Raw genomic sequence first — 51,537 nt, forward strand, 5'->3', positions numbered from 1 at the left:
CGGCACTGTGTGTCGCACTGCCGGCGTTGGGCCGTCAGACAAGTATCGCGGAGTATGGCCAGATTCGACAGATCGCGATGTCGCTGCCGCAACCGGCGATGGCCGAAGCGTGGCTCGGGCTGCTCCGGGCATTGCCGATGTTCCCGGCGGAGCTGCAACCGGCACAGCTGTATTCCCTGTACGCGATGATCGAGCGCTGGCCGTCGCAGTACCCTATTGACGCCGCACAGACGCTGCTGGAAACCGTCCCGGCGTTGCACGTCGACACGCGAGCAGCGGCCTGGCATAAGGCAGTCATGCTGCTACCGCCCAACGCGAGCGGGCCGGCCTCAAATGTCATCCAGCATGCACTCAACCAGATCGCGTTCCTGCGCGCCGATGAACGCAGCGCGGCACGCGCCGCGATCGCACGCATCATCGACGCTGACGACCACGCCGAGATGACGCTAGGGCAGCAAGATCGATGAGCCGGTCGTGCCCGTTGCCACAAGCTCGCAGCGGCTGAGCACGTGCACCTCTATTCGCCACACAACGTGACGATGTCGTCTTTCTTGTGATCGTGCGCGATCAACGCGATACGGGTGGTCATGGGCGCTGTCCTTTTGTGGATGCTTCGAACGGGATCGGCGAGGCGCACGCGTCAGAACGTGCCAGGGTATGCGCCGCCGTCGATTAACAGGTTTTGGCCGGTGATATACGACGCATGCGCGCTGCACAGGAAGGCGCAGGCCGCGCCGAACTCCGCGCTGTCGCCGAAGCGGCCGGCCGGCACCGCCTTCTCCCGCTGGCGCCGAAATGCGACCGGGTCGATGCCCTGCGCGGCGGCCTGCGCATCTAGCGTATGCAGCAGGCGGTCTGTCGCGAACTGGCCCGGCAGCAAATTATTGATCGTCACGTTGTGCTGCGCCACCTTGCGGGCTACGCCGGCCACGAAGCCGGTCAACCCGGCGCGTGCGCCGTTGGACAAGCCCAGCACGTCGATCGGCGCCTTAACCGACGAACTGGTGATATTAACAATGCGCCCAAAGCCGCGCGCGATCATGCCGTCAATCGTCGCCTTGATCAGCTCGATCGGGGTGAGCATGTTGGCTTCCAGCGCACGAATCCAGTCCTCATGCGTAAAATCGCGAAAGTCGCCGGGCGGCGGGCCGCCTGCGTTGTTGACCAGGATGTCCGGCTGCGGGCATGCGGCGAGCGCGGCGGCCCGGCCCGCCTCGGTGGTGATATCGCAGGCGATCGCGCTCACGCTCACGCCCGTGCTCGCGCGAATCGCCTGTGCGGTGGCCTGCAGCGTGTCGGCAGTGCGCGCCACGATCACCAAGTCTACCCCCTCAGCGGCCAGCGCTTGTGCGCAGCCGCGCCCCAGCCCCTTGCTAGCCGCGCAAACCAGCGCGGTGCGTCCGGCGATGCCCAGATCCATCGATAGCTCCTCATCTGATGGCGGCCCGCTGACCGCCCCGCCCCGTGCGGCGATACCGCCGGATGGCGCAGCCACGCGCGGCCGCGCCCCGCGTTTGCCGCCAAGCGCCGATTGTATTGGAATCGGCTGCATCGCGTTCACGCGCACTGCCACATTGACGATCACGTTGGGGCTTGCGCCTATATTTGAGTAAACTGGATTAGTTTGACGCTTCGCCGTCGTCCGCACCACACTACCCTCCCGCCGCCGCCATGAGACAGGACAGCCGATTCCCAAACCTCTTCATCCACGATCACCCGTTGATCCAGCACAAGCTCTCGCACATGCGCGACCGGGATACCTCCACGCGCACCTTCCGCGAGTTGCTGCGAGAAATCACGCTGCTGATGGGCTATGAGATTACCCGCGATCTGCCGCTGACCACGCGCCGCATCGCCACGCCGCTGGTCGAAATCGATGCACCGGTGATTGCCGGACGCAAACTGGCGATCGTGCCGGTGCTGCGCGCCGGCGTGGGCATGTCCGATGGGCTGCTGGAGTTGATTCCGTCGGCACGCGTTGGCCATATCGGCGTGTACCGGGCAGACGACCATCGTCCGGTCGAATACCTGGTGCGGCTGCCCGACCTGGAGGAGCGCACGTTCATCCTGTGCGACCCGATGGTAGCGACCGGCTACTCGGCGGCGCACGCGGTTGATGTGCTGAAGCGCCGCGGCGTGCGGGGCGCCAATATTCTGTTTCTCGCCCTTGTCGCAGCGCCTGAAGGGGTGCAAGTATTCACAAACGCGCACCCGGACGTGAAGTTGTATGTCGCGGCGCTGGACTCGCACTTGGACGAGCACGCGTACATCGTGCCGGGCCTGGGCGACGCGGGCGACCGGCTGTTCGGCACCAAGAACTAGGGACGCCCGCGGCCCGGGCCGACGGGTGGGCAGGAAGCGGAGCAGGCAGGCGGACGGGCGGGAGCGGAGCCGGAGGACGTGTTGGGAGCAGCGCCGGAGGACCGACCGGGGGCGGATCACTTTATGGGGTCGGAAACTTACACCGCGGTCGCGCGGCTTGCGAGCGGAGTTGGCATGCTAAAATTGCGCTTTTCCGTCGAACGCCCCTGCCGTGGCGTTTCTCGCGCGCGAGCGAGACGCACGCACGGCGGACAGCAGCACGCGCGTCGCTCCGATGGCACCGCGCGCCAGGGCCTTCGCCACGACACATCGATATTTGAATGAATGATACGCGCGTTGCGTGCGCGGTCGGAGAAACCATCATGGCTGGTCACTCGAAATGGGCCAACATCAAACATAAGAAAGCCGCGGCGGATGCCAAGCGTGGCAAGGTCTGGACGCGGTTGATCAAGGAAATTACCGTGGCGGCGCGGCTGGGCGGCGGCGATGCCGGATCAAACCCGCGCCTGCGGCTGGCGATCGACAAGGCAACGGACGCCAACATGCCAAAGGACAATGTCAATCGCGCGATCCAGCGCGGCGTGGGCGGCGTCGAAGGCGCGAACTACGAGGAAATCCGCTACGAGGGTTATGGCATCGGCGGTGCGGCGATCATCGTCGACACGATGACCGACAATCGCACGCGTACCGTCGCCGAAGTGCGCCATGCGTTCTCCAAACACGGCGGCAACCTGGGCACCGACGGCTCGGTCGCGTTCCTGTTCGACCATGTCGGCCAGTTCCTGTTCGCGCCCGGCACGCCGGAGGACAAACTGATGGAGGCGGCGCTCGAGGCCGGCGCCGATGACGTAACGACCAATGACGACGGCAGCATCGAGGTATTGTGCGCGCCAAACGACTTCGCGCAGGTCAAAGCTGCGCTTGAGGCCGCGGGCTTCAAGGCGGAACTCGCCGAGGTCACGATGAAGCCGCAAACCGAGGTGGAGTTCACCGGCGACGACGCAGTCAAAATGCAAAAGCTGCTCGATGCGCTGGAAAACCTCGACGATGTGCAGGAGGTTTACACGAACGCGGTCATTGCCGATCAGTAACGGCTCGCGCAGAAAATTTGTTGGCTCTTTCGAGGATTTCCATGAAGGTATTGGTCGTCGGCTCCGGCGGTCGCGAACACGCACTCGGGTGGAAGCTCGCGCAATCGCCGCGCGTCACCGCAGTCTACGTGGCGCCGGGCAATGGTGGCACGGCGCTGCAGGAGCGCCTGCACAATGTCGATATCACTGATCTGCACGCACTGGCCGACTTCGCCGAGCGCGAGCAGATCGCATTCACCGTGGTCGGGCCCGAGGCGCCACTCGCGGCGGGCATCGTCAATCTGTTCCGCTCGCGCGGCCTGAAGATCTTCGGGCCGAGCCGCGAAGCAGCGCAGCTTGAAAGCTCGAAGGACTTCGCCAAGGCGTTCATGAAGCGCCACGGCATTCCGAGCGCCGAATACGAGACGTTTTCCGACGCGGCGGCGGCACACGCGTACGTCGACGCACAGGGCGCGCCGATTGTGATCAAGGCAGACGGGCTCGCGGCCGGCAAGGGCGTGGTGGTAGCGCAAACGTTGGATGAAGCGCACCGCGCGATCGAAATGATGCTCGCCGATAACAAGCTCGGCGACGCGGGCGCGCGCGTGGTCATCGAGGAATACCTGCAAGGCGAAGAAGCCAGCTTCATCGTGATGGTCGATGGCAAGCATGTGCTCGCGCTGGCGTCGAGCCAGGATCATAAGCGGTTGCTCGACGGCGACCAAGGTCCGAACACCGGCGGCATGGGGGCCTACTCGCCAGCGCCGATCGTCACGCCACAATTGCATGCGCGTGTGATGCGCGAGATCATCCTGCCGACCGTGCGCGGCATGGAACACGAGGGCCTGCGCTATACTGGCTTCCTGTATGCCGGGTTGATGATCGACGCACAGGGTAACCCGAAGACGCTCGAGTTCAATTGCCGGATGGGCGATCCGGAGACGCAGCCGATCATGGCGCGGCTCAAGGGCGACTTCGCGCGTGTCATCGAGCACGCGCTCGCCGGCACACTGGACACCGTCGAACTCGAATGGGACCGGCGCACGGCGCTGGGCGTCGTGCTCGCAGCGCACCATTATCCGGACGCGCCGCGCAAGGGGGACCGCATCGATAGCATTCCGGCGCAGACCGAAACTGCCGTCACCTTCCACGCGGGTACCGCGCTGGTCGATGGCAAGCTAGTTACCTCGGGCGGACGCGTGCTGTGCGTGGTCGGGTTGGCCGATTCAGTGCGCGAGGCGCAGTCGATCGCCTATGAGACGATCCATCATATCCACTTCGATGGCATGCAGTATCGCCGCGACATCGGTCACCGCGCCCTGAACCGAAAGCACTGATCCGCAATGAGCCGTCCGTTCGACCCTGCCTCCCCGTCCTCCGATCCGGCTTTGGCCCACGCGCCGGCGCGCAGCACCACCGACTGCGGGCTCGGCGATCTGGCACCGGTGCGCGACTATTTGCTCGCGCTGCAGCACCATATCGCCGAGACGCTAGGCCAACTCGACGGCAAGCCATTCGACACGCATACGTGGCGCCGTGAGCCGAGTGACACGCTGCAAGGAGACGGCTGCTCGCGCGTGATCGAGGACGGCGAATGCTTTGAGCGCGGCGTGGTCGGCTTCTCGCACGTGAGCGGCGCCGCATTGCCGCCGTCGGCCAGCGCCACCCGCCCACAACTGGCCGGGCGCGGCTTCGAGGCGATGGGGGTGTCGCTGGTGCTCCATCCGCGCAATCCCTATTGCCCGACCGTGCACATGAATGTACGGCTGTTCGTCGCGACTCACCCAGACGAAGCGCCGGTATTCTGGTATGGTGGCGGCATGGACCTGACGCCGTACTACGGGTTCGAGGAGGACGCGCGGCATTTCCATTTGACATGCCGTGACGCACTGGCTCCGTTCGGTGACGAGTTGTATCCGCGCTTCAAGCGGTGGTGCGACGAGTACTTCTACTTGAAGCACCGTGGCGAGCCCCGCGGCATTGGCGGCATTTTTTACGACGACATAGCGGAGTTGGGATTCACGCGTGGCTTTGAGATGACACGCAATGTCGGGGATAGCCTGCTCACCGCCTATTTGCCGATCATCGAGCGGCGGCGCGCGATGCCTTATGGTGAGCGCGAACGAGATTTCCAGGCCTACCGGCGCGGCCGTTACGTCGAGTTCAATCTTGTCTTCGACCGCGGCACGCTGTTCGGCCTGCAAAGTGGCGGGCGCACCGAGGCCATTATGATGTCGATGCCCCCGGTGGCGAAATGGCGCTACGATTGGCATCCGGACGCTGGCTCGCCCGAGGCCCAGCTGTACCGCGATTTCCTGGTCGTGCGCGACTGGATCTGAACCGCGACGGCCGCCCCCCGATCGCCTTGCTTAAGGACGCAGACCTGAGTTCGCCGAATCCATCATCGCCGGACACCATCGACGCGTCCGCCGCGCCCCTCCTGCCCACGCGGATCGGCATCCTAGGCGGCACGTTCGACCCGATCCACGTCGGCCACCTGGCACTCGCGCGCCGGTTTGCCCAATGGCTCGGGTTGACCGATCTCGTGCTGTTGCCAGCGGGGCAACCTTGGCAAAAGAGCGGCGTATCGTGCGCGCGGCACCGGCTCGCGATGACCCGCCTGGCGGCGGCGTCGCTGGCGCTGCCCGCCACGCGGGTAGCCGTCGCAACCGATGAAATCGATCATCCCGGCCCGACGTACACCACTGAAACGCTGGCCGCATGGCGCGCGCGCCACGGCGCGGCGGCGTCGTTGACGCTATTGATCGGGGCCGACCAACTGGTCCGCCTGCATACGTGGAAAAACTGGCGCCGACTATTCGAATTCGCCCATATCGGTGTCGCGACGCGTCCCGGATTCGACCTATCGCAGGCGGATGCCACGGTGCTTGACGAAATCGCGCGCCGCAGCGCGTCGGCCAACACGCTGCGTGCGACGGCGCACGGCTATGTTCTGCTCGATACCACGCTGTCGCTGGACGTCTCGGCCACGGACGTGCGGCGGTTGCTGCGCGAACAGGCGCGTGGCCGCCTCGAGAAAGTCGCCAGCGTGCCGGACGCGGTCTGGCAGTACATCCGTCAACATCATTTGTATCAGACATAAACATGGATATCCGCACATTGCAACGCGTTATCATCGACGCACTCGAGGACGTCAAGGCGCAGGACATCCGCGTCTTCAACACCAGCCATCTGACCGAGCTATTCGACCGCGTGGTCGTTGCGAGCGGCACATCAAATCGGCAAACCAAGGCGTTGGCCAACAATGTGCGCGAAAAGGTCAAAGCGAGCGGCGGTGACATCGTCAGCACCGAAGGCGAGGACACCGGCGAATGGGTGCTGGTCGACTGCGGCGACGCGGTCGTGCACATCATGCAGCCCGCGCTGCGCCAATACTATCGACTCGAGGAAATCTGGGGGGACAAGCCGGTGCACGTGAAGCTCGGCGGCCAGGCCGGCACGCAAGACAGCGGCCCAGCCGCACCGGGCCTGGCGACGTGACGTGTAGGGCGGCGGCAGCCGCGCCCGAGTCATCAGCATGAAACTTTACATTGTCGCAGTCGGACACCGAATGCCGGACTGGGTTACGCGCGGCTTTGACGAATACGCGAAGCGCATGCCGCCCGAACTGCGCATCGAACTGCGCGAGATCAAGCCGGAACAGCGGGTATCGACACGCGCCGTAACGAGCGTGATGGCGGCCGAGCGTACGCGCATCGAGGCGGCGCTGCCCAAGGGCGCGCGACTTGTTGCGTTGGATGAGCATGGCCTTGACTGGACCACGATGCAGCTGGCACAACACCTGCCACGCTGGCAGCAGGACGGCCGCGATGTGGCTTTCGTCATCGGCGGCGCGGACGGGTTGGATCCGGCCATCAAGGCACAGGCCGATCTGCTGCTGCGGCTCTCCAGCCTGACGCTGCCCCACGCCATGGTCCGCGTGCTGCTGGCAGAGCAGCTTTACCGCGCGTGGAGCATCACGCAAAATCATCCTTATCATCGGGCGTAACGGTACCGCCCGACGTGCCCGCTTGCCCGCCACGCCGGTGAGCGGCACGGCCCTTCCCGTTCAGGTGATCATGTCCATTCCATCATCGCTCGATCCGGCAGCGTCCAGCCTGTCGACACACGAGGCATCCGGCGCCAACGACGCCTGCCCTGCCACGCCGCGCCATTCGTTTATTTATCTTGCGTCGCAAAGTCCCCGCCGTCGAGCGCTGCTGGAGCAGATCGGCGTGCGCTTCGAGTTGCTGCTCGCGCAAGAGCACGAAGATGCCGAGGCACTGGAAGCCGAACGGCCAGGCGAATCTGCGCAGGACTACGTGGTACGTGTGACGCTGGCCAAGGCAACGGCCGCTGGCGCACGCCGGAACCGACTGCTAGCCCGACAACACGATACAGCGCCGGCGCCGATTCTTGTAGCCGACACCACTGTGGCGCTCGATGACGAAATCCTCGGCAAACCGAGCGACGTCGATCACGCGTTGCAGATGCTCAAGCGCCTAGCCGGCCGCGCACATCGGGTATTGACCGCCGTTGCACTGGTCGGCGCCGATGCCACTGTCACCAGCGCACTGTCCGTGTCGCGGGTGTGGTTTGCCGCGGTGGACGACGCATCGCTGGCGCGCTATGCGCGCAGCGGCGAGCCCTTCGGCAAAGCAGGCGCCTACGGCATCCAAGGCCGCGCAGCCGAGTTTGTCGAGCGAATCGACGGGTCCTATTCAGGTATCATGGGCCTGCCCCTTTTCGAGACTGCCGCGCTGCTACGCGCGGCCCGCGTGGCGTTCCAATAAATCATGAACGAAGAAATTCTGATCAACGTCACCCCGCAGGAAACTCGCGTCGCGATCGTTCAACAAGGCGCAGTACAGGAGCTTCATGTCGAGAGAACGCTGTCGCGCGGCCGCGTCGGCAACATCTATCTCGGCAAGGTTGTGCGCGTGCTGCCCGGCATGCAGTCGGCGTTCGTCGACATCGGGCTGGAGCGCGCCGCGTTTCTGCACGTGGCCGATATCTGGCATCCGCGGCTGGCACCCGATGCGGCAGTCAGTGCACCGCAGCAGCCGATCGAGAAGATTGTCTTCGAAGGGCAAACGTTGATGGTCCAAGTGGTCAAGGATCCGATTGGCACCAAGGGCGCACGCCTGTCCACCCAGATCAGCATCGCTGGCCGCACGCTCGTCTATCTGCCGCAGGAGCCCCATATCGGCATCTCGCAGAAGATCGAGAGCGAGGTGGAACGCGAAGCAGTCCGCGCCCGACTCACGTCGGTGCTCCCAGGGGACGAAAGAGGCGGCTACATCGTGCGCACGATCGCCGAGGATGCGTCCAGCGAGGCCCTGTCGAACGATGTCGCCTATCTGCGCAAGACGTGGGCCACGATCCAGGCACAGGCAACACGGATGCCGCCGACAACCCTGCTGTACCAGGATCTCAACCTGGCGCAGCGCGTATTGCGCGACTTCGTCAACGACGACACCACGCGGATCCAGGTCGATTCGCGCGAGACATCGCAGATGCTCGTCGAGTTCGCCAATGAGTTCACACCGGCGGTCGCCTCCAAGCTCCACCACTATACCGGCGAGCGCCCGCTGTTCGACCTGTATAACATTGAAGCCGAGATCCTGCGCGCGCTGTCGCGCCGCGTCGATTTGAAGTCCGGCGGCTACCTGATGATCGACCAGACCGAAGCCATGACCACGATCGACGTCAACACGGGAGGTTACGTCGGCGCGCGCAACTTCGACGACACGATCTTCAAGACCAACCTGGAGGCCGCTCATACGATTGCTCGGCAATTGCGACTGCGCAATCTGGGCGGCATCATCATCATCGACTTCATCGACATGGAGAATGCCGAGCATCGCGACGCGGTGCTTGGCGAGCTAAAGAAGGCGCTCAGCCGAGACCGCACACGCGTCACTGTCAACGGCTTCTCGCAACTGGGTTTGGTGGAGATGACGCGCAAGCGCACCCGGGAATCGCTAGCCCATGTCCTGTGCGAACTGTGCCCAGTATGCCAGGGCAAAGGGCAGGTCAAGACTGCGCGCACGGTGTGCTACGACATCCTGCGGGAGATTCTGCGCGAATCCAGGCAGTTCAACCCCCGCGAGTTCCGCGTCGTGGCAGCGCAGCAGGTCATCGACCTGTTTCTCGAGGAAGAGTCGCAGCATCTGGCGATGCTGTGTGATTTTATCGGCAAGCCCGTGTCGTTGCAGGTCGAGTCGAATTTGAGCCAGGAGCAGTACGACATCGTGTTGATGTAGGGGCACCTGGCTTCACCGGAAATGCAACTGTAGCATGAGCCCGCGAACTGCTTGAACGGGTCCAAGCCAGGTGTCGATGAACTGAATGGGGGAAGGAAAATGGGGCAACGGTGCTCGTGCTGCGGCGAAGCATTCGATTGCGGGGCGGCCGATCCCAGTCGCCCCTGCTGGTGCGCGAACTTGCCACCGTTGCCTGCCCGCGCGCTGGATCCCGAGCAGGGCTGCCTGTGCGCTAGCTGCTTGGTGAGCAAGCTGGCACGCATGCCGGTCGACGCCACCGCGCTGGACGGGGCAAACCGCGTGAACCCGGTCTGTCACAGCAGAGACTACACCGGCTCAGAGGCTTCCTGAGACGGCCACGCGCTCAAACCTAATACGGCCCCGCACCCGTCCTGATACGGCCCGGGTTCAAGCGCCGTCACGGTGGTATGCACATTGGTCACCATAAACGTTTGACCTACACGTTGGTTCCCGCTATAATTCTTTTCTTTCCAGACGCGGGGTGGAGCAGTCTGGCAGCTCGTCGGGCTCATAACCCGAAGGTCGTAGGTTCAAATCCTACCCCCGCAACCAAAATTCTTCGCAAAAAGGCCGGTTCCGCATCGAATCTGCGCCTTCATAACATCTGTTTGTCGAATCCCTTAACTGAAGAAATAATGCGGCTGCATTTTGTTGAGCCGCGAACCCGTTCTTCTCAGATATCGTGGGGCTGACGTAACCACGCGCCGAGTGTAGTGGATGCGCGTTGTTAAAGTGGCGTTAATCGACCACTTCATCCATTGCGACACGCCGCGTCGCGAGGTGCCAACCCTGCACACGTGTAGCCTTCAGCGAGCTGCGAATACTTTCGGTTGGCACATTATCCCAGCATCGCCTCGTCGGCTCAACGCGCGCTCAATGGCGTCTCCAAGATTCTTCAACAGATGCCACCTGTCGGCCACTTGTATGGCTTGCGGCGCGTCACGAGTAATGCCTTCGGCATAGACGCCAGCGCGATCGCGTGACACCAACTGGACTGCGCAATAGCCGCTTAGCCAACTCGCCACCGTCATTGCATTGCGCTCTGGCAGCAGATCCATTGGCCGGCGTTTCTCCAGATCGACCAGTAGGGTACCGTAGAGATGACCGCGTTTGAATGCCCAGTCGTCGATGCCAACCAGGGTCGGCGGCGATGTCGTGGCGATTTGCTTCTGGCCATGGCTCTTGAGCAAACGAAGAATTGTTTCTCTGCTCATGCAGATGCCAAGGCGCTGCACCAATCGAGTGCCTGCGGCACCGCTGAGCGCGTGACGCGATGGCCACTACACGGCAGGCTCTCAATGCGTCGTCGGTACTCTGCGTGTATCCGGGAACTTGTCACTGAAGGACTGATTGCATTTGCGTTGAAGCAGGCAAAGCTGGGCATGCCGGTGGCAGAAGTGGTGCCGCAAGATTGGCATCAGCGATGCGACGTTTTACAACTGGCAGCCTTGGCCCATCGGAGCTACGTTAGTTGAAGCAATTTGAAGAGGAGAACGCGAAGCTTAAGCGGCTGATGGCAGACCTGTTGCTGAACAAAGCCATGTTGCAGGACGAGCCTGTCAGATTTTTAGTGTGCCTGGGATAACTTAAAACCACATCGATTAACCCGACACTTTAACTCAATAATGGCGCGCACTGTTGGCGATCTGCAGCGACTACGCTTTGCGCACGCTCGGCGCCTATTCCCAAACTGGAGGCCATTGACGAGCAACGTGCACGACGTTCAACACCCGCACCCTGTCGCCGGCCACATCATAAACCACAATGTAATTCCGATGTGCTACTAGCTCACGGGTGCCGACAGCGCGACCAAGCCGGCCCAGACTGGGGTGTTCGATTAAAAGTGCGGCTTTTTCCGAAAACAATTCATCGATGGCCAATGCGGCGACCGGGTTATCCGCTTCAATGTAACCATAGATCGCTTCACGATCCTGCATTGCCTCCGGCGTCTAAAATAACTCCATCACTTAGCCGCTTCGATACGGCGACGTGCCGCGGCGCGCCGAGCCGCGAACTTGGCTTCAACCTCGGCGGCCGGAATCAGATTACCGGCATCCGCTGAAGTCTGGGACTTTTGCACCTTGGCACGCAACCAAGCGTCATACTCCGACGCCTCCTTCTGCTGACGCACGTAATCTCGCATGAAATCGCGTAGCAGTTGCGCGCCGGTGCGATCTTGGCCTCTGGCCGCCGTCGAAAATTCGTTTTTTAGCGTCTCATCGACTCGAAAAGTAAAGGTTGCCTCGCTCATGCCCCCCCCCTCTCTCCTGTATTACTTTTTAATTACGTTGTAACACAATCTTGTGGTAATGGAAAAGCACCATCTAGCGGCAATGTTCTCCGGCGCATTGACTTAAAATTTTTTACGTGCATGTTGCCTCACGGGATGATGTTACTGCCGAGTAATTGTCACTCTTCGATGTTTTGCGTTGAAGGCCGGCGCAGCTGCGCGCCGGAATACAGGCCACGTATGCTCGAACGGATTTTCCCGGCTGCGCCAAGTGTGGACAACGCGCGCTTTTTGGTGATGCGTCGACGCGGGGCCAGATACCGAGGTTGTCTCATCGCAATCTCAGTGCGGCAATTTTCGTCGCGCCCCTTTCCCGATGTGAATCGGCCAGCCAGCACTGAGTTGCCGACATTAGCGTAACGTGAACATTGTTATCTTGCCGTTCAAGCCGTCTTGCCATGCCTGTGTTACTAAACATATACTGTCCATAAATGTTCAGTTTCTGTAAATCATCAAATGTTTGTTCGAGAACTGATCACGGCCATGGACCGGTGGGACAAGGCAGGGATTTGGGCGTATTCGTTAAACACGCTCCGTCTCCTATTCCCGGAGAACGAACGCGCTATGCTCAAGGCGCTCGCACGCCACGAGCGTGCCGGACTGATTACGCATGTCGCACGCGGCCTCTATGTGAACCCTCGTGCGAGGTCAATGCCACCCGATGCATTGAACGCTCTGGTGCCGTTCCTGCGGCCTTGGGATTTCAACTATCTCAGCCTAGAGTCGGCGCTCTCTGAAGCGGGCTGGATCTCCCAGATTCCCTCTCGACTCACCATGATGACCACTGGCCGCAGCCAAACGTTTAAAACGCCCTATGGAACATTGGAGTTTGTCCACACCGCGCAACGCCCCGACAAGCTGCGCAGTGATCTCATATTCGACGCTCGACGCGAACTTGCCGTCGCGACCCCGGCCCGCGCACTGCGCGACTTGAAACGCGTCGGGCGCAATCTCAATCTAGTCACCCTTCATGGAAACCAGAATGCTCCTACGCACACGCACTGATCTTTTGGCCCTTGCGGGCCAGTATGCCAACGATCGCAAGGTGCCCACCAATACCATCATGAAGGAGATTCTGCACTACGAGATTCTTTACGCTCTCTTGCAAAGCGGCGCAGCAGCGGCGCTCACGTTCCAGGGCGGTACCGCGCTGCGCCTCTGCTACCAGGGCACGCGGTATTCGGAGGATCTAGATTTTGCAGGCGGTGACAATTTCGATCCACGGTTGATGGCCCCCTTCGCCGAGCTCTTGCAAAAGGAAATTGCCGATGCGTACGGGCTACAGATCGAAATTAAGGCTCCGAAAGAAAAGCCGCCGTCAGACGGAGTCAATGTCACTCGGTGGAGCGCCAAAGTACATATCCCGCAAATCGATCCCAGCGTACCGCAAAACCAGATCATCAATATCGAGGTTGCCAGTGTTCCTGCCCACGATGCAGATTTGGTATCCATCGCGGCGAACTACCCTCACCTACCAGCACCGCATCGTCAACTGATCATCACCGCGGAGACTCCGAACGAAATACTGGCCGACAAACTTCTCGCGCTGGGTGCCCGCCCGTTCCTCAAGGCGCGTGATATTTGGGACATCAAATACTTGACAGACCGGCAGGTCGCTCCAGACATGGACTTGATCGGCAGAAAGCTGCTTGACTACGGTTGGGCCGAAGACGATTTCAAAAAAGCGCTCCAACGCAAGCTGAACCAGCTTGACGACCCAGTTGCAGCTTCCGCCTTTCACAAGGAAATGAGCCGATTCGTCGATGCCGGAGTTGCAGCACAGCTACGTAATGCCGCACTTGTCAGTGGCTTCTTCCGACGAGCCAAAGCGCTAGGCTCAGCCGTGCTTGCGGCAGATCTCGCGGATGATAATTCGCCCCAGCCTCGCCCATGATGCAATGACACCCGAGCCCAGTTGAAAAATCGACTGCGCCGGCACGTCCAACGTCGCAGCACCGCCGCATGCGCTGACCGGCTTTGACCAACCGCGCCGCCTCCAGCTTAAATTCGAGCGTGTAGCGCGCCCGCGTCGTCTTGCTCGTCTTCTTGACGCTTCTTGCTTGAGTTTAAATGCTTAACAAGGGATGCGTTTTTCGGGGGCAACCTCACTGCATAGCACGCACCGCTACGCCGCCCCCTGTTGGTACTGAATCCGATGTAGGTTCGCATACAGACCGTCGCGGCGCAACAGCTCCGCGTGCGTCCCCTCCTCGACGATCCGACCGCCATCGAGCACAAGGATACGATCAGCGCGTTCAATCGTCGACAGTCGGTGCGCAATCACCAGCGTGGTCCGTCCACGCATCAGTACTTCGAGCGCCGCTTGCACATGGCGCTCCGACTCCGAATCGAGTGCCGACGTCGCTTCATCGAGGATCAAAATCGGCGCATCCTTGTAGATCGCGCGTGCAATCGCGAGCCGTTGCCGCTGTCCGCCAGACAATCGCATGCCATTGTCGCCAACCAGCGTATCGATCCCCGCCGGCATCAACGCAACCGCGTCCGTGAGACTGGCTGCGCGTAGCGCGGCATCGACGCGATCGCGCTCCACAGGCTGCCCATAGGCGACGTTGGCCGCGATCGTATCGTTGAACAGCACGACATCCTGACTGACGAATGCGATCTGCTTGCGCAGGTCCGGCAATCGATACTCGGGCAGCGGCACGCCGTCGATCAACACGCGCCCGGCAGTCGGATCGAAGAAGCGGGGCAATAGGTTCACCAGCGTGGTCTTGCCGCTGCCGGATGGCCCGGCCAGCGCCACCATCTCACCCGGCGCAATCTTCAACGAAATGTCGTCGAGTGTCGGCCGCTCCGTGGCCCCATAGTCGAAGCTCACATGCTCGAATTCGACACTGCCGGTCGCACGATCAAGTTCCCGTTCGCCGCCGGCGTTCTCCACCGGCTCGTCAATCAGGCCAAAAATCAGCTCGGCGGCCGTCATGCCGCGCGTCAACGGCTGGTTGACGTCGATCAAGTGCTTCAATGGCGAAATCACGAGCAGCATCGACGTGACGAACGCGACGAATCCACCGACCGTCGTTTGGTCGTTCGCCGATTGGATCACGGCAATTGTAATCACCACGGCCAAAGCGATCGATGCGAGGAACTGCGTCAGCGGCTGAGCCAGGCCGCCGGAAATTGCCACCCGCATTGCATAGCCACGCAAGCGCCGGCTCATATGCGTGAAGCGGCCCATTTCGTACGGTTCGCCGTTGTGCACCTTGACGACCTTGTAGCCGCCGACCGTCTCCTCGACGATGTACGACAGCTGGTTGGTCAGCATTTGCTGCTCACGATTGAGCCGGCGCAAGCGCCGGTTGATCTTGCTGACCAGCCAGCCGATCGCCGGCAGGATCACCGCAACGATTAACGTCAACCGCCAATTCAGGTAGAACAAATAGCCGAGCAGGAACACCACCGTCAACGAATCGCGCACGAGCGTGACTAGCACGTTTGTCAACACGTTGAGCACCTGGTTCACCTCGAACACGATCGCATTGATGATCGTGCTGGCCGTTTCACGTTGGAAAAAAGCGGCCGGTGCGCGCAGCATCGTCTGGAACATCTGCAACCGCAGGTCCAACAAAGCGCGGTTCAGCACGTAGGATAATAGGTAGCCAGACGCGTACTGTGCAAGCCCGCGACCCAGCGCGAGTCCGATGATCGCCACCGGAACATACCAGCGAACCGACGAACCCGGGTCCTTCGTGCCGAAACCCTTGTCGATCAACGGTTTGAGCAACGCCGGAATGCCCGCCTCGGCCGCCGCCACCAGCCCCATCGATACGATCGCGAGCACGACAGCCCACCAGTACGGCCGCACGATCCGGCCAATGCGGGCCAGTACATCGACGTGCGCAACGGGCTTGGCCACGCTACTGGCCACGCTGTTCTCAAGTGTAGTCAAATCAATCCTTTCGGTGGTGTCAGCGCTGCGGATACTGGATCTGGACAGCGCCCGCGCTGAATTCGGCACGTAGCAGGTTGAGAAGGTCATCGCTGGGCCTCACGCGCCACGCGTCGCCCAGCGTCGAGTCGCATTGCGCGCCAACGCCCTGGTAGCGGATTCTGACCCGCAAGCCGCCCGGCTCTGGGCCGCCACGCACGTCGCCGTTGCGACGCCCGTTGCTGCCCTCGCCCGCCGGGCCACGCGGCGGGCCACCGGCATGGCGCGCCCGGCCCGACGTGCCGGCAGCCACCGGCATCTGTTCGGACTGCGGGGTCGCCGCCAGCCGGTGCGGTTCGAGCAAATCACGCAACCGCCTCGGATCCGCATTGCCATTGACCGACAGCAGTAGCGAGTCCGCATAGCGGCGGCGAGCGCGCTCCAGATCCATGACGATGTCCACGGTAAAGCGAATGCCGCCGGTAAAGCTGTCGTTGCGCGCCTGTCCCTGCACGACCAGCAGTTCATCTTCCTTGAAGATCGCGCGGTTCGCGTCGTAGATCTCGTTGAAGACCGTGACCTCGCACTGGCCAGTGCCATCATCGAGCACCGCGACCAGCATCTTGCCGCGTTGCGTCATTTGCGTGCGCATCGCGGTAATCACGCCGGCGATCACCTTGTCGCGCCCTTCCTTCAACTCCCCGATTTTCTGGCGCACGAAGCGCCGCACTTCGTCCTTGTATGCGTCGAACAAATGCCCGGAAATATAGAAGCCAAGCGCCGCTTTCTCCTCCTGCAGCTTGCGCTTCTCGGTCCACGCCGGCTCGTCGACCAACTCATGCTGATGGCCGCTCGAGCCATCGGGCATGTCGAATAGGCCGCCCTGCAGCGCATTGGCGCTCGCCTGCTCAGCCGCCTCCATTGCCAGCGGCACCGACGCGAGCAGTTGCGCCCGGTTCTCGTGCAGCGAATCGAATGCGCCGGCCCGGATCAGCGCCTCGATCGTGCGGCGATTCACAATGCGGCGATCAACGCGCTCGCAAAAGTCGAACAGGTCGCTGAACGGCTGCGACTCACGGGCCCGTAGGATTTCCTCGATCGCGTTCTGCCCACTACCCTTGATCGCGCCAAGGCCGTAGCGAATCATCTTCGAGCGCTTGCCCGGCGCATCGGCCACCGGCTCAAAGCGGTAGGCCGACTGATTGATGTCCGGCGGCAGCACCGCCAGATGGTTCGCGATGCAGTCCTCAAAAAGGATCTTCACCTTGTCGGTGTCATCCATCGCGAGCGACATATTGGCCGCCATGAATTCGGCCGGATGATGCACCTTGAGCCAAGCGGTGTAATACGCGAGCAGCGCGTACGCCGCCGCGTGCGACTTGTTGAAGCCGTAGCCGGCGAACTTCTCCATCAAGTCGAAGATCTCGTCGGCCTTTTCCGCGCTCAAACCATTCTTGGCCGCTCCTTCACGGAACAACTCGCGATGCTTGGCCATCTCCTCGGGCTTTTTCTTGCCCATCGCGCGACGCAGCAAGTCCGCGCCGCCGAGTGAATAGCCGCCGATGATCTGCGCCATCTGCATCACCTGCTCCTGATAGACCATGATGCCATAGGTCTCCTTCAGGATAGGTTCGACGCGGGGATCCGGATATTCGACCGTTTCCCGCCCATGCTTACGTGCACAAAAGCTCGGAATCAGATCCATCGGGCCCGGCCGGTACAACGCAACCAGCGCGATGATGTCCTCGAAGCGGTCGGGCTGCGCATCCTTGAGCATGCCTTGCATGCCGCGGCTTTCCAACTGGAACACCGCCACCGTATTGGCGTTCTTCAGGATTGTGAACGACGCGGGGTCGTCCAGCGGCACCTGCGCGAGCGACCAGTCCTGCTTGGACGGATCCAGCCGCCGGATATACCGCTCGGCCCAGTCAAGAATCGTGAGCGTGGTCAATCCGAGAAAGTCGAATTTGACGAGCCCGACGGCCTCGACGTCGTCCTTGTCGTACTGACTGACGACGCCACCGTCGTCACCCTGCGTGTACAGCGGACAAAAATCAGTAAGCTTGCCCGGCGCAATCAGCACGCCACCGGCGTGCATGCCGACGTTGCGCGTCAACCCTTCGACGCGTTGCGCGAGTTCGAGCAACTGGCGCACCTCGTCCTCGTTGTCGAATCGCTCCTGCAGCTGCGGCTCCTCCTTCATCGCGTCGGCAATGGTCACATGCTTGCCGGGCTTGAACGGAATCAGCTTCGCGACACCATCGGTGAAGTTGTAGCCCAAGTCCAGCACGCGGCCAATATCGCGCACCGCAGCCTTTGCTGCCATCGTGCCAAACGTGGCGATCTGCGACACCGCATCGGCACCATACTTGCTCTTCACATACTGGATCACGCGATCGCGGCCATCCTGGCAGAAGTCGATGTCGAAGTCCGGCATCGAGACACGCTCGGGATTAAGGAATCGCTCGAACAGCAGGTTGTAGCGTAACGGATCCAGATCCGTGATCCCGAGCGCGAATGCCACCAGCGAACCGGCGCCCGACCCCCGTCCCGGCCCCACCGGCACCCCATTGTTCTTGGCCCAGTTGATGAAGTCCGCGACGATCAGGAAGTACCCCGGAAAACCCATCTTGATGATGGTGTCGCATTCGAACGCCAGCCGCTCTTGATACGTCTGGCGCCGCGCGTTACGTTGCGTCGCGTCCGGAAACAGCTGCTCGAGGCGCTGCTCGAGTCCAGTCTTGGACAATTGAACCAGGTAATCGTCCAGCGACATCCCGTCCGGTGTCGGGAACAACGGCAGCTTGGGCTTGCCCAATTCGAGCGTCAGGTTGCAGCGCTTGGCGATTTCCACCGTGTTGGCCAGCGCCGACGGGATATCGGCAAACAGCTCGCCCATCTGCTGTTGCGTGAAAAAGTACTGGTCCGTCGAAAACCGCTTCGCGCGTCTCGGGTTGGCGAGTATGTCGCCTTCGGAGATACACACACGCGCTTCGTGCGCGGTGAAGTCCTCCGGCGTCATGAACTGCACCGGATGCGTCGCTACTACGGGCAGCTTCAACTGCGCAGCAAGCTCCACCGCCTGCTGCACATAAGCTTCGACACCCGGTTGCCGCATCCGCTGCAGCTCGATGTAAAACGCATTCGGGAAGATCGCTGCCCAACGCTGTGCATGGCGTGTGGCCGCCTGCACATTGCCCGCGGCCAGCGCGATGCCGATGTCACCGTGTTGCGCACCGGACAACGCCAGCAGGCCTTCGGCAAGACCCGTTTCGAGCCACTGGCAATCTACTTCGGCCCGGCCGCGGTACTGGTTCGTCAACCACGCGCGGCTGAGCAACTCGCACAGGTTGAGATAGCCACGCCGGTCCTTGACGAGCAACAGCAGCCGTGCCGGCTTGTCGCGATCATCGGGATTCGAGACCCAGACGTCGGCACCGACAATCGGCTTGACGCCGTGCGCACGAGCCGCCTTGTAAAAACGCACCAGACCGAACGCGTTGGCGAGATCGGTCAATGCAAGCGCGCCTTGCCCGTCTTCCGCTGCCCGCTCGACCGCGTCGTCAAGACGCACGATGCCGTCGGCAATGGAAAACTCGGAGTGAACGCGCAGATGGACGAAGCGTGGATCAGACATACGAGTATTTTACCTTGCGGGGAGCGACGCCGGCCGTCATGCCGCAGCGCCGGCCCTCACGACAGCATACCGGCCTGCACCAGGCGGCCCAGTCAGCAAGACGGCTTATGTGAGCGAGACGGCCTATGTGAATAAGCGCGAGCGCTCGCTGGCCAACCGGCCGATGCGGTCTGGGCGACGGATCGGCGATAATACAACCCTATGACGTACAACCCTATGACGCCGGTGCCATCCCGGTCGACGCGCGGCCCAAGTACCCTCCTGCCCACGGTCGCCGCACGGCCACATTGATTTCTGTTTTCGCCAAGAGCAGCACACCATGAGTATCGTCAACCTTGCCGCCTACAAATTTATTTCGCTGGACGCGATCGACACGTGGCGTCCGGTGCTGCGACAGCGATGCGACGCGCTGGCGCTGCGCGGCACGATCCTGCTCGCGCCCGAGGGCATCAACCTGTTCATCGCCGGCAGCCGCGAGGCAACCGACACGTTCATCGACTACCTGCGCACCGATCCGATGTTCGGCGGTAAGTTCGCGGATTTGCCGTTCAAGCAAAGCCTGTCGGACAAGCAACCGTTCCGACGCATGCTGGTCAGACTCAAGCGTGAAATCATCACAATGAAGTCGCCAGCGATACGGCCCGAAGCCGGCCGCGCGCCGGCGGTCGATGCGCGCACCCTGAAGCAATGGCTCGATCACGGGCGCGACGACGCCGGCCGTCCCGTGGTGATGCTCGACACGCGCAATGCGTTCGAAGTCGACGTGGGCACATTCGACAATGCGATCGACTATCGGCTGACGAAATTCAGCGAGTTTCCGGATGCCGTCGCGTCGCATCGAGACGCGCTGGCAGGCAAGACCGTCGTGTCGTTCTGCACCGGCGGCATCCGCTGCGAGAAAGCCGCAATTCACATGCACAACATCGGCATCGACAGCGTGTACCAGCTCGATGGCGGTATCCTGAAGTACTTCGAGGAAGTAGGCGGCGCTCACTACCATGGCGACTGCTTCGTGTTCGATCATCGAACGGCACTTAACCCGCAACTCGAACCGACTGGCACTGTGCAGTGCTTCGCGTGCCGCGCGGTCGTCACCCCGACCGAACAACAATCGCCGCTTTATGTCGCCGGCGAACAGTGCCCGCACTGCGCAAACGATGCGCGCCCGTCATTCGAGACATCGGCACAGATCGCCACATGATGCCCGCCCGGTCGGGTCGCGACGGGCGCGGCTTGCTCACTAGTCGTGACATAAAAAACGCTTTGCGATGCAGATGATAACGGGGGCCGCGTCGCCACGCCGCTATCGCGGCCGTTTTGCGCCGTCCCCGAGCGGCCCGCTGCATCAAGGCTCGCTGGTCAGCGCGCTGGCGAGCTACCTAGACGCGCGTGCGCATGACGGCACGTGGCTGGTCAGGATAGAGGACGTCGATATACCGCGCACGGTGCCCGGCGCAGCAGAACACATCTTGAAGACGCTACACCGGCTCGGCATGCACTGCGACGAAACGCCAGTATGGCAAAGCACTCGCACCGCGCTGTACCAGCAAGCGCTCACTCAGTTGGATACAGCGGGTCTGATTTATCCATGCGGATGCACACGCAAGGAAATCGCCGATTCGCTGCTGCGCGCGCACGTTCGGCACACGACACTCGCCTACCCGGGAACATGCCGAAGCGGATTGCACGGCAAGCCAGCGCGTGCGTGGCGCATCCGGGTGCCGGACGGAGAGAATGCGGTGGTCGTCTTCGACGACCGCTGGCAGCATGCGCAGCGGCAGGATCTCGCCACCGAGGTCGGCGACTTCGTGATGAGGCGCGCGGATGGACTCTGGGCCTACCAGCTCGCGGTGGTCGTCGACGACGCGCAGCAACGGATTACCGACGTCGTGCGCGGCGCAGACCTGCTTGATTCCACCGCGCGGCAAATCTACTTACAGCGCTGCCTCGGCTATCCGACGCCCGCTTATCTGCACGTGCCCGTGGTCGTCAATGCGCAGGGCGAGAAATTGAGCAAGCAAACCGGCGCACCACCGATCGACATCGACCGACCGCTCAACGCGCTATTGGCTGCGGCGTCGCATCTCGGGCTCGCGTTGGCACCGCAGCGATGCAAGACGCTGGAGGCGTTCTATCGCGAGGCCGTGCCCGCTTGGCGCGCGCGCCTGGCGACGCGCGCGTAACACTGTTACGAATTCCGGCGTGGCATGCCGAAGCCGCCCAGCAGCGCAGCCAGCGGTCGCTTCGGCGTCTTCTTGTCGGCTGATGGGCTCGATTCCGCGCGTTCCGACGTCTGACGGGCCGAAGGCGACGGCTCGTACGGCTTCGTGAAGAAATCGTCGGCCGGCTGGGCGTCACGCATTGACGCGCGCACCCGGTCAGCGACGTGTGCATGACGATCGCGACGGCTGTCGCCGCGATCGTCATGATAACGCGAGCGGCCTTGACGGGCCGGCCGGTCCAGCTCGAGCGGCTCGATGGTCAACGCCCGCTTGATCAGTTTTTCGATGTCCGCTAGTTGCTTACGCTCGTTGCCACTAAACAACGACAGCGCGTCGCCGGATGCTCCGGCACGACCCGTGCGCCCGATCCGGTGCACATAATCTTCCGCATTGAACGGCAAGTCGAAATTGATCACCGCCGGCAACTCCGCGATATCCAGGCCGCGCGCGGCCACGTCGGTCGCCACCAAGGCCTCGATCTCGCCGCGCTTGAACGCATCCAACGCCTGCATCCGCTCGCTTTGCGAACGGTCACCATGGATTGCGGTGGCCACCACGCCATCGCGCTCAAGTTGCTTTGCAAGCCGGCTCGCACCGATCTTGCTGTTGCAAAAAACGATCACCTGCTTCAACTCGCGCTGACGAATCAGCTGCACGACCGCTGCCTGCTTGTCCGGCTCGGCCACCTCGAAGACGATTTGCCGCACGTTCGACGCCGTCGAATTACTACGGGCCACCTCGATCGTGACCGGATCGCGCAAGTAAGTCGACGCAAGCTTCTTGATTTCGGCAGAGAATGTCGCAGAAAACAGCAACGTTTGCCTTTGGCTCGGCAGCAGATTCAGGATCCGCTGCAAATCGGGCAAAAAGCCCATGTCGAGCATCCGGTCGGCCTCGTCGAGCACGAGCATCTGCACCTGTGCCAGTGACGTGCTCTTTTGCTGCACATGATCGAGCAGCCGGCCGGGCGTCGCGATCAGGATCTCGACCCCACGGCGCAATTCAGCCGTTTGCGGATTCATATCGACGCCGCCGAACACGACCGCGCTACGTAGCGCGGTATGCTTGGCATACGCATGCACATTGGCCGCCACCTGGTCCGCAAGCTCGCGTGTAGGCGTCAGAATCAACGCCCGCACCGGGTGACGCGCAGGAGACGCACTGGTACTGGCGAGCGGCAACAAACGCTGGATGATCGGTAGCGAGAAGCTGGCCGTCTTGCCGGTGCCGGTCTGCGCCGCACCCATGACGTCGCGTCCGGCCAGCACGATGGGGATCGCCTGCGCCTGAATCGGCGTCGGTTTCGTGTAGCCCTGTTCGCCTATCGCCTGAAGGATCGGCGCGGCAAGGCCGAACCCGTCGAATGACAACGGGGCGGCAGCTGGCGCGGAACTGGAAGCGGCGGCGCTTGCCGTAGCACCGCAAGCCCCCGCGTCAGTCGGGACGGAACGTGAGGTAATGGCTGAATCTGACATGTGTGGGCGTTCGCTCAAGCGGCCGCGTGCGCGGCTGCCCCTAATGAAATACCGGAAATAGCCTTAAATTGTAGCACTTTGCGCGGCCACGGCCGGATTCGGCGCGACAGGGCGCATCCATTACGTATCCCCCTCAGGCGCAATTCGGTCATGTCCTCGATCGCGTAGCGGATACGTCCACGCACGCGTCAGCCGGCGCCGCGGCCACGTGGCCGATCAACGGCACAATAACCAGCGGCACGATACTCTGGCCCGCCAGCGCGAGCCCACACAGTGTACCAACCGCGATTTGAATAGCCGCTACCAGGGAATGTCACCGTTCTGGAGTGTCACCGTTCGTGCATGGCTCGATCATACGCCGCCACTCACCGGTTTGATACGGCTGGCCGCCGTGCGTGCGCGCTCGCGGGCTTCATCGACGCTCGACGCCACCGCCAACGCCACACCCATGCGGCGCTTGACAAAGCTCTGCGGCTTGCCGAATAGCCGCAGGTCCGCGCCCGGCACCGCCAGCGCATCGGCAACACCGTCAAAGCCAATGCCTTTTTCGTCGCGACCGCCGTAGATCACTGCCGACGCCCCGGGCGAGCGCAACGCGGGGTCCACCGGCAAGCCAAGGATCGCGCGTGCATGCAGTTCGAATTCGGAAAAGCGCTGCGTGGCCAGCGTTACGAGCCCGGTATCGTGTGGACGCGGGCTGACCTCGGAAAACCAGATCTGATCGCCACGGACGAATAGCTCGACCCCAAACAGCCCACGCCCACCCAGAGCGGCCGTCATCCGCTGAGCGACCTCACGCGCCCGCTCGAGCGCAAGCGGGCTCATGGGCTGCGGTTGCCATGATTCGACGTAGTCCCCGTCTACTTGCAGGTGGCCCACCGGCTCACAGAAATACGTCGCGATCCCACCGCTTGCCGGATCGGTGGCTCGCACGGTGAGCAGCGTGATCTCATAGTCGAACTGCACGAAGCCCTCGACGATCACCCGGCCGTGATGCACGCGCCCGCCCGACATCGCGCAATGCCAGGCCCGCTCAATGTCTGCAGCGCTCCTGAGCACGGACTGGCCTTTGCCGGAGGACGACATGACGGGCTTGACCACGCACGGGTAGCCAATACCGGCGTCGATCGCGGCTCGCAGCGCGTCGAGCGAGTCCGCAAACGCGTAGGGCGAAGTCGGCAATTGCAGTTGCTCGGCGGCCAGGCGACGAATGCCTTCGCGATTCATCGTCAATTGCGTCGCGCGTGCGGTGGGGATCACCTCAGCCAGTCCCTGGGCTTCGATTGCGGCAAGCTCGTCGGTGGCGATCGCCTCGATTTCGGGCACGATCAGATGCGGGCGCTCCTGTTCGACCAATGCGCGAAGCGCGCGGCCATCGGCCATGTCCACCACGTACGCACGATGCGCGACCTGGTGGCCGGGGGCATCGGCATAGCGATCAACTGCAATCACCTCGACCCCGAGCCGCTGCAACGCGATGATCACCTCTTTGCCCAACTCACCGGCCCCGAGCAGCATCACACGGGTCGCGCCCGGCGACAATGGCGTGCCGAAACGCCGGTGATGAAACGAACTGACGGACATGGATTCTCCTTTGATGTAGCCAAGACCGGTAGTGCGGCATGGCCGGCGATGTTAACATGCTGCCCCTTCGCGCAATACCCGCCGCACACGCAGGTTGCATCGGCCATCGGTACGCGGTCAGGACCGGTGGTCGCCACGGCATTCACATCGAGCAGTTAAACTTGCTCTTTGGTTCGCGATCGTCGTCCGGCAGTGCGGCACCTACTCTCTCTGACTGATTCTATTCAAGCATGCTCAGCGTGGTTCTCGGCGGATTCGGATTTTCCACAGCCTGGCTCATCGTCTTCACGTGGCGACTCGCGCGTGCGCTGTGGCCGGGTGGCGCCGGCCTGCAAGGGCCCGGGACGATCCGCCTGTGGCTCGGCACCGTCATCGTCTTGGTCGCCAGCAGCGCGCTGGAGGCACGGCTCACCACGCATGCCGCGTACGACACGATCGGCCGTGCAAGCGCTGCGGGCCTGGCCGCGCTGCTGGGCACACCCGCGTCGATCGTCGTGTTCACGCTGTTGTGGATTGCCGCGCTGCCGTGGCTGTTTGGCACCCAATGGCCACAATGCTTCGCGTACCTGGACCGTACTTTCGGCCTAGGCATCGGTATCGGCACACGCCGCACGTCGCGCGACGAACGACACGAAAGTCCGACACATCGCCCCACCGGCGGCGACGAAACGCATGGTCCGCGCAAAATTTATTTTCGCGTGCCCAGCAACGGCGGTTTTGGCCCGAACGATACGCGGGGCAAGCGTGCGTGCGCATCTCACTGGCCCGACGCGCGCCGTGTGCCGAAGCACCTAGGCATGACACGCGGTTTCACGGGCCCGTCACCGAACGTCCGGTTTGAGTCGGCGGGCCCATCGGCAAGCCTTCATGACCACGGCCGCGGGCCGACGATTGCATCGCCCGCCGCCACGTCGCCACCCGCGGTGTCGCCAGTGGCCACCCCGGCGCCGTACGCTGCCCCCGCGCACGGCGCCTCGAAGGTTCTTTCACGCGGCAGGAACGCACCGCTGCAGACAGGGGGAACCCTACGCGCGACGATGCCGGCCTCACCGGTGCGGCCGGCCGTGCCCCCGTACGCGGCCCATTCATGCACCGTCCCGCGCACGGCCGTGCTCGACGGTAACGAAGCGCGCCGCACGACGCCGCGCGGCAGCGCCCCCGCCGCGCCCGCCCCCCGGCAAGCGCCGTCGCGCACACCGCCGCGCCCGTATCGGCCGAGCGACAACTACCTAGACCGCGCCGCGGCACCGCACGGCAGACTCGCGAGCGGACCTGCGCAACTGGACGGCGTGTTCACCCCGCCGCCTGCACCGCCGGCGCCGCCAAGCATCGTGGCAGCACTGCGCGCAATCGAGCAACAAGCAGCCCAATGGAGCGCGCTCGCCGGCGCAAGCCTCGACCGACGAGCAGGTCGCAACGGCAACACGGCCACCGCGCTGCCAACAGCGCCCGTGCCTGCTGCGTCACCGCTGGCTCAATCCTCGTCGAAATCTGCGGCAATGCCTCACGATCCGGCTCCGTCGGCATTCGCTCCAACGTCCGCTGTTACGTCTTCGTCCGCGTGCGCGACGCCGCGATTGGATCCGGACCAGCCAAGGCTCGCTGCAATCCCACCGGATGCAATCCCACCGGACGCAGCCACGCCGGAATCCGCTCCCACACTGCTGGCCCAATCATTGTCGAAATCTGCCTCACCGCCACTGGCCCCCCTCCCGCCAGCGCGTGCCGAGATGCCTTTGGACACCCTTCGATCGCCTGAGCTGCGCGTAGATGCGCCGGCGGTTAACCCTGTTTCATTCGATACCGAGTCCACACCGCCATGGGTACAGGCTCCCACGGACCCTCCTCCGTCCGCGTCAGACCTGCCCTCCGCCGCTCTCCCACCGGTCATCCCGCCGACTACCCAGGTTGCGGCAGTTGCCGCTGCCGTCTGCGCATCGGCGCCCTTGCCGGCGTCGGCGCCAATGCCCACACCTGGGCCGATGTCCACGCCCGGGCCGATGCCCACGCCCGAGCCGATGCCCAGTCCCGACGGCGGCGCGCCGGTTTCTGCTACGGTGCCTGCCGCACCCGAGGAAACCCTGCCGGCGGCAAGCCCCGCCCCAAAGCGCAACGCGTTCCCATTCCAGGCGAGCGCCGCCTCGCCTATCGAATTGCCGGCCCTGGCGCTGCTCACAAGCGGCTCGGACATCATCGAACCGGTATCCGAGGCAGCGCTCGCCGCGACCGGCCAGTTAATTGAGCAGCGGCTCAAGGAGTTCAAGGTGCCGGTGTCCGTGATCGGCGCTTCGGCCGGCCCAGTGATCACGCGCTTCGAGATCGAGCCGGCACTGGGGGTGCGCGGCAGCCAGATCGTGGGCTTGATGAAGGACTTGTCACGCGGCCTCGGATTGACGTCAATCCGCGTGGTCGAGACGATCCCGGGCAAGACCTGCATGGGACTCGAACTGCCCAACGCCCGACGGCAAGTAATCCGGTTGGCGGACATCCTCGCGTCGCGCGAATACGCGGACTCGTCATCGCAACTCACGCTCGCGCTGGGCAAGGACATCACGGGCGAGCCGGTCGTGACCGACTTGGCACGCGCGCCGCACATGCTCGTGGCCGGCACCACCGGCTCGGGCAAGTCGGTGGCGATCAACGCGATGATCGTATCCTTGCTGTATAAGGCAACGCCGCGGGACGTCCGGCTGATTATGATCGACCCGAAGATGCTGGAACTGTCGGTCTACGAGGGCATCCCGCATCTGCTTGCGCCGGTCGTGACCGATATGAAGCTCGCGGCAAACGCACTGACGTGGTGCGTCGCGGAAATGGAGAAGCGCTATCGGCTCATGTCCGCGCTCGGTGTGCGCAACCTCGCGGGCTTCAACCAGAAAATCGTCGATGCTGAACAGGCCGGACGCAAGATCGGCAATCCGTTCTCGCTAACGCCGGACGCACCGGAGCCGCTTGCTCCCCTGCCCATGATCGTGGTGGTCATCGACGAGCTAGCCGACCTCATGATGGTGTCCGGTAAGAAAATCGAGGAGTTGATTGCCCGGCTCGCGCAAAAGGCCCGGGCTGCCGGGATCCACTTGATCCTAGCCACACAACGGCCGTCGGTTGACGTGATCACGGGTCTGATCAAAGCGAACATTCCGACACGGGTGGCATTCCAAGTTTCGTCCAAGGTGGACTCGCGCACCATCCTCGATCAGATGGGCGCGGAATCGCTGCTCGGCCAAGGGGACATGCTGTTCCTGCCGCCCGGCACCGGCTACCCGCAACGGGTCCACGGTGCCTTCGTCGCGGACGACGAAGTCCATCGCGTCGTCGAACATCTGAAGCAGTTCGGTGAACCGGAATACGAGGAAGGCATCCTAGCTGGCGTGCCCGGGGACAGTGCGGCCACGGACCTGTTCGGCGAAGCGCCCGATGCAGAGGCCGATCCGCTGTATGACGAGGCCGTGGCATTCGTGTTGCGCAGTCGCCGCGCGTCGATCTCATCGGTGCAACGACAGTTACGCATCGGCTACAACCGCGCTGCCCGTTTGGTCGAGCAAATGGAAGCGGCCGGACTGGTGTCGTCAATGGGCGTCAACGGCAGCCGCGAAGTGCTCGCGCCGGCGCCCACGGATTGAGTCGCCGCGCCTGCGGCGCACGCCCCTCGACGCGCGCTGCCGTTCTCGAGACGGCACCCCGGCCTCGCCTACGCGCCTGGCTCGTCGAGCGGAACGAATTCAAAAAATGCCGGCGAGCCGATCTCCAGCCGCTTGGGATCAGGCTTCAGCAAGCCGGTCTGCGTGTCGCGCGCGAACAGGTACGCTATATCGCTCAGTTAATTGCCCACGATCAGCCACCGCCCGCTCGGGGGTCGATCCGGAATTCACGCGGCGCGCTGCCCAGACTCGACTGACGACCCACGAGGCCCAGGCGGCCGTTGTCGGCACCAACCGAATAGATAACGATTTCATTGGCATCACCGCGGTGGGTCGCATACAGGAAGCGGCCGTCCGGCGACAAGTGGATCGCGCCGCCACCCACCTTACCGCGAAAGCCCGGCGCACTCAACGGCACAACCTGGCACTGCATGAGCCGGCCGGCCGCGTAATCGAATACCGTGACGGTCGCGCTCAGCTCCTGCGTCAGGTACGCATGGGTGCCGCTCTTGTCAAAGATTAGGTGTCGCGGCCCCGTCCCGCCCTTCATGACCGTATAACGCCAGTCGGTCGGACTGAGCAGGCCACGGCTGCCCTCGACCGGACTGAACCTCATGCGGCACGAAGAGCCGATGGCCAAGACCGCCGCCGGCGCGGCCAGCCTCGTTCCGCGCTGGATGCGCCGCAATAAGGGACACGCTCGCCATTCATTTGCTGCATTGCACCAACCTGCGATTGTCCGATATGATCGGATATCAGGATTGGACACGTCGTCCCACGCCCGGCCGCCCGCGTGTCTCGCGCGGGCGGCAAAAAGCGCTCAGCATCGACCGGCGCCGTACCCATGGCAGTGAGAATCGACCCACATGCCGTAACCGGAGCAAGCATGCTCTACCAATTTCACGAATTCCAGCGTGCGCTGCTGAGCCCGCTGACTGCTTGGGCGCAATCCGCGTCGAAATCGTTCGCGAATCCGGCCAGTCCACTCGCCTACGTCCCTGGTGCATCGCACTGGGCCGCCGCCTACGAGTTGCTGTACCGGCTCGGCAAGGACTATGAGCGTCCCGAATTCAACATCAAGCAGATTGAGAAGGACGGTCGCAGCATCCCGATCGTCGAGCAGACGATCCTGGAAAAACCGTTTTGCCGGCTGCTGCGCTTCAAGCGGTATTCCGACGACAGCGACGCCGTATCGCAACTAAAACATGAACCGGTCGTGCTGGTCTGCGCGCCGCTGTCCGGGCATCACTCGACGCTGTTGCGTGACACGGTGCGCATGCTGCTGCAGGACCACAAAGTCTACATCACTGACTGGATCGATGCACGGATGGTGCCTCTCGAGGCCGGCGCGTTTCATCTGGACGACTACGTCGAGTACATCCAGGACTTCATCCGGCACATCGGCGCGAAGAACCTGCACGTAATCTCGGTATGCCAGCCGACGGTGCCGGTGCTCGCGGCGATTTCGCTGATGGCCAGCCGCAGCGAGAACACGCCGCGCACAATGACGATGATGGGTGGGCCGATCGATGCCCGCAAGAGCCCGACGTCGGTGAACTCGCTGGCAACTCAGCACGCGTACGAGTGGTTCGAGAACAATGTGATCTATACGGTGCCGTCGAACTATCCGGGCGCGGGCCGCAAAGTTTATCCGGGTTTTCTGCAGCACGCCGGGTTCGTTGCGATGAACCCAGAGCGGCATTGGCAATCGCATTGGGCATTCTTTGAGAACCTGGTGCGCGGCGACGAAGACGATGCCCAAGCGCATCGCCGCTTCTACGACGAATACAACGCCGTACTGGATATGGCGGCGGAATATTACTTGGAAACGATCCGCATCGTGTTTCAGGAATTCCGGCTTGCGCAAGGCACTTGGGTCGTCAACGGCGAGCCGGTGCGCCCACAGGACATCACCGATACCGCGCTCTTTACGATCGAGGGTGAGCTAGATGACATCTCCGGCTGTGGACAGACGCGCGCCGCCCACACGCTGTGCACCGGCATTGCGTCAGCGTCACGTCGGCATTTCACCGCGGAGCAATGCGGTCACTACGGAATCTTCTCGGGACGGCGCTGGCGCACGATCATCTATCCGCAGATCCGCGAGTTCATCCATGAGCATGATCACGAGACTGCGGTGCAGACGTAGCGCCGGCGCGCTCGGCTCTCCCACACGGACGGCCGCGATTAAAGTCAGCACGTCGCCAAGGATTGGCTTGACCTGGCATCTAAAACAGTTCGTGCAATCCTGCCACGGATCTGAGCGCTGTGCTTGTCGCAGCCCCGTTTAAATTGGGTATCGCATCGGGCGTGCCGCATCTGGGTTGCCGGACATATCAGCGGCGCTGGCGTTCAGGCAAGGGAAAGTTGCAACTGAGCCGTTAATTTTGATGGGGCGATTCAGGCTCCTCCGGTGCGTTATCCGCTATGTTACCCAGAGTGAGCCCAGGCTGATAAAACGCCTGGGGAAGGTACGATGATTTGAGTCGCTTGGTTGCTTCATCGTTCTTCGATGCCGTTGGCGGGCGCTTTATGCTTGCGTGAGTCCGCAATGGCGCTACATCGTCAACCCCAACCGGTACTCGCATAATAGATGGGAAATCCGAAGGCGCGACTTGTGGCCGCTGCCGAGCCGTATCAACGGTACGCAATGGCGCGCCACCCGTAGCCGCACTTCGAGACTCATCCAAAGCCTGCGTCGCATCTGCGCGCGCGACGTCCGAAGCCGCGTGTTGGATCAAGCTTAGCCTGATGCCTTCGGCGAACGCCTCATCGTTGGCTGTTTCTATTGCCTGCTCGGACGGCCTTTCGTTTTCTTCCTTCGCGTTTAACTTTAAAAAAATCTCTTGCTGTTTCTCGCTCAAATATCCTCCAAGATTTGGGGGACTAACGGTATTTCGCCGCTGCGACGACAGCGGAACGACTCGTCTGAGTGGCCGCCGTATCGGAACAACCCCATTATTTGGCCGTGGCGGCACGTCCTCAAGTCTTGGAGGCGTAGCATAGCTTGGGGAGGGAGGCTGAGGCATTGGCATATTGGGGTTGATGCCTGGCTCTTGAAACATCTGCCGCGGCACACCGTGATTGGCGAACGCCGGCATCCTGTACCCGGCGCCGTTTGGTTCATGCCAGCCAGCAGCCATCGGAACGTTGCCGTGACTCAGCCATGGAGACGGCGGCACGCTGCCACTGCCAGGCCCGTATGAACCGTACGACGGCATAATCGCACTACTGGATACCGCTGGCATGGATACACCGCCCAACCACTGCGAAATGGCAGACACAATCGAGTTAGGCGATGACTGCGGCGGCGGCAGAACGACCACCACGTGGCTTAAAGGCTGAAAAGGCCCCGACATAACCGATAGGCTAGTGCTCCCCATCGGGGCAAACCATGATGGCGTCACGCTCCCAGGTGGCGGCCCGAATCGTGGCGCGGTAGAAAAGCCTATTGCATTGCCGTGTCCCCAAACATGCGGTGGGTGGGCACCTTGTATAGCGCCGCCCGTACTTGGGGAGGAACTATTCCACTGCGCTTGTTCGGACGGTAGCGCGGCAGCACGCAGACGCGAGCCACACTTTTTCAACCCGCTTAGCAGTGCCGAGACCCCGGCACGCGCTGGAGTGACGCCCGGCTTGTCCTCAGAAGCCGAACGTAGACCTTGCGACTGTGGCAAAGTCTGTCCAGATACATCCAGTTTTAGCCTTTCAAACATACATGCTCCAATGATCGCGTCCTATTCGAATTGTGCGTTGCTGCCTGGCGCCACAGCGTGATTTCGCAATGGCAATCCATCGGCGGCCGTAATCGACAGTCGCGTAGCATGCCCGCAGGGTACGCATTCCCAGTTGGTTTGGCTTCAAATTAATCCGTCTCTTGGTCTACCGAAAATATATTTGGCGCCAACTGCGGCTGATAAACGTTCCTACGGGTTTCGGTCAGCGGTCGATGCACCGGTACGCTTCTCTCCTGGGGAGGTAATACACGGCTCTTCCCCTGCTCCTTCGAGGCATCATCGGGAAGACTAGCGTGTGACGGACTCGCGTGCTTTGAGCGCTGTCCCGATGGCTTTTTAACAGGGGAGTGTTTCAACGTCGAAGATGGCGGAGCCGATGGCGTTTTCGCGGAGACGACTCCCCCCTGCTGGGGGCGTAACATACTCATCTTCCACTGCTCCTTCGAGGCATCATCGGGGACACGAGCTTGTGGCAAATCCACCTTCTCCGAGCGTTGCTTCGGCGGCGCAAATGAACTGCACAATAGCATCTTCGCGGGATCCGGTTGCCGCAGCGATGGGAACGGCTCGTCTTCGTCTAAAGATGCGGTGTCACCTTTCCACACGGGAACACCGAACGACTGGAATGGGCCATTAGGCCCATCGGCACGACCCTCTTTCGAAAACGGTGCGATGACACCTTGTGCTGGCACGTTCATTTGTGACGTCGTTTGCCCTTCCCAAGCCGAAGCAGCTTTGGGAAGGAAGAAGCCGCGGAACATTCGTGCTACAGCGGCCGCGATTGCCTTGCAACGGGCCAACGGCACAGTCGAGAAAGATGTGCTCGCCCGACGCAGCATTTGCGGGAATGAAGACATCCAGCGAGCGCTGGGGTGCTCCCCGGCGTCCAGCGCGGATTGGCGAACCGTCGGCTGCGGGCCATGTACGCCAGAGGCAGCAGGGAACGTCTGATTGCCTTTGACAAGAGCACCGCGCGAACCGAACGCTGCCGGCCTTCCTCCAGGCGGTTGAATGCGCGTGCTCTTAGGCCTAGCCAACGTTTTCAGGGCCGCCAGCGGCCCGTTGGACGCGCAGGGCATCGAAGGACACGGTGTGCTCGCAAAGGAACGCTCATTGAGCCATTGCGGCAACAGCGCTGCTGAGCCGGGAAGTATCGCGACACGGTGGTTGTACAAGTCTGACTCCTGACGCGGCGGTAAATATGGCACCACGCTCCGTCAGCTTAATCGCGGCACGGCGCAACATCAGGTTGCATCCGAACGGCAACGCCGGCAAGCGAATCGACGAACCCCTGTCTCGACGCACTGGGTAGAACCTCGCAACTGCGACGGGCTTAAGCTTGATGCTGACCCTCATCACGACATGCTTGAGCAGCGCACCGCCTGTCGTGCCGCACAGCACAGTGCAGCACAGTGCAGTACAGTACAGCACGAGCATCACCGATGCAGCAAATAAGCCAGCAACATATCCGTATTGAGCCGAACCATCTCGGCATGCTCATCGCCGTGGCCGAAATCTCGTCCCAGCGTCGCATACAGCGTATGCCGATTGGACACGATGTAATAGCCTAAACCGGAGATCGTCACATACAGGCGTAGCGGATCGATGCCGGCCCGGAACAGCCCAGCGCGATGCCCGCGCTCCAGGATGCCGGAAAGCGTCGCGAGCACCGGTGAAACGGTCTCACGAATCCGCGTCGATTTTTGCAGATACCGCGCCTCATGCAGGTTTTCGTTGTTCAGCAAGCGCAGCAGGTCAGGATGCTGACGATAGAACGCCCATATGAAGTGGGCCAGCCGCGTAATGGCCTCCACGGGCGCCAGTCCGTTCAGGTCCAGCGTGCGCTCCGCTTCGGCAAATCCCGTCAGCGCCTGCTCCAGCACTGCGGTGAACAACTGTTCCTTGCTGCCGAAGTAATAGTACAGCATCCGCTCGTTGGTCTCGGCACGACGGGCGATCTGGTCCACGCGCGCGCCGGATAATCCACCGTTCGCGAATTCCTCGGCAGCAGCAGCGAGGATGCGGCGCCTCGTGCCCTCGGGGTCCCTTTTGGTTCTCGGCTGGTCCATGTTCAGCTCATGATGCAGTCGCCGCGTTGATCGATCGCGTCACCGCCGGATAGGCCCACGGCGGCAGAGGAAACGGTGCGCCACGCTGGGTTACCGTCCTAACACTGACACGGGAAGCAGTTGGATTATGGCATGCGAGTCCGACGCCGCTATCGGAATAGGCGATAATTGCGTATTGATAAAATATGCGTCACGCTTCTCGACGCGGCCAGGTTCCGACACTGTGACTGCTTCTTCGTCGCTCGCGGATCGGATCGACGATCTGCTTCCCCAAACTCAATGCACCAAATGCGGCTATAGCGGCTGCCACCCCTATGCGCAAGCCGTGGCCGACGGCACGGCGAGCTACAACCAGTGTCCGCCCGGAGGACAGCAAGGTATCGTCCGGCTGGCGTCATTGCTCGACAAGCCGATCATCCCGCTCAATCCAGCCAACGGCGTCGAGCGCACCCGGCCGCGTGCGGTAATCGATGAAACCGTTTGCATCGGCTGTACGTTATGCATGCAGGCATGCCCGGTCGATGCCATTGTCGGCGCCCCGAAGCAACTGCATACGGTGCTGGCAGATTGGTGCACCGGCTGCGACCTGTGCGTCGCGCCGTGCCCCGTCGATTGTATCGAGATGGTTCCGGTGACCGGCACTGCCACCGGATGGGACGCATGGTCGCCGCAGCAGGCCGATGCGGCCCGACGCCGGCACGCGCAGCGCAATGCGCGGCTCGATAAAGAGCGTGACGCAGCGCAGCAGCGCGCCGCCGCGCGTCGCGCGGCGATGAGCCCGGGTGCCACACCGGTGCCACCGATGCCGGAATGGGCATCGCTCGGCGCGGTGCGCGAAGGCGCAGGTGCGACGCCCGATCGCTCGCACGGCGCGACGCCCGCCGCTGTTGCCGCGGCCGGCATGCTGGCGTCCGAGTCAACGGCGCCGTCGCAGGACAATGCTGCCGCGCGAAAGCAGGCGATCATCCAGGCGGCGCTTGAGCGGGCCCGGAAGAAGAAAGAGGAACTGGCCACCCAGGGGCTCGGGCCGCGCAACATATCGGACATCAGCCCGGCCGTGCAAGCGCAAATCGACGCGGCCGAAGCACGTCGGCGGCGCCTAGGATTAAACTCGGGCGAACGAGCCACCCATACATCGGCGCCGCCCCCGCCGCCGCCCAATGCGCGTAAAGACGGCTCCGACACCGATGCATGATGCGCCATGTGCGCCCGATTGTCCCCTGAAGCGACGACTCTCCATGAATGCCCAAAAGCGCCGCGCGATCTACGAAACGCTGCAAAGCCTGAATCCCCATCCGACGACGGAGCTAGAGTACACGACACCGTTCGAACTGCTGATCGCAGTGATGCTGTCGGCGCAGGCGACCGACATTTCAGTCAACAAGGCGATGCGCCAAATGTTCCCCGTCGCCAACACGCCAAAAACCATCCTAGCGCTCGGCGAGGACGGTGTGGCGCAGTACATCAAGACGATTGGACTGTACCGGACCAAGGCCAAGAACGTCATCGCGACCTGTAGGATCCTGCTCGACAAACACCACGGCGAAGTGCCGGCTGATCGCGAAGCGCTCGAGGCCCTACCGGGAGTGGGCCGCAAGACGGCGAACGTCGTGCTGAACACTGCATTCGGGCACCCGACGATCGCCGTGGACACCCATATCTTCCGCGTCGCGAACCGCACCGGGCTGGCACCCGGCAAGGACGTGCGGGCGGTGGAGGTGGCGCTGGAAAAGCTCACGCCGGTCGAATTCCGCCATGACGCGCACCACTGGCTGATCCTGCACGGCCGCTATGTATGCCGCGCGCGACTGCCTGAATGCTGGCATTGCGCGATCGAGCCGCTGTGCGAATTTAAGAGCAAGACACTCGCTCCCACTCAATGATGCCATGATTGCCGCCAAAGCACCGCAGATATACTGATCTGAAGCGTGCGTCGTAGCTGGGCCACAGTGCCGTGGCTGGGCAGCGATGAGCATAGCGGTGCGACGATGCGGCACCACGACAACGCTCGGCGTACAATAAAGCATTGCGCGGCTACGCGTGCCAAGTGGTTCCAGTGCCTGATGTTCAATCCGAGTCGCGACGAAGTCCGTCGTTTTTTTACTGAGACGTGGCGCAAGCAACGCGCCGGCGAAATCTTAACCCCGCTGCAGAGCATGGCGGCGGACTGGATCGTCCAGCACCCGGAGTACCAAGCCGTCCTAAGCTGCGCCGACGCAGGCGAGCAGCACTACTCGCCCGAGCGCGGCCAGACAAACCCGTTCCTGCACTTGTCGATGCATTTGGCCATCAGCGAGCAGTTGTCGATCGACCAGCCGCGCGGCATCCGCGCCGCACACGAGCGCCTGGCGACGCGCCTGGGCTCGGACCACGACGCCCACCACGCGATCATGGAATGCCTTGGCCAGGTAATTTGGGAAGCACAACGCAACAACGTCCCGCCGGATACCGACGCGTATCTGGCGCTGATCGAGCAGCGCGCGTCCCGGGATTAACGACACGCCGCGTCGCAAGGGCCCAATGAAAACCCCGTGGGAACTCAATTTCCACGGGGTGACATATCGGTTACGCCATCAGCCCACGCGGCCGGCCGACGCGGCGACGACGCCGTGCGTGTTCGCCGGCGGTGTAAGACCGCTACTTCTTCAGCACGAGATCGCCCTTTAGTGACTCGACATACGCGGCAATGTCTTTCAAATCGCTTTCCGACAAGTTCTGCACCTGCGCAGCCATGATCGCATTGTCGCGACCAAAGGACGGATTGCCACCGCCCATTTGATATTGGCGCAATGTCCAATAGGTGTAGTCGGCATGCTGCCCGGCGAGCTTTGGATAATCCGGACTCACCGGCGTGCTCAGTTCCGCTCCGTGGCATGCAGCGCAGTTGGTGCGCTCGACAAGCGCGCGCCCGTTACCGATGTCCGCGGCTTGCGCGGCCCCGATCGACACCATTGCCGCACACGCAGCGACCATTGCCTTGGCGACGCCCGACGCTTCGATGATGCGCTTTTTCATGAGTTCTCCTGTTGCTCGTCTACCGTTCGCCACGTTCCAGTCACCGCTGCGGATTGGGCTGGCTTTCCGGCGTTTGAGCCGCGTAGTACGCGGCCAGGTCGGCAATGTCCTGGTCCGTCAGCGACTTGGCGATCGCCTCCATCGGCGCGAACTTGCGTGAACCCTTCTTGTATCCCTGCAATGCGTTTTCCAGGTACTTCGCGTTCTGACCGCCGAGCATCGGCACTTTGTAGACCTGTGGAAACGCGGCGCGATAGCCGGGAATGCCGTGGCAGCCAATGCACATGGCGACCTTCCCTTGTGCGGCGCGCGCGTTGCCGACCACGTCCGCCGCCGCAGTGCCGGCTGACCCGGCGAGCACCGCAATGGCAGCCATCACGACGAATCTGTTCATAAGCATCTAACCTGGCTGTAGGGGAATATCGGAGCGCTGAAACCGCGCAGGCCTGCACCGCCCTGCTCCGCATGAATCCGCTGGCGTTGAGCAGCCGGCCAAAAAACGGCGTATTGTAACCCCCGACGCGGGGAGCGTCCACTTGAGGGCCGGCACGTGACTGCACGCCGCGCAGTCAATCGTGCTGCAAGCAGCAAGCCGTCTCTGCCTGCGTCAATTGGCCGCAGCGAAATGCAGTATTGGGGGCACTCGATGGCCCACGCTGTCACCGGTCAACGCGCCGATGGCGTGCACGCGCCCTAGGCGCAGTGAGTCAACTGCACGGCCGGTGGCAATGCGGCTTCTACCTTATACTGGCATTTTCGTGCCCCCGCGCCGATCATGCCACCCGACCGTTTCGAAGGTTCTTCACAGTATGGCGTGACCGATGACCTGAAGCTGGCCGTCAACGCCGCGATCACACTCGCGCGTCCGCTGCTGATCAAGGGCGAGCCCGGCACCGACAAGACGATGCTGGCCGAGCAGGTCGCCGCAGGAAAAAGGCACAGATACACACCGCCGGCTAGTTGAGGCGACGGGCGGACTAGACAAGCTAATGGAGCGTCTCAAGTCATTGCTCGATGAGCAAAAGAAGCGGCACGAAGGCGGCAGCAAGTGGATCGGCACCGGCGGCACATCGCCGTTCGGCAATGGCGGCTACCACCCGGAAGGCATCCGGATCGGCGACGACACGGCCGGCAACCGCACCGCGGTCAAGGTCTGGGAAAGCCGGGCGTACCGCAACTACAACGACCAGCTGGAGTTGGGCACCCGTAACATCAAGGTCGCGCTGCGACGATTGCGGCGCTTCGCGCGTGACGATGCCGCCGAGGAGTTGGACCTACCCGACACGATCCGCAGCACCGCCGCCAATGCCGGCTGGCTCGACATCAAGATGGTGCCCGAGCGCCACAACAGCGTGAAAGTGTTGATGTTGCTCAATGTCGGCGATCAGTTCCCCCCTCCATGCGTGGCTGAACCCGAAGCCGGAAGGCTTAGGGGAATATCGGCATTCGGTTGTGGTGATCCGCCAGTTGCTTGGAACCGCATGTACCCGGTCACGCTCGCCGGCATCAAAAGCGCGATGCGCATCCTCAGCAAGTAACCCCTCCCATCTATGACTGCGCCCTCACCACCCGACCCGGCTGCACCGCCCACGCTACGCGCGCCGCTGCGTCCGATCGGTGACACCTCGCTGTCGGCGCTGGTCGCCGGTTTCGTGGCCGCGATGACGGGCTACACCAGCTCGATCGCATTAATATTCCAAGCCGGCCGCGCCGCGCACCTGAGCGACGCCCAGATCTCATCGTGGATCTGGGCGCTGTCGATCGGCATGGCGGTCACGGCCATCGGGCTGTCGCTGCGTTTTCGCACGCCAATCGTCATCGCCTGGTCCACGCCCGGCGCTGCGCTGCTCATCACCAGCCTGCCCGGGGTGCCATACGCCGAGGCGATCGGCGCTTTCGTCGTGTGCGCGGCGCTGCTGACCCTGGTCGGCATCACTGGCCGCTTCGACTCATGGATGGCGAGGATCCCGTCGGGTATCGCCGCCGCCCTATTGGCCGGCATTTTGTTCGAGATCGGCAGTGCGATCTTTGTCCAGGCGAGCCAGCAACGCGTACTGGTGCTCACGATGTTCGTCGCCTACCTTGTGATCAAACGCGTCTGTCCGCGCTATGCGATCGCCCTTACGCTGGTGGTCGGTACCGTGCTGGCCGGCGCGCTCGGCCTGATCGATTTCAGCCATTTAAGCATCGCGCTCGCGCATCCCGTGTTCACCCGCCCGTCGTTCTCCATCGCCGCGTCGGTCAGCATCGGCGTGCCGCTGTTCATTGTCGCGATGGCTTCGCAGAACGTGCCAGGCCTAGCGGTACTGCGCGCGCACGGCTATGGCACGCCATCGGCGCCGTTGATTGCTACGACTGGGATCGCATCGCTGCTGCTGGCACCGTTCGGCTCGCATGGGATCAACCTCGCGGCCATCACTGCGGCGATCTGCACCGGTCGCGACGCCCACGAGGATCCGGCAAAGCGCTACACCGCCGCCGTATGGTGCGGCGTGTTCTACTTGCTGGCCGGCGTCTTCGGCGCGACGATCGCAGCGCTATTCGCTAGCCTGCCCAAGGCACTGATCGTGTCAGTCGCCGCGCTGGCGCTGTTCGGCTCGATCATGACCGGCCTGAACCACGCGATGCAGGATGCCCGGCAACGCGAAGCGGCATTCATTACCTTCATGGTGACCGCCTCCGGGTTCACGCTGCTGTCGATCGGCTCGGCCTTCTGGGGCCTGGTGGCCGGCATCGTCGCGAACACCATCTTGAACTGGCGCCGCTGAACGCGGCGGCAAGCCGGCATCTGGCATCTGGCGTTCGGCGAAACGATGAACCAGTGGAGCATCGGCCGGTCGGACGACTATCGGACACCGCGCGGCTGCGAGACAATGGCAGCAATCAGCGCGGTAACCCGCGATATGACCCGCAAGGAACCTAGCCATGACGACTGCACTGGACCAGTTGAAGCAGTACACGACCGTCGTCGCCGACACCGGCGATTTCCAACAACTCGCACGTTACAAGCCGCGGGACGCGACGACTAATCCATCGCTGATCCTTAAGGCGGTGCAGAAGGACGACTACCGCCCGCTGCTTGAAAAAACCGTACGCGATCACGCTAGCCGGCCCGTCGGCGACATCATTGATCGATTGTTGGTCGCATTTGGCGTCGAGATCCTGAAGATCGTCCCGGGGCGAGTGTCAACAGAAGTGGACGCACGGCTCTCGTTTGACGTCCGCAGGAGCGTCGAGAAGGCACATCAGCTGATCGCACTCTACGAGGCTGCGGGCATTGGCCGTGAGCGTGTGCTGATCAAGCTTGCGTCGACGTGGGAAGGCGTGCGCGCCGCCGAGGTGTTGCAGCAGGAAGGGATCAATTGCAACATGACGTTGCTGTTCTCGCTCGCCCAGGCGGTCGCCTGCGCGGAAGCTCGGGCTAAGCTGATTTCACCATTCGTTGGCCGCATCTACGACTGGTACAAAAAAAGTGCCGGCGCGAACTGGGACGAGGCCCGCGACGGCGGCGCCAACGATCCCGGCGTGCAGTCGGTCAAGCGTATCTACGCGTACTATAAAAAGTTCGGCTACCCGACTGAGGTGATGGGCGCAAGCTTCCGCACAACGAGCCAGATCGTCGAGCTTGCCGGCTGCGACCTGCTGACGATCAGCCCGGACTTGCTACAGAAGCTGCACGAGAGCAACGAGCCCGTGCAGCGCAAGCTCTGCCCACAGCAGGCGGCCAGTGTGCCGATCGAGCGCGTCGCGCACGATGAGCCGACGTTCCGCTACCTGCTGAATGACGAGGCCATGGCCACCGAGAAGCTGGCTGAAGGCATTCGCCTGTTCGCGGCAGACGCGGTCAAGCTCGAGCAGTTGATTACAGCATTGCGCTAAGTGGGCTCTATACCGACAAGCTTGGCGCACGCATCGACTTTATCATGCGCTTCAAGGCGTCGCTGGATACGGACATGCCGGGCATACCCTGCCCTAACTACCGTGGCCTGGCCCTGTCCATCAACACCGATGACCTGGCTGGCGGGCAGCAGATCTTTGACGCACTAACCGACGAAGGCAACGTGATGATGCCGTTTGGCGCGACGCTCTGGAGTACGGGCTTCGATATGTTGTTGACGAACCGCTTTGGCATTGGCGGGATGGTCAGCGCACCACATCCAGGATAAATCCAAACCATCGATGACACATCCTTCTGTTCCTGCTTCGGCGATACCCGCCAGGCCATCGGGCGCGCCGGCACCGACGATGGGCCCTTTGCGGCGCTGCCATTGGTGCGGCACCGGTGCCGAGTATTGCGCTTACCATGACATGGAGTGGGGTTTTCCGGTCGATGACGACCGCCGGCTGTTCGAGAAGCTGTGCCTCGAGGGGTTCCAGGCCGGACTGAGCTGGCTGACGATCCTGCGCAAGCGGGAAGCCTTTCGCGCCGCATTCGCCAACTTCGACATCGAGAAGATGGCCCGGTTTACCGAGTGCGACGTGCAGCGGTTGCTCGGCGACGCCGGCATCATCCGCCACCGGGGCAAGATCGAGGCTGCGATCCATAACGCACGCCGCGCGCTGGCGCTGCTCGATAGCGAGCGCTCGCTGGCTGCCTACCTGTGGCGCTTCGAGCCAGACCCGCGGAGCCGGCCGCGCAAGCTGACACGCGACGTGCTCAGCACAATGACGACGTCCCCCGAGTCGATTGCGTTGTCGAGAGACCTGAAGCGGCGCGGTTGGAAATTCGTCGGGCCGACGACGATGTACGCGATGATGCAGGCGATGGGCCTGGTCAACGACCATCAGCACGATTGCAGCGTGCGGGCCGATGTCGATCGGGCACGTGCCGCCTTTCAGGTGCCGCGCTGATTGGCCGATCAGCACCAGCTCTTCAAAATTTAGATGGAAAGACCCGTGCAAGAGAAGTGAAATCAAGCACGGCCGGCAACTCCCTGCGAGACGCCGGCTAATCGCCCATCGCAATAATCTGTTCAACTGTTCGCATGCGGACGCGAACACATCATCCGGCACGCGCTTCCACGGATGAGCCTTCGTAGCAAACGAATTGGTGTCGTTGAAATCGGCAGTTGTCATCGCAAGCCTGATGACCATGCCGGTTCGCTCGTTGAACGGTTTTGGTGACAGGACCAGCATCGGATGCAAATCCTTCATTCGCGGCCGACCCGGGCCAAGTAGATCGCCTTGTTGCTCACTACGCCTTCGTCGCGGATCTTGACCCGCAGCGCGTCGAAGAACACCATCGGATACATCGGTTCGAGCGGCCGCTGCTACCATGCGCGCACTTCATCGGTCACCGTGCTAATGAAGTTTGGCGATACCTCGATACCGTACCTCTCCAGCAGAAAACCCTGAATCTCACGCATGCTCATGCCGCACGCGTACATCGCGATGCTTTCAACGCCTGGGCGCCGCCCATTGCTCGCAATCTCCACGATATCGATTAGACTCAAGTCGCGTTGCCGCAGTGTGGGCCCATGCTCGAGCACTGCCTTCAATGCCTGAGCGCCACCGCTATTGCCCGCCATTTTGACGATTTGACATCCTCCCCGCCCTAAAGGACGGAGATTCCTACGGTGCTCAAGCCGCGATGGCCTGAGTCACTTCGGTGGGTTCCTGCTTCGCCGGGCAGCCTGACTGCGCCGTCCCTCCACAGGCAATCACGGCATGTCCTGCCGCTAAAATATTAAGCGCGCCGACGTGATCGGCGTTCGCTTCGTGTGAGCACTTAACGCAGGCGAACCGCGCTTGCGTCTTTCGATTCTGTGCCGATACGTGACCGCAGCATGGACATGTGCGACTCGTATTCTGCGGCGCAACGGCGACGAAATAGCCGCCGCGCCATGCCGTTTTGTACTCCAACTGCCGACGAAACTCTCCCCAGCCCTGATCCAGGATGGCCTTGTTAAGACCGCTCTTCGCACGGACGTGGCGTCCTGGCGCTTGCGCAGTTCCCGATGCGGATTTCGTCATGTTGCGCACTTTCAGGTCTTCGACGGCAATCATTGCGTGTTTTTTGCTGATAGCGTCTGAAGCCTTGTGTAGAAAGTCTGCGCGGGCATCGGCGATACGCACGTGCAGGCGCTGGATGCGCGCCTTCGCCTTCTTCCAGTTCGCCGAACCCTTTACCTTACGCGCCATCCGGCGCTGATACTTCGCGAGCCGTTGCTCGTGCTTGCGGAAGCTAGCGAGCGGCGCGACGAATGAGCCATCGCTCAGTGTGGCAAAGCGGCTCACACCAACGTCGATACCCACGGCCGTGCCCTGCGCAACCGGTGGCTCTACCTCGCGGGCGGTGAGAATGCAGACGTACCACTTACCGGCGCGCCGCGAGACGGTTGCGCTGCGGACCTCACCGAGCACGACACGGCTATTCCGATAGCGCAGCCAGCCCAGCTTTGGGACTTTGATGCGCCCACTCTTTCGATCGACGGCAATCTGTTTTTTGTCGGGATACAGAAAGCCATCGTGCTCACCCTTACGCTTGAAGCGCGGGAAACTGGCGTGGCCTTTGAAAAAGTTTGTGTAGGCGCGCTCCAGATGCTTCAGCGCATGCTGCTGCGCATGGACCGGCGCATCCTTGAGCCACGGCGTTTCCTCGCTGTTGCGCCATTGCGTCAGGCGCTTCGCCATATCGACATAGCCGATAAACTTCTCGCCGGCCGCGTGGTTCTCCTTCTGCAACGCCAGCGCCTTGTTATAGACGAAGCGGCACGCGCCGGCGAACTGGCGCATGGCGCGCTGCTGTTCGCCAGTCGGCATGAGCTCGAATCGGAAGGCTTGGAAGCGTTGCATTCTCGTAGAATACAATTGGTCTATGGAAAATGAAAACGATATTCGACATGAGCGCCATTGCAAAAGATTGAGTACGGCTGGTAAGCTGAGCCCGATCACTTGCCCGCCTATCCATTTCAAGCACTCCGTGCCATTGACAGACACGTACTTCGAATGGCAGGTGAAACGCGTTGCGCTCGACAGCGAACGCTTCACCTACTGAGCGAAGCTGAGTGGGCGCCCTGACCATGAGCGTGATAGCGCTCAACATGGATCGCTCGTAAACAGGATTGTGCTTCAGTGGTCTAGGCAATGCCCTTGTGAGTGTTTAGACGTTGGATGGCGTGTGGGTCGTATTCGACAATTTCGGCGGCAAGCGGTCAATCAGTTCGCCATTCTGTTCGGTGAGCGATTCACCGCCGCCATCAGCTGAAATTTTTAACCGACCTCAGCATACGGAATTTCCGACACCTCCCCATCTCGAAGAAGAGAATACCCGCGAACATTTTGAACCTGCCCGACTACGCCGTTCTGGCGGTCGAGCACGACGATCACGACTACCACCTCTGTGTCGAGGTGAAGCAGCCACCTACACACTGCCCAAACTCCAACTCGCACCGACTTGTCGGCTTCGGACGCTGCGAACCGCTTGTCAAGGACCTGCCGATGCATGGCAAGCGCGTCGGTATGTACGTCAACACACGACGCATGCAGCGCCGAGCTTACGTTAAGACCTTCAGCGAGACGCTTTCCGAGGTAAACGAGAAGTTCCCCATGACCAAGCACCGAGCCGACTGGATTGGCAAAACAAAGGATCATGACCGATGGTTTGCTTAAACCTCACTTTTGCTATATGCCACCGGCGGTGCTCGAACCGATTTTCTCTGTCCCTTTTTGTGAGGTTTGTTCCTAGATACAAGCCGGTTCTATGTACGAGAGATTTTTGTGGGGAAAAGCGACTTGGCATACCCCAGCAGGGGCGTTTAATGTAAATATGCGTTATCCGTTACTCCATTGCGCTGTTGGAGAATCCAATGAATCCTCGTATTGATGTTGAAACTGCCCGGGCAGCGGACGCGTTCCTGCAACGCGTCGCCGGTCGCTATTCGGTGAGTCGAGCGATCTTGTTCGGTAGTCGCGCACGTCACGCGCACGGGCCGGAGAGCGACGCGGATATTGCCGTGGTTCTACTGGGGCAACATGGCAAGCGCATACCGATCGCGTTGGACATGGCCGGTATTGCGTTCGATGTGCTTTTGGAGACGGGCGTGCTGGTCGAAGCGTTGCCGCTTTGGGAGGATGAGATGGAGCGTCCTGAACTGTTTAGTAACCCGGCATTGATCAGAAACATCCGTCGCGAGGGCATTGTGCTATGAGCATGACGGCCGAAGACTACATCGCCAAGGCGGGGCGCGCACTCGAAGAGGCGCATGTACTGCTGAATGCGGGCGGGTTTGAAGGGGCATGCAATCGAGCCTACTATGCGATGTTTGATGCTGCACATGCGGCGTTGCTCGTGACGGGCGTGACAGTGCCAGACGCATCACCGAAAAAGCACCGTAGCCTTATCGCTTCTTTCGGCCTAAATTAGTGAAAGCTGGCATGGTCGAGTCGGAACTAGGCAGCGCGCTCAACAAGGTTGAACGGCTGCGACGACTCGCCAACTACACTGGCGAGACCGTCACCGAGGAGGACCCTCGCTGGGCCGTTGAACAGGCGGGTAAATTGGTGAATACGGTGCGCGAGCACATGTTGCCCAACAAGTCCACTTCGCGGCCGTCTGCGCCGCGCCCGTAATAAGGTTGGCCAGAACGTCTGGCGGCAACTATCCCCCCATCGTCTGTCTCGGCCAAAGTTAAAGTAGGCCGGTTTTGGGCGGTCCCTCCAGTGGGGCAAGGCTGAGCATGCCACGCCACGCTATCCACTGGACGATCGCGCTGCGGCTCACCAAGACTGGGCTTGAGCGAAGCGACCGGCAGTTTCCCCGCGATAACGCGCATTTTATCGACGCGCTGCAATCATGCTCGCGGTAACAGGGGCAATGTATCTGCTTGGAAGAGCAAAAGGTGGGCGACGGCAAGGACTAGCGAGGGGAGGAACACTATAGATACAAGACCTGCGGCGAGCCTATGTCGGAAACACAGCGGCCGTGACGATGACGAAGAGAACGGAGAACCGCATGATGCCGATGATGCTGTGAGCATGTCGGCACTGCTGCGGCTTATCCGCCGACTTGTGTTACCCGCCAAAAACCTCGCGCTTGTGACGTATCGCTGCGCGCCTGTGCTCACTTTTCGCTAGCCTGCTGCGTAACCTCGCGACGCGTGGCGTCTTCTTTCCTTCTTGCTGAGCTTGCCGATGGACTTCGATCTGAATGCCGCTTTAAACGACTATCAGGCCTATATCTGCGCGTTAGAGGCTCGCCCGACACCTGCCGCGTCGGCGCCCCCACCGCCGCAGCCGCCCAGCGCCGCGTGGGCCAACTCATCGGCCAAGCGGCCCGCCACCTACCAGGACCTGCCGAGCGAAGTCATCGCGCGCATTGGTGACTACGTGCCCGTCCAAGACGTGATGGCGTTTGCTACCGTCGATCGGCGTACCTATTATGCGATGCAGACCCGGCGCCTCGTTCACAGCTATTGGCAACGGGCGAAACAGGCGGTGAGTCATGAGTCAATCAGCCAGTTGCTCGATGAGATGGACGGCACGCTCGCCAATCCAGCGCAGCACGTTGAACCCATGGAGGCCCTGTGCCAGCGGCTGCGAGCATTACATAGCGCAGACCGCGGCGATGTGTTCAAGCGTTTATTCGCAGCCGCGCAGCGTATCCCGCAAGGCGGCATGCAGATACAAAAAGCGCTGTTGCTCATGCACCGAGCTTTCACCTATGAGCGTGAATGGATGGAACTGTTTGATTTTGCCTACACGCTGGCCGAACAGCGCGAGCCCGGGCAAGACAATGTGTGGCCGGAACTGGCGCTTGGACTGTCGAATTTCTCACCCGATACCCCTGAGACCCCTCACTTTGCTCAGTGGTATAACGCGATTCTGGCGCGGCTGCCGTCATTGAGCGTAGCCGAGCAAGCACAGATCATTCCCACATTGACCCGTTTACTCCATAAGTTTCGCCCGGAAGACCCGCGCATCCCTGAACTCTATACGCTCTTACACAACTACGCGTTACACCTGCCACCTTCTCATCAAGGCGCATCGGCCGGCGCGTTGGCAAGTTGCGTGTGGCGCTTAACGGAAGCGGAGCAACCCGCGCGGTATGCGCAAATGCGCGATTGGGCGCTGTCGCTGCCCGACGACCAGTGGGGGATCGCACTGCGGCGTTTACCTGCAGGGCTGGATGGTTTATCGCCTAAACAACAAGCGCAGGAACTGGCGTTGCTTGAACGCTATTTGGCGCGCGTGCCCGCAGCGCAGCGCCCGCAGGCGGCAGTCGGGATAATCTTCTGTCTTCATTTTATGAACGACTCGCTGTCAAAACGGGTGTGGCAGCAGGGACTGAGTCTACTGAACGGTGTGGATGAAACTACTTTATGGAAAGTACTGAGTGAACTTCGGAACGAATATGTGCTATGTAACCTGAACAATCGCCAATGGAAAGTGGCAAAGAGCGAAATCATGCGCTTTATAAAGGCCAACCAGTTTTCCAAGCCAACCCAGGCGCGAATCCAAGACAGTGAATCCTGGCTCAGAAGTTGGCCAGATTAACAGCTACAGCAGCTTAAGTACATAATCGTTGGGGAATTTCGCCGCATAGAGATGGCGGGTATCGACATCTCGGAGGACGGAAATTCACTCAAGTAATCGGTAAACGCACCAGAAGCGCCCAAGCTTGAGCCAGTTTATCTAATCAAGGGACTATCACAGCATGCACATCAGTTGCGTGCTGTGCGCCGCCATCGCGATGATCGGCGCCTACGGCTTCGCAAGGCCAGCCACGTTGCTGCTCTACGCGCGGCACATCGAACAACGGTCCGCGCCAGTGGCGCAAAATGTTCGTACATTGGAATGTTTTTTCGCAGCGCCAAGTATTGCGCCAAGCTCGAACGCTCTTTTAGGACAAGCAACCCGTCAAGCTCAACATGGACGGCTCTCAGGGCTAAACAAAGTTGGTTCGAAACTCAGGCAAATTGGTCCATCGTTGGGTAAGGTTGGATCAAAGCTGAGCGAGGTCGGCTTAGCGTTGGGTGAAGCCAACGCGGACTGCATGGCGGGTTGCCCGCCGTTCCTAAAAACGAACCGAGCTAACTGGGCGCCACGACAGCATCGCGCGCACTGCAAGAAGACAGTAGCGTATGCGAAAAATGCCGTAGCAAAACGTACACTATGGCCTGAAGCCGAATACAATAAATTGTCTGGCCAAATGTGCTGGGATGCAGTTAAGTACTGTGCGTTTAGAGCGAACATCATTACCGAGGATGAATACGATGCGCTCAACGCCCGGTGGGATTTGGTCACGCCGCATGACTCGCGCATACGCAATAGCGATGATCTTAAAAACGTGCCACCGGGACACGCGCTCGGCTTTTTCAGAATTGAACACTTTGCAGCCAGCAGTGCTTCTAACGTGAGAATGGATCCCTTTCACGTCATGCTTAACACCGGTGGCAATAAGGCCGCTGGGAATAAAAACGACTGCGTTGGTTTGGGCGATATGTTCGGCTGGGAAGAGCGCGATCTAAGCCAATTGAAATGGTATCAAGGCGCAGTCGTCGCGCCGAAGGGGGGGACGTTACGGTGGATCCTGCTCATCAAGACGCGCTAAGGCAGTTTCCGGAAGAGATTGTGGCGCGCGCCAAAACAGTTCCATTTAATAAGCTCAAGGAAACTGATGAGCATTACGAGCAAATCGTTGAGGCGGGCGTTTTGCTGAACAGGTTTGTGTTTCTCGGACTCACCCACCGGCCCATCAGCAAGATCGGCCAAGCGCCCACATTGGCGCAATCGAGCAACCAAGCCTCCACATCATCACAACCGCAATGATTCACGCCGACAGCTCGTGTTCTGCGGCGCAGCCTCACACGTGGTGTGTTTGATGCATGCGTACACATACGGCCACGCAGCAACATGCTGCCCTCCTCCGAGGGACGCGTGATTGGCCAGCAGTTACGGATGAGTGACACCGCTAAATGATTCAACATATGCACCACATAGCGATGTTGCACGTTGGTTCGATCAATTCCTTTAATGCAGTGGGCTTGACCATCAACAAAAATTGCGACTTGTTGTCACCAGTGAGCCCAATAAATACGACAGATCCACCAGGCGCTGAGCGACTAAATGGGTCACCTCGCCTTGCCGTTGCCAAACGCCATAGACGGCAAGCAGCGACGCACCCAGCGCCTCCTTGCGCTGGCGCTCCAGTAGTGACGGCCAAATAATCACGTTCGTGTAGCCGCTCTCATCTTCAAGCGTCACAAACAGCACGCCTTTTGCCGTGCCGGGGCGCTGACGCACCGTCACCAGGCCGCACGCGCGCGCCAGTTGCCCGTCACGATAGCGTTGCAAGGCTGCGGCCGGCAGCAAACGCCGGTGTCGCGTCGTCATCGCTAGTTGCACGCAGCAGATCCTTGTCAGGCACCGCGGCGAGCGCGTGCCACAGCGCCGCGCGGCGATTGCCCGCAAGGCTCGCCAGTGCATTGGCGCTGGCCAACGCCTGCAGATCGCGCCGCGTGAGCTGCGCGCGCCGCGCCAGATCCGTCACATCCGCAAAGGGCCGCACCGCACGGGCCAGTTCGATGCGCGCGGCCGCGTCCTCTGCCAAGCCGCGGATCAGCGACAGGCCCAGTCGCACCGGCGCATCCAGGATGTGTCCTTGCAGCGTGCTGTCCCAGTCGCTCACGGTCACATCCACCGGCAGCACCTCGACGCCATGCCGGCGCGCATCCTGCACCAGTTGTGACGGCGTATAAAAGCCCATCGGTTGGCTGTTCAGCAACGCGCACAGAAACACGGCCGACGCATGGCATTTGAGCCACGCGCTCACGTACACAAGCAGCGCGAAGCTGGCCGCATGACTTTCCGGAAAGCCATACTCGCCAAAACCCCGGATCTGCGCGAAGATCGATTCGGCGAACGCCCGATCGTAGCCGCGTGTGACCATGCCGTGCACAATGCGCTCGTAATACTGCTCAAGGCCGCCTTGACTGCGCCAAGCGGCCATGGCGCGGCGCAGTTGATCCGCTTCTCCCGCAGTAAAGCCGGCGGCCAGCATCGCCACTTGCATCACTTGCTCTTGGAAGATCGGCACCCCGAGTGTGCGCGCTAGCGCCGTTCGCATCGCGTCGCTCGGATCGCAGGCGGGACAACATGCTCATCTGCGCGCGATTCGATCTGGAATACGCCGACAGTGTCGGCACGGCTGATCATCTCGTAGGTGGCCGTATCCTCAGCGGGGATATCGGGCAGCCCGAACGGCTCGCCGCGCTGGTGAGCAACAAGCGCCAACGCGCGCCGAACCTTCCCCTTGTCCCCATCCTCGGCATCATAAGCGTCTTCCAACTCTTGCTATTAACCTATTTCTCAAATCAACCCATTAGGTTAAAATGGCTGCATGGAGAAAGGTACCCCGCACTGTAAACTGCCAGTCGTCAAAGATTTGGTCAGGGTCGGACAAGTCCGGGCCACAGCTAGCGCCTACAGTGGAGCGCGTGAACTTGGCATCAATGATCTGGCCGGGATGTGTGCCGTTGTTTTGGCGCTCACTCCTGCCGACTTCTACAAGAGCATGACGACCCATGCCAATCATCGTATTTGGCAGGACGTGTATCACGCCAGGACAGCAATTGGCGATCAGGTGTACCTGAAGCTGACCGTCATTGATGACGTGCTGATCGTTTCTTTCAAGGAGCTGTGACCATGAAATGCCCATGCTGCGGCGCGGCGGAACTGATCCACGATACCCGCGATGTGCCCTACACTTACAAAGGTGAAACCACCTCCATTCCAGCGGTAACAGGCGACTTTTGCCCTGCCTGCGGTGAAGTCGTCTTGGACCGTGAACACGGCGACCGCTATAGCGAACTGGTGGGCTTGTTCCAGCGTCAAGTCAATGCCGCCTATGTTGATCCCGGCTATATCTCCAAAGTGCGCAAGAGGCTCGGCCTTGACCAGCGGCAGGCTGCCGAACTTTTCGGCGGTGGCGTCAATGCTTTCTCGCGCTACGAGAATGGCAAGACTAAACCGCCGCTGGCCTTGGTCAAGCTGTTCAAGTTGTTGGATCGTCACCCAGACCTGCTTAACGAGGTCAAAACCGTCTGACAGACTGGAAAACGCTAGTCGTAAGAGGGCGTCATCAATAATTTTAAAATTGCGCTAGCAAGCCGGCGTGCCGTTTAATGTGCCGGCAAGCAGCGTCGCGGTAGTAGGTCAAAAAACATAGATGCCGAACCGGTGCCCCCTGCCGTTGCCCGCTTGCACCGCCTGCCTGTCATACCGCGGCTTATCCGCCGGCTTGTGTTACCCGCCAAAAACCTCGCGCTTGTGACGTATCGCTGCGCGCCTGTGCTCACTT

Annotated in this window: 46 protein-coding genes, 1 tRNA gene and 7 pseudogenes (1 of these 54 only partly in view); 37 read left to right on the forward strand and 17 right to left on the reverse strand. The window is 61.6% G+C overall.

The window, feature by feature from the left end:
- On the forward strand, nucleotides 1-467 hold the final stretch of the coding sequence (locus KPG66_RS09575; RefSeq protein ID WP_370645084.1) for an F-box protein. 805 nt of this gene lie to the left of the window's left edge; the window shows 467 of its 1,272 coding nt (coding positions 806-1,272); its start codon lies off the left edge, out of view; the stop codon is at nucleotides 465-467.
- On the opposite strand, the pseudogene KPG66_RS09580 reads toward KPG66_RS09575, so the two are convergent.
- Nucleotides 459-589: pseudogene (locus tag KPG66_RS09580) on the reverse strand (methylglyoxal synthase); the annotation flags it as partial. The gene KPG66_RS09575 and the pseudogene KPG66_RS09580 sit on opposite strands and share 9 nt — an antisense overlap.
- 51 nt (nucleotides 590-640) lie before the next feature.
- A complete protein-coding gene (locus KPG66_RS09585) occupies nucleotides 641-1,420 on the reverse strand; it encodes an SDR family oxidoreductase (RefSeq protein WP_041754407.1) in 780 nt (259 codons plus the stop codon).
- A 251-nt stretch (nucleotides 1,421-1,671) separates the two neighbouring features.
- Here KPG66_RS09585 and upp point away from each other — a divergent pair, with 251 nt between their 5' ends.
- The 11 genes from upp to KPG66_RS09640 all read left to right on the forward strand — a co-directional run bounded on the left by upp (nucleotide 1,672) and on the right by KPG66_RS09640 (nucleotide 10,231).
- Nucleotides 1,672-2,322 (forward strand): uracil phosphoribosyltransferase, encoded by a 651-nt coding sequence (upp, locus tag KPG66_RS09590; protein WP_013435937.1) that lies wholly within the window; start codon nucleotides 1,672-1,674, stop codon nucleotides 2,320-2,322.
- A gap of 362 nt (nucleotides 2,323-2,684) precedes the next feature.
- Nucleotides 2,685-3,413 carry a YebC/PmpR family DNA-binding transcriptional regulator gene (locus KPG66_RS09595; RefSeq protein ID WP_041754408.1) on the forward strand — a complete coding sequence of 243 codons (729 nt, stop codon included), beginning with the start codon at nucleotides 2,685-2,687 and terminating at the stop codon, nucleotides 3,411-3,413.
- Nucleotides 3,414-3,454: 41 nt separating this feature from the next.
- A complete protein-coding gene (purD, locus tag KPG66_RS09600; RefSeq protein ID WP_041753737.1) occupies nucleotides 3,455-4,729 on the forward strand; it encodes a phosphoribosylamine--glycine ligase in 1,275 nt (424 codons plus the stop codon).
- Between the two features lie 6 nt (nucleotides 4,730-4,735).
- The gene (hemF, locus tag KPG66_RS09605; RefSeq protein WP_237070759.1) at nucleotides 4,736-5,731 is read left to right on the forward strand and encodes an oxygen-dependent coproporphyrinogen oxidase; all 996 of its coding nucleotides are present in this window, start codon (nucleotides 4,736-4,738) and stop codon (nucleotides 5,729-5,731) included.
- A gap of 101 nt (nucleotides 5,732-5,832) precedes the next feature.
- Nucleotides 5,833-6,495 carry a nicotinate-nucleotide adenylyltransferase gene (locus KPG66_RS09610; protein ID WP_422393333.1) on the forward strand — a complete coding sequence of 221 codons (663 nt, stop codon included), beginning with the start codon at nucleotides 5,833-5,835 and terminating at the stop codon, nucleotides 6,493-6,495.
- Between the two features lie 2 nt (nucleotides 6,496-6,497).
- Nucleotides 6,498-6,893 (forward strand): ribosome silencing factor, encoded by a 396-nt coding sequence (rsfS, locus tag KPG66_RS09615; protein WP_422393322.1) that lies wholly within the window; start codon nucleotides 6,498-6,500, stop codon nucleotides 6,891-6,893.
- A gap of 37 nt (nucleotides 6,894-6,930) precedes the next feature.
- Nucleotides 6,931-7,401 carry a 23S rRNA (pseudouridine(1915)-N(3))-methyltransferase RlmH gene (rlmH, locus tag KPG66_RS09620; RefSeq protein WP_237070760.1) on the forward strand — a complete coding sequence of 157 codons (471 nt, stop codon included), beginning with the start codon at nucleotides 6,931-6,933 and terminating at the stop codon, nucleotides 7,399-7,401.
- A gap of 70 nt (nucleotides 7,402-7,471) precedes the next feature.
- The gene (locus KPG66_RS09625; RefSeq protein ID WP_237070761.1) at nucleotides 7,472-8,185 is read left to right on the forward strand and encodes a Maf family protein; all 714 of its coding nucleotides are present in this window, start codon (nucleotides 7,472-7,474) and stop codon (nucleotides 8,183-8,185) included.
- A gap of 3 nt (nucleotides 8,186-8,188) precedes the next feature.
- Nucleotides 8,189-9,658 carry a ribonuclease G gene (rng, locus tag KPG66_RS09630; protein ID WP_237070762.1) on the forward strand — a complete coding sequence of 490 codons (1,470 nt, stop codon included), beginning with the start codon at nucleotides 8,189-8,191 and terminating at the stop codon, nucleotides 9,656-9,658.
- Between the two features lie 99 nt (nucleotides 9,659-9,757).
- On the forward strand, nucleotides 9,758-10,009 hold the full coding sequence (locus KPG66_RS09635; RefSeq protein WP_237070763.1) for a cysteine-rich CWC family protein: 252 nt from the start codon (nucleotides 9,758-9,760) through the stop codon (nucleotides 10,007-10,009).
- Between the two features lie 145 nt (nucleotides 10,010-10,154).
- A tRNA-Met gene (locus KPG66_RS09640) sits at nucleotides 10,155-10,231 on the forward strand.
- A 254-nt stretch (nucleotides 10,232-10,485) separates the two neighbouring features.
- Here KPG66_RS09640 and KPG66_RS09650 read toward each other — a convergent pair.
- On the reverse strand, nucleotides 10,486-10,893 hold the full coding sequence (locus KPG66_RS09650) for a transposase (protein WP_237070764.1): 408 nt from the start codon (nucleotides 10,891-10,893) through the stop codon (nucleotides 10,486-10,488).
- An 84-nt stretch (nucleotides 10,894-10,977) separates the two neighbouring features.
- Here KPG66_RS09650 and KPG66_RS09655 point away from each other — a divergent pair.
- Nucleotides 10,978-11,231: pseudogene (locus tag KPG66_RS09655) on the forward strand (transposase); the annotation flags it as partial.
- Between the two features lie 127 nt (nucleotides 11,232-11,358).
- Here KPG66_RS09655 and KPG66_RS09660 read toward each other — a convergent pair.
- Together KPG66_RS09660 and KPG66_RS09665 are read right to left on the reverse strand one after the other, a co-directional pair.
- Nucleotides 11,359-11,616, reverse strand: coding sequence for a type II toxin-antitoxin system RelE/ParE family toxin (locus tag KPG66_RS09660; protein WP_013435952.1), 258 nt, complete (start codon nucleotides 11,614-11,616; stop codon nucleotides 11,359-11,361).
- A 26-nt stretch (nucleotides 11,617-11,642) separates the two neighbouring features.
- Entirely contained in the window at nucleotides 11,643-11,930 is a 288-nt protein-coding gene (locus KPG66_RS09665) for a CopG family ribbon-helix-helix protein (protein WP_013435953.1), read from the reverse strand.
- Between the two features lie 495 nt (nucleotides 11,931-12,425).
- On the opposite strand from KPG66_RS09665, the gene abiEi reads away from it, so the two are divergent.
- Together abiEi and KPG66_RS09675 are read left to right on the forward strand one after the other, a co-directional pair.
- Nucleotides 12,426-12,974 carry a type IV toxin-antitoxin system AbiEi family antitoxin gene (gene abiEi, locus KPG66_RS09670; RefSeq protein ID WP_442929426.1) on the forward strand — a complete coding sequence of 183 codons (549 nt, stop codon included), beginning with the start codon at nucleotides 12,426-12,428 and terminating at the stop codon, nucleotides 12,972-12,974.
- A complete protein-coding gene (locus KPG66_RS09675) occupies nucleotides 12,940-13,863 on the forward strand; it encodes a nucleotidyl transferase AbiEii/AbiGii toxin family protein (protein ID WP_013435957.1) in 924 nt (307 codons plus the stop codon). The genes abiEi and KPG66_RS09675 overlap by 35 nt, the downstream gene beginning before the upstream one ends.
- Before the next feature lie 231 nt (nucleotides 13,864-14,094).
- On the opposite strand, the gene msbA is transcribed toward KPG66_RS09675, so the two are convergent.
- Both msbA and dnaE read right to left on the reverse strand, forming a co-directional pair.
- The gene (gene msbA / locus KPG66_RS09680; protein ID WP_237070766.1) at nucleotides 14,095-15,969 is read right to left on the reverse strand and encodes a lipid A export permease/ATP-binding protein MsbA; all 1,875 of its coding nucleotides are present in this window, start codon (nucleotides 15,967-15,969) and stop codon (nucleotides 14,095-14,097) included.
- Complete coding sequence (gene dnaE, locus KPG66_RS09685) at nucleotides 15,899-19,495, reverse strand: DNA polymerase III subunit alpha (protein WP_237070767.1); 3,597 nt, start codon at nucleotides 19,493-19,495, stop codon at nucleotides 15,899-15,901. The genes msbA and dnaE overlap by 71 nt, the downstream gene beginning before the upstream one ends.
- A gap of 319 nt (nucleotides 19,496-19,814) precedes the next feature.
- Between dnaE and KPG66_RS09690 the strand changes: the two genes are divergently transcribed.
- Both KPG66_RS09690 and gluQRS read left to right on the forward strand, forming a co-directional pair.
- Nucleotides 19,815-20,696 (forward strand): sulfurtransferase, encoded by an 882-nt coding sequence (locus KPG66_RS09690; protein WP_237070768.1) that lies wholly within the window; start codon nucleotides 19,815-19,817, stop codon nucleotides 20,694-20,696.
- A 67-nt stretch (nucleotides 20,697-20,763) separates the two neighbouring features.
- A complete protein-coding gene (gene gluQRS, locus KPG66_RS09695; RefSeq protein WP_013435962.1) occupies nucleotides 20,764-21,678 on the forward strand; it encodes a tRNA glutamyl-Q(34) synthetase GluQRS in 915 nt (304 codons plus the stop codon).
- Nucleotides 21,679-21,683: 5 nt separating this feature from the next.
- On the opposite strand, the gene KPG66_RS09700 is transcribed toward gluQRS, so the two are convergent.
- Together KPG66_RS09700 and purT are read right to left on the reverse strand one after the other, a co-directional pair.
- Nucleotides 21,684-23,192: a DEAD/DEAH box helicase gene (locus KPG66_RS09700; protein ID WP_422393320.1), complete on the reverse strand. Its 1,509-nt coding sequence runs from the start codon at nucleotides 23,190-23,192 to the stop codon at nucleotides 21,684-21,686.
- 351 nt (nucleotides 23,193-23,543) lie between these two features.
- Nucleotides 23,544-24,776 carry a formate-dependent phosphoribosylglycinamide formyltransferase gene (gene purT / locus KPG66_RS09705; protein WP_013435965.1) on the reverse strand — a complete coding sequence of 411 codons (1,233 nt, stop codon included), beginning with the start codon at nucleotides 24,774-24,776 and terminating at the stop codon, nucleotides 23,544-23,546.
- A 230-nt stretch (nucleotides 24,777-25,006) separates the two neighbouring features.
- On the opposite strand from purT, the gene KPG66_RS09710 reads away from it, so the two are divergent.
- Entirely contained in the window at nucleotides 25,007-28,399 is a 3,393-nt protein-coding gene (locus tag KPG66_RS09710) for a DNA translocase FtsK (RefSeq protein ID WP_237070770.1), read from the forward strand.
- A gap of 68 nt (nucleotides 28,400-28,467) precedes the next feature.
- Here the strand turns inward: KPG66_RS09710 and KPG66_RS09715 are convergent.
- Nucleotides 28,468-29,030, reverse strand: a pseudogene (locus KPG66_RS09715) (beta-propeller fold lactonase family protein); the annotation flags it as partial.
- A gap of 273 nt (nucleotides 29,031-29,303) precedes the next feature.
- Here KPG66_RS09715 and KPG66_RS09720 point away from each other — a divergent pair.
- The gene (locus KPG66_RS09720) at nucleotides 29,304-30,566 is read left to right on the forward strand and encodes a polyhydroxyalkanoate depolymerase (protein ID WP_041753740.1); all 1,263 of its coding nucleotides are present in this window, start codon (nucleotides 29,304-29,306) and stop codon (nucleotides 30,564-30,566) included.
- A gap of 232 nt (nucleotides 30,567-30,798) precedes the next feature.
- Here the strand turns inward: KPG66_RS09720 and KPG66_RS09725 are convergent, their stop codons facing one another.
- Together KPG66_RS09725 and KPG66_RS09730 are read right to left on the reverse strand one after the other, a co-directional pair.
- Nucleotides 30,799-31,281: a hypothetical protein gene (locus KPG66_RS09725; RefSeq protein ID WP_041753741.1), complete on the reverse strand. Its 483-nt coding sequence runs from the start codon at nucleotides 31,279-31,281 to the stop codon at nucleotides 30,799-30,801.
- 2,309 nt (nucleotides 31,282-33,590) lie between these two features.
- Nucleotides 33,591-34,223 carry a TetR/AcrR family transcriptional regulator gene (locus KPG66_RS09730; RefSeq protein WP_013435972.1) on the reverse strand — a complete coding sequence of 211 codons (633 nt, stop codon included), beginning with the start codon at nucleotides 34,221-34,223 and terminating at the stop codon, nucleotides 33,591-33,593.
- Nucleotides 34,224-34,446: 223 nt separating this feature from the next.
- Here KPG66_RS09730 and rsxB point away from each other — a divergent pair, with 223 nt between their 5' ends.
- The 3 genes from rsxB (at nucleotide 34,447) to KPG66_RS09745 (ending at nucleotide 36,718) form a co-directional block, all read left to right on the forward strand.
- Complete coding sequence (rsxB, locus tag KPG66_RS09735) at nucleotides 34,447-35,418, forward strand: electron transport complex subunit RsxB (protein ID WP_049786476.1); 972 nt, start codon at nucleotides 34,447-34,449, stop codon at nucleotides 35,416-35,418.
- A 43-nt stretch (nucleotides 35,419-35,461) separates the two neighbouring features.
- Nucleotides 35,462-36,106 carry an endonuclease III gene (gene nth, locus KPG66_RS09740; protein WP_041753743.1) on the forward strand — a complete coding sequence of 215 codons (645 nt, stop codon included), beginning with the start codon at nucleotides 35,462-35,464 and terminating at the stop codon, nucleotides 36,104-36,106.
- A gap of 180 nt (nucleotides 36,107-36,286) precedes the next feature.
- A complete protein-coding gene (locus KPG66_RS09745) occupies nucleotides 36,287-36,718 on the forward strand; it encodes a DUF1841 family protein (protein WP_041753744.1) in 432 nt (143 codons plus the stop codon).
- Nucleotides 36,719-36,860: 142 nt separating this feature from the next.
- Here the strand turns inward: KPG66_RS09745 and KPG66_RS09750 are convergent, their stop codons facing one another.
- A complete protein-coding gene (locus tag KPG66_RS09750; protein WP_041753745.1) occupies nucleotides 36,861-37,238 on the reverse strand; it encodes a c-type cytochrome in 378 nt (125 codons plus the stop codon).
- 40 nt (nucleotides 37,239-37,278) lie between these two features.
- On the reverse strand, nucleotides 37,279-37,632 hold the full coding sequence (locus tag KPG66_RS09755; protein WP_041753746.1) for a c-type cytochrome: 354 nt from the start codon (nucleotides 37,630-37,632) through the stop codon (nucleotides 37,279-37,281).
- 381 nt (nucleotides 37,633-38,013) lie between these two features.
- On the opposite strand from KPG66_RS09755, the pseudogene KPG66_RS09760 reads away from it, so the two are divergent.
- The 6 genes and pseudogenes from KPG66_RS09760 to KPG66_RS09785 all read left to right on the forward strand — a co-directional run.
- A pseudogene (locus KPG66_RS09760) lies at nucleotides 38,014-38,166 on the forward strand (AAA family ATPase); the annotation flags it as partial.
- Nucleotides 38,147-38,776: pseudogene (locus tag KPG66_RS09765) on the forward strand (hypothetical protein); the annotation flags it as partial. The pseudogenes KPG66_RS09760 and KPG66_RS09765, both read left to right, overlap by 20 nt.
- A gap of 12 nt (nucleotides 38,777-38,788) precedes the next feature.
- Entirely contained in the window at nucleotides 38,789-40,006 is a 1,218-nt protein-coding gene (locus KPG66_RS09770) for a benzoate/H(+) symporter BenE family transporter (RefSeq protein WP_013435980.1), read from the forward strand.
- A gap of 157 nt (nucleotides 40,007-40,163) precedes the next feature.
- Nucleotides 40,164-41,117: a transaldolase gene (tal, locus tag KPG66_RS09775; RefSeq protein ID WP_013435982.1), complete on the forward strand. Its 954-nt coding sequence runs from the start codon at nucleotides 40,164-40,166 to the stop codon at nucleotides 41,115-41,117.
- A 44-nt stretch (nucleotides 41,118-41,161) separates the two neighbouring features.
- The gene (locus tag KPG66_RS09780; RefSeq protein ID WP_013435983.1) at nucleotides 41,162-41,404 is read left to right on the forward strand and encodes a PhnB protein; all 243 of its coding nucleotides are present in this window, start codon (nucleotides 41,162-41,164) and stop codon (nucleotides 41,402-41,404) included.
- A 79-nt stretch (nucleotides 41,405-41,483) separates the two neighbouring features.
- Nucleotides 41,484-42,089 (forward strand): DNA-3-methyladenine glycosylase I, encoded by a 606-nt coding sequence (locus KPG66_RS09785; protein ID WP_041753747.1) that lies wholly within the window; start codon nucleotides 41,484-41,486, stop codon nucleotides 42,087-42,089.
- Between the two features lie 317 nt (nucleotides 42,090-42,406).
- Here the strand turns inward: KPG66_RS09785 and KPG66_RS17995 are convergent.
- Together KPG66_RS17995 and KPG66_RS09795 are read right to left on the reverse strand one after the other, a co-directional pair.
- A pseudogene (locus KPG66_RS17995) lies at nucleotides 42,407-42,631 on the reverse strand (transposase); the annotation flags it as partial.
- Nucleotides 42,632-42,818: 187 nt separating this feature from the next.
- The gene (locus KPG66_RS09795; protein ID WP_041753748.1) at nucleotides 42,819-44,033 is read right to left on the reverse strand and encodes an RNA-guided endonuclease InsQ/TnpB family protein; all 1,215 of its coding nucleotides are present in this window, start codon (nucleotides 44,031-44,033) and stop codon (nucleotides 42,819-42,821) included.
- A 486-nt stretch (nucleotides 44,034-44,519) separates the two neighbouring features.
- On the opposite strand from KPG66_RS09795, the gene KPG66_RS09800 reads away from it, so the two are divergent.
- From KPG66_RS09800 to KPG66_RS09830, 7 genes are all read left to right on the forward strand, one after another.
- Nucleotides 44,520-44,849 (forward strand): transposase family protein, encoded by a 330-nt coding sequence (locus tag KPG66_RS09800; RefSeq protein WP_041753750.1) that lies wholly within the window; start codon nucleotides 44,520-44,522, stop codon nucleotides 44,847-44,849.
- Nucleotides 44,850-45,046: 197 nt separating this feature from the next.
- A complete protein-coding gene (locus tag KPG66_RS09805) occupies nucleotides 45,047-45,388 on the forward strand; it encodes a nucleotidyltransferase family protein (protein ID WP_237070771.1) in 342 nt (113 codons plus the stop codon).
- A complete protein-coding gene (locus KPG66_RS09810; protein WP_013435990.1) occupies nucleotides 45,385-45,603 on the forward strand; it encodes a HEPN domain-containing protein in 219 nt (72 codons plus the stop codon). The genes KPG66_RS09805 and KPG66_RS09810 overlap by 4 nt, the downstream gene beginning before the upstream one ends.
- Nucleotides 45,604-45,614: 11 nt before the next feature.
- Nucleotides 45,615-45,809, forward strand: a complete 195-nt coding sequence (locus KPG66_RS09815) for a hypothetical protein (RefSeq protein ID WP_232509288.1) — start codon at nucleotides 45,615-45,617, stop codon at nucleotides 45,807-45,809.
- A 546-nt stretch (nucleotides 45,810-46,355) separates the two neighbouring features.
- Complete coding sequence (locus KPG66_RS09820) at nucleotides 46,356-47,732, forward strand: hypothetical protein (protein WP_013435992.1); 1,377 nt, start codon at nucleotides 46,356-46,358, stop codon at nucleotides 47,730-47,732.
- A gap of 160 nt (nucleotides 47,733-47,892) precedes the next feature.
- On the forward strand, nucleotides 47,893-48,789 hold the full coding sequence (locus tag KPG66_RS09825; RefSeq protein WP_013435993.1) for a hypothetical protein: 897 nt from the start codon (nucleotides 47,893-47,895) through the stop codon (nucleotides 48,787-48,789).
- On the forward strand, nucleotides 48,762-49,007 hold the full coding sequence (locus KPG66_RS09830; RefSeq protein ID WP_157864419.1) for a hypothetical protein: 246 nt from the start codon (nucleotides 48,762-48,764) through the stop codon (nucleotides 49,005-49,007). The genes KPG66_RS09825 and KPG66_RS09830 overlap by 28 nt, the downstream gene beginning before the upstream one ends.
- 222 nt (nucleotides 49,008-49,229) lie before the next feature.
- Here KPG66_RS09830 and KPG66_RS09835 read toward each other — a convergent pair.
- A pseudogene (locus KPG66_RS09835) lies at nucleotides 49,230-50,483 on the reverse strand (helix-hairpin-helix domain-containing protein); the annotation flags it as partial.
- Nucleotides 50,484-50,577: 94 nt separating this feature from the next.
- Between KPG66_RS09835 and KPG66_RS09840 the strand changes: the two are divergent.
- Together KPG66_RS09840 and KPG66_RS09845 are read left to right on the forward strand one after the other, a co-directional pair.
- Nucleotides 50,578-50,880: a type II toxin-antitoxin system MqsR family toxin gene (locus tag KPG66_RS09840; RefSeq protein WP_013435998.1), complete on the forward strand. Its 303-nt coding sequence runs from the start codon at nucleotides 50,578-50,580 to the stop codon at nucleotides 50,878-50,880.
- Nucleotides 50,881-50,882: 2 nt separating this feature from the next.
- Complete coding sequence (locus KPG66_RS09845; RefSeq protein ID WP_041753754.1) at nucleotides 50,883-51,284, forward strand: type II toxin-antitoxin system MqsA family antitoxin; 402 nt, start codon at nucleotides 50,883-50,885, stop codon at nucleotides 51,282-51,284.
- The last annotated feature ends 253 nt before the right edge of the window (nucleotides 51,285-51,537 follow it).

The sequence above is a fragment of the Mycetohabitans sp. B2 genome, from assembly GCF_021733735.1.
GTDB lineage: Bacteria > Pseudomonadota > Gammaproteobacteria > Burkholderiales > Burkholderiaceae > Mycetohabitans > Mycetohabitans rhizoxinica.

Bases quoted from the DNA above. Each gene is read 5' to 3' on its own strand.
- KPG66_RS09635 (WP_237070763.1), top strand. From the start codon at position 9,758: ATGGGGCAACGGTGCTCGTGCTGCGGCGAAGCATTCGATTGCGGGGCG.
- KPG66_RS09815 (WP_232509288.1), top strand. From the start codon at position 45,615: ATGGTCGAGTCGGAACTAGGCAGCGCGCTCAACAAGGTTGAACGGCTG.
- KPG66_RS09750 (WP_041753745.1), bottom strand. From the start codon at position 37,238: ATGAAAAAGCGCATCATCGAAGCGTCGGGCGTCGCCAAGGCAATGGTC.
- tal (WP_013435982.1), top strand. From the start codon at position 40,164: ATGACGACTGCACTGGACCAGTTGAAGCAGTACACGACCGTCGTCGCC.
- KPG66_RS09805 (WP_237070771.1), top strand. From the start codon at position 45,047: ATGAATCCTCGTATTGATGTTGAAACTGCCCGGGCAGCGGACGCGTTC.
- hemF (WP_237070759.1), top strand. From the start codon at position 4,736: ATGAGCCGTCCGTTCGACCCTGCCTCCCCGTCCTCCGATCCGGCTTTG.
- KPG66_RS09665 (WP_013435953.1), bottom strand. From the start codon at position 11,930: ATGAGCGAGGCAACCTTTACTTTTCGAGTCGATGAGACGCTAAAAAAC.
- KPG66_RS09810 (WP_013435990.1), top strand. From the start codon at position 45,385: ATGAGCATGACGGCCGAAGACTACATCGCCAAGGCGGGGCGCGCACTC.
- upp (WP_013435937.1), top strand. From the start codon at position 1,672: ATGAGACAGGACAGCCGATTCCCAAACCTCTTCATCCACGATCACCCG.
- dnaE (WP_237070767.1), bottom strand. From the start codon at position 19,495: ATGTCTGATCCACGCTTCGTCCATCTGCGCGTTCACTCCGAGTTTTCC.
- KPG66_RS09690 (WP_237070768.1), top strand. From the start codon at position 19,815: ATGAGTATCGTCAACCTTGCCGCCTACAAATTTATTTCGCTGGACGCG.
- KPG66_RS09825 (WP_013435993.1), top strand. From the start codon at position 47,893: ATGCACATCAGTTGCGTGCTGTGCGCCGCCATCGCGATGATCGGCGCC.
- KPG66_RS09625 (WP_237070761.1), top strand. From the start codon at position 7,472: ATGTCCATTCCATCATCGCTCGATCCGGCAGCGTCCAGCCTGTCGACA.
- KPG66_RS09730 (WP_013435972.1), bottom strand. From the start codon at position 34,223: ATGGACCAGCCGAGAACCAAAAGGGACCCCGAGGGCACGAGGCGCCGC.
- purT (WP_013435965.1), bottom strand. From the start codon at position 24,776: ATGTCCGTCAGTTCGTTTCATCACCGGCGTTTCGGCACGCCATTGTCG.
- KPG66_RS09675 (WP_013435957.1), top strand. From the start codon at position 12,940: ATGGAAACCAGAATGCTCCTACGCACACGCACTGATCTTTTGGCCCTT.
- KPG66_RS09745 (WP_041753744.1), top strand. From the start codon at position 36,287: ATGTTCAATCCGAGTCGCGACGAAGTCCGTCGTTTTTTTACTGAGACG.
- KPG66_RS09840 (WP_013435998.1), top strand. From the start codon at position 50,578: ATGGAGAAAGGTACCCCGCACTGTAAACTGCCAGTCGTCAAAGATTTG.
- KPG66_RS09710 (WP_237070770.1), top strand. From the start codon at position 25,007: ATGCTCAGCGTGGTTCTCGGCGGATTCGGATTTTCCACAGCCTGGCTC.
- rng (WP_237070762.1), top strand. From the start codon at position 8,189: ATGAACGAAGAAATTCTGATCAACGTCACCCCGCAGGAAACTCGCGTC.
- gluQRS (WP_013435962.1), top strand. From the start codon at position 20,764: ATGCAGATGATAACGGGGGCCGCGTCGCCACGCCGCTATCGCGGCCGT.
- abiEi (WP_442929426.1), top strand. From the start codon at position 12,426: ATGTTTGTTCGAGAACTGATCACGGCCATGGACCGGTGGGACAAGGCA.
- rsfS (WP_422393322.1), top strand. From the start codon at position 6,498: ATGGATATCCGCACATTGCAACGCGTTATCATCGACGCACTCGAGGAC.
- KPG66_RS09780 (WP_013435983.1), top strand. From the start codon at position 41,162: ATGCGCTTCAAGGCGTCGCTGGATACGGACATGCCGGGCATACCCTGC.
- msbA (WP_237070766.1), bottom strand. From the start codon at position 15,969: ATGACCTTCTCAACCTGCTACGTGCCGAATTCAGCGCGGGCGCTGTCC.
- nth (WP_041753743.1), top strand. From the start codon at position 35,462: ATGAATGCCCAAAAGCGCCGCGCGATCTACGAAACGCTGCAAAGCCTG.
- rlmH (WP_237070760.1), top strand. From the start codon at position 6,931: ATGAAACTTTACATTGTCGCAGTCGGACACCGAATGCCGGACTGGGTT.
- KPG66_RS09845 (WP_041753754.1), top strand. From the start codon at position 50,883: ATGAAATGCCCATGCTGCGGCGCGGCGGAACTGATCCACGATACCCGC.
- KPG66_RS09785 (WP_041753747.1), top strand. From the start codon at position 41,484: ATGGGCCCTTTGCGGCGCTGCCATTGGTGCGGCACCGGTGCCGAGTAT.
- KPG66_RS09755 (WP_041753746.1), bottom strand. From the start codon at position 37,632: ATGAACAGATTCGTCGTGATGGCTGCCATTGCGGTGCTCGCCGGGTCA.
- KPG66_RS09585 (WP_041754407.1), bottom strand. From the start codon at position 1,420: ATGGATCTGGGCATCGCCGGACGCACCGCGCTGGTTTGCGCGGCTAGC.
- KPG66_RS09660 (WP_013435952.1), bottom strand. From the start codon at position 11,616: ATGCAGGATCGTGAAGCGATCTATGGTTACATTGAAGCGGATAACCCG.
- KPG66_RS09595 (WP_041754408.1), top strand. From the start codon at position 2,685: ATGGCTGGTCACTCGAAATGGGCCAACATCAAACATAAGAAAGCCGCG.
- purD (WP_041753737.1), top strand. From the start codon at position 3,455: ATGAAGGTATTGGTCGTCGGCTCCGGCGGTCGCGAACACGCACTCGGG.
- KPG66_RS09650 (WP_237070764.1), bottom strand. From the start codon at position 10,893: ATGAGCAGAGAAACAATTCTTCGTTTGCTCAAGAGCCATGGCCAGAAG.
- KPG66_RS09720 (WP_041753740.1), top strand. From the start codon at position 29,304: ATGCTCTACCAATTTCACGAATTCCAGCGTGCGCTGCTGAGCCCGCTG.
- KPG66_RS09770 (WP_013435980.1), top strand. From the start codon at position 38,789: ATGACTGCGCCCTCACCACCCGACCCGGCTGCACCGCCCACGCTACGC.
- KPG66_RS09795 (WP_041753748.1), bottom strand. From the start codon at position 44,033: ATGCAACGCTTCCAAGCCTTCCGATTCGAGCTCATGCCGACTGGCGAA.
- KPG66_RS09700 (WP_422393320.1), bottom strand. From the start codon at position 23,192: ATGTCAGATTCAGCCATTACCTCACGTTCCGTCCCGACTGACGCGGGG.